The organism is Kribbella swartbergensis, from assembly GCF_054784135.1.
On record NZ_BAAGPM010000018.1, the window covers coordinates 505,460 to 560,610 of the forward strand.

The 55,151-nt window shown below is 69.2% G+C and carries 55 protein-coding genes (1 of these 55 cut by a window edge); 28 read left to right on the forward strand and 27 right to left on the reverse strand.

The features are described from left to right. A protein-coding gene (locus tag ACYVOK_RS17790) for an alpha-N-arabinofuranosidase (RefSeq protein WP_460663551.1) crosses the window boundary here: on the reverse strand, positions 1 to 1,429 show its 5' portion. The gene continues 98 nt to the left of window position 1, outside the view; 1,429 of the gene's 1,527 nt are visible here — the first part of the coding sequence; the start codon lies at positions 1,427 to 1,429; the stop codon falls past the left edge of the window. 33 nt (positions 1,430 to 1,462) lie between these two features. On the opposite strand from ACYVOK_RS17790, the gene ACYVOK_RS17795 reads away from it, so the two are divergent. Then, complete coding sequence (locus ACYVOK_RS17795; protein WP_460663552.1) at positions 1,463 to 2,488, forward strand: LacI family DNA-binding transcriptional regulator; 1,026 nt, start codon at positions 1,463 to 1,465, stop codon at positions 2,486 to 2,488. A 210-nt stretch (positions 2,489 to 2,698) separates the two neighbouring features. On the opposite strand, the gene ACYVOK_RS17800 is transcribed toward ACYVOK_RS17795, so the two are convergent. The 3 genes from ACYVOK_RS17800 to ACYVOK_RS17810 all read right to left on the reverse strand — a co-directional run bounded on the left by ACYVOK_RS17800 (position 2,699) and on the right by ACYVOK_RS17810 (position 4,780). Next, positions 2,699 to 3,274 (reverse strand): BON domain-containing protein, encoded by a 576-nt coding sequence (locus tag ACYVOK_RS17800; RefSeq protein WP_460663553.1) that lies wholly within the window; start codon positions 3,272 to 3,274, stop codon positions 2,699 to 2,701. 64 nt (positions 3,275 to 3,338) lie between these two features. Next, positions 3,339 to 4,316, reverse strand: a complete 978-nt coding sequence (locus tag ACYVOK_RS17805; RefSeq protein WP_460663554.1) for an aldo/keto reductase — start codon at positions 4,314 to 4,316, stop codon at positions 3,339 to 3,341. A 71-nt stretch (positions 4,317 to 4,387) separates the two neighbouring features. Continuing rightward, entirely contained in the window at positions 4,388 to 4,780 is a 393-nt protein-coding gene (locus tag ACYVOK_RS17810; RefSeq protein WP_460663555.1) for a VOC family protein, read from the reverse strand. Between the two features lie 83 nt (positions 4,781 to 4,863). Here ACYVOK_RS17810 and ACYVOK_RS17815 point away from each other — a divergent pair, with 83 nt between their 5' ends. The 6 genes from ACYVOK_RS17815 (at position 4,864) to ACYVOK_RS17840 (ending at position 11,685) form a co-directional block, all read left to right on the forward strand. Continuing rightward, positions 4,864 to 6,450 (forward strand): discoidin domain-containing protein, encoded by a 1,587-nt coding sequence (locus tag ACYVOK_RS17815; RefSeq protein ID WP_460663556.1) that lies wholly within the window; start codon positions 4,864 to 4,866, stop codon positions 6,448 to 6,450. Between the two features lie 14 nt (positions 6,451 to 6,464). Beyond that, entirely contained in the window at positions 6,465 to 7,685 is a 1,221-nt protein-coding gene (locus ACYVOK_RS17820) for an MFS transporter (protein ID WP_460663557.1), read from the forward strand. Beyond that, complete coding sequence (locus tag ACYVOK_RS17825) at positions 7,682 to 8,659, forward strand: hypothetical protein (protein WP_460663558.1); 978 nt, start codon at positions 7,682 to 7,684, stop codon at positions 8,657 to 8,659. The genes ACYVOK_RS17820 and ACYVOK_RS17825 overlap by 4 nt, the downstream gene beginning before the upstream one ends. 71 nt (positions 8,660 to 8,730) lie before the next feature. After that, entirely contained in the window at positions 8,731 to 9,945 is a 1,215-nt protein-coding gene (locus ACYVOK_RS17830) for an MFS transporter (RefSeq protein ID WP_460663559.1), read from the forward strand. Positions 9,946 to 9,964: 19 nt separating this feature from the next. Then, positions 9,965 to 10,444 (forward strand): MarR family winged helix-turn-helix transcriptional regulator, encoded by a 480-nt coding sequence (locus ACYVOK_RS17835; protein ID WP_460663560.1) that lies wholly within the window; start codon positions 9,965 to 9,967, stop codon positions 10,442 to 10,444. Then, a complete protein-coding gene (locus ACYVOK_RS17840; RefSeq protein ID WP_460663561.1) occupies positions 10,441 to 11,685 on the forward strand; it encodes an MFS transporter in 1,245 nt (414 codons plus the stop codon). Before ACYVOK_RS17835 ends, ACYVOK_RS17840 begins: the two co-directional genes overlap by 4 nt. Here the strand turns inward: ACYVOK_RS17840 and ACYVOK_RS17845 are convergent. From ACYVOK_RS17845 to ACYVOK_RS17855, 3 genes are read right to left on the reverse strand one after another with little or no spacing between them, the layout of a single operon-like run. Then, on the reverse strand, positions 11,672 to 12,637 hold the full coding sequence (locus tag ACYVOK_RS17845; RefSeq protein WP_460663562.1) for a formylglycine-generating enzyme family protein: 966 nt from the start codon (positions 12,635 to 12,637) through the stop codon (positions 11,672 to 11,674). The genes ACYVOK_RS17840 and ACYVOK_RS17845 overlap by 14 nt on opposite strands. A gap of 29 nt (positions 12,638 to 12,666) precedes the next feature. Then, a complete protein-coding gene (locus ACYVOK_RS17850; protein WP_460663563.1) occupies positions 12,667 to 13,533 on the reverse strand; it encodes an LLM class flavin-dependent oxidoreductase in 867 nt (288 codons plus the stop codon). Positions 13,534 to 13,543: 10 nt separating this feature from the next. Further along, positions 13,544 to 13,984, reverse strand: a complete 441-nt coding sequence (locus ACYVOK_RS17855; protein ID WP_460663564.1) for a GNAT family N-acetyltransferase — start codon at positions 13,982 to 13,984, stop codon at positions 13,544 to 13,546. A gap of 138 nt (positions 13,985 to 14,122) precedes the next feature. On the opposite strand from ACYVOK_RS17855, the gene ACYVOK_RS17860 reads away from it, so the two are divergent. Further along, positions 14,123 to 14,749: a hypothetical protein gene (locus ACYVOK_RS17860; RefSeq protein WP_460663565.1), complete on the forward strand. Its 627-nt coding sequence runs from the start codon at positions 14,123 to 14,125 to the stop codon at positions 14,747 to 14,749. 64 nt (positions 14,750 to 14,813) lie between these two features. Here the strand turns inward: ACYVOK_RS17860 and ACYVOK_RS17865 are convergent, their stop codons facing one another. Then, on the reverse strand, positions 14,814 to 15,524 hold the full coding sequence (locus tag ACYVOK_RS17865; protein ID WP_460663566.1) for a 2OG-Fe(II) oxygenase: 711 nt from the start codon (positions 15,522 to 15,524) through the stop codon (positions 14,814 to 14,816). Positions 15,525 to 15,679: 155 nt separating this feature from the next. Between ACYVOK_RS17865 and ACYVOK_RS17870 the strand changes: the two genes are divergently transcribed. After that, positions 15,680 to 16,468 (forward strand): hypothetical protein, encoded by a 789-nt coding sequence (locus ACYVOK_RS17870; protein ID WP_460663567.1) that lies wholly within the window; start codon positions 15,680 to 15,682, stop codon positions 16,466 to 16,468. Here the strand turns inward: ACYVOK_RS17870 and ACYVOK_RS17875 are convergent. Continuing rightward, on the reverse strand, positions 16,434 to 16,862 hold the full coding sequence (locus ACYVOK_RS17875; protein ID WP_460663568.1) for an HAD-IA family hydrolase: 429 nt from the start codon (positions 16,860 to 16,862) through the stop codon (positions 16,434 to 16,436). The genes ACYVOK_RS17870 and ACYVOK_RS17875 overlap by 35 nt on opposite strands. A gap of 27 nt (positions 16,863 to 16,889) precedes the next feature. Further along, entirely contained in the window at positions 16,890 to 17,417 is a 528-nt protein-coding gene (locus tag ACYVOK_RS17880) for a dihydrofolate reductase family protein (protein ID WP_460663569.1), read from the reverse strand. 105 nt (positions 17,418 to 17,522) lie between these two features. Between ACYVOK_RS17880 and ACYVOK_RS17885 the strand changes: the two genes are divergently transcribed. Further along, the gene (locus tag ACYVOK_RS17885) at positions 17,523 to 18,407 is read left to right on the forward strand and encodes a LysR family transcriptional regulator (protein WP_460663570.1); all 885 of its coding nucleotides are present in this window, start codon (positions 17,523 to 17,525) and stop codon (positions 18,405 to 18,407) included. On the opposite strand, the gene ACYVOK_RS17890 is transcribed toward ACYVOK_RS17885, so the two are convergent. The 3 genes from ACYVOK_RS17890 to ACYVOK_RS17900 form a co-directional block, all read right to left on the reverse strand. Further along, positions 18,361 to 19,302 (reverse strand): alpha/beta hydrolase, encoded by a 942-nt coding sequence (locus tag ACYVOK_RS17890; RefSeq protein WP_460663571.1) that lies wholly within the window; start codon positions 19,300 to 19,302, stop codon positions 18,361 to 18,363. The two genes, ACYVOK_RS17885 and ACYVOK_RS17890, sit on opposite strands and share 47 nt — an antisense overlap. Next, positions 19,299 to 19,832 (reverse strand): hypothetical protein, encoded by a 534-nt coding sequence (locus ACYVOK_RS17895; RefSeq protein WP_460663572.1) that lies wholly within the window; start codon positions 19,830 to 19,832, stop codon positions 19,299 to 19,301. The genes ACYVOK_RS17890 and ACYVOK_RS17895 overlap by 4 nt, the downstream gene beginning before the upstream one ends. 62 nt (positions 19,833 to 19,894) lie before the next feature. Continuing rightward, positions 19,895 to 20,527: a hypothetical protein gene (locus ACYVOK_RS17900; RefSeq protein ID WP_460663573.1), complete on the reverse strand. Its 633-nt coding sequence runs from the start codon at positions 20,525 to 20,527 to the stop codon at positions 19,895 to 19,897. A gap of 158 nt (positions 20,528 to 20,685) precedes the next feature. Between ACYVOK_RS17900 and ACYVOK_RS17905 the strand changes: the two genes are divergently transcribed. After that, entirely contained in the window at positions 20,686 to 22,647 is a 1,962-nt protein-coding gene (locus ACYVOK_RS17905) for a sensor histidine kinase (RefSeq protein WP_460663574.1), read from the forward strand. Continuing rightward, positions 22,635 to 23,306: a response regulator transcription factor gene (locus ACYVOK_RS17910; protein ID WP_460663575.1), complete on the forward strand. Its 672-nt coding sequence runs from the start codon at positions 22,635 to 22,637 to the stop codon at positions 23,304 to 23,306. Before ACYVOK_RS17905 ends, ACYVOK_RS17910 begins: the two co-directional genes overlap by 13 nt. Here ACYVOK_RS17910 and ACYVOK_RS17915 read toward each other — a convergent pair. Next, positions 23,263 to 23,781, reverse strand: a complete 519-nt coding sequence (locus ACYVOK_RS17915) for a hypothetical protein (RefSeq protein ID WP_460663576.1) — start codon at positions 23,779 to 23,781, stop codon at positions 23,263 to 23,265. The genes ACYVOK_RS17910 and ACYVOK_RS17915 overlap by 44 nt on opposite strands. A 229-nt stretch (positions 23,782 to 24,010) precedes the next feature. On the opposite strand from ACYVOK_RS17915, the gene ACYVOK_RS17920 reads away from it, so the two are divergent. The 6 genes from ACYVOK_RS17920 (at position 24,011) to ACYVOK_RS17945 (ending at position 32,838) form a co-directional block, all read left to right on the forward strand. Continuing rightward, positions 24,011 to 25,306 carry an ABC transporter substrate-binding protein gene (locus tag ACYVOK_RS17920; protein WP_460663577.1) on the forward strand — a complete coding sequence of 432 codons (1,296 nt, stop codon included), beginning with the start codon at positions 24,011 to 24,013 and terminating at the stop codon, positions 25,304 to 25,306. Further along, on the forward strand, positions 25,306 to 26,193 hold the full coding sequence (locus ACYVOK_RS17925; protein WP_460663578.1) for a carbohydrate ABC transporter permease: 888 nt from the start codon (positions 25,306 to 25,308) through the stop codon (positions 26,191 to 26,193). Before ACYVOK_RS17920 ends, ACYVOK_RS17925 begins: the two co-directional genes overlap by 1 nt. Then, positions 26,193 to 27,119, forward strand: a complete 927-nt coding sequence (locus ACYVOK_RS17930; RefSeq protein ID WP_460663579.1) for a carbohydrate ABC transporter permease — start codon at positions 26,193 to 26,195, stop codon at positions 27,117 to 27,119. Before ACYVOK_RS17925 ends, ACYVOK_RS17930 begins: the two co-directional genes overlap by 1 nt. Before the next feature lie 11 nt (positions 27,120 to 27,130). Continuing rightward, the gene (locus tag ACYVOK_RS17935) at positions 27,131 to 29,578 is read left to right on the forward strand and encodes a beta-galactosidase (protein WP_460663580.1); all 2,448 of its coding nucleotides are present in this window, start codon (positions 27,131 to 27,133) and stop codon (positions 29,576 to 29,578) included. A 10-nt stretch (positions 29,579 to 29,588) separates the two neighbouring features. Then, positions 29,589 to 30,845: an ROK family protein gene (locus ACYVOK_RS17940; protein ID WP_460663581.1), complete on the forward strand. Its 1,257-nt coding sequence runs from the start codon at positions 29,589 to 29,591 to the stop codon at positions 30,843 to 30,845. 517 nt (positions 30,846 to 31,362) lie between these two features. Beyond that, complete coding sequence (locus tag ACYVOK_RS17945) at positions 31,363 to 32,838, forward strand: FGGY-family carbohydrate kinase (RefSeq protein WP_460663582.1); 1,476 nt, start codon at positions 31,363 to 31,365, stop codon at positions 32,836 to 32,838. 15 nt (positions 32,839 to 32,853) lie between these two features. On the opposite strand, the gene ACYVOK_RS17950 is transcribed toward ACYVOK_RS17945, so the two are convergent. Continuing rightward, positions 32,854 to 33,588 (reverse strand): SDR family NAD(P)-dependent oxidoreductase, encoded by a 735-nt coding sequence (locus tag ACYVOK_RS17950; protein WP_460663583.1) that lies wholly within the window; start codon positions 33,586 to 33,588, stop codon positions 32,854 to 32,856. Positions 33,589 to 33,767: 179 nt separating this feature from the next. Here ACYVOK_RS17950 and ACYVOK_RS17955 point away from each other — a divergent pair, with 179 nt between their 5' ends. Further along, the gene (locus tag ACYVOK_RS17955) at positions 33,768 to 34,700 is read left to right on the forward strand and encodes an aminoglycoside phosphotransferase family protein (protein ID WP_460663584.1); all 933 of its coding nucleotides are present in this window, start codon (positions 33,768 to 33,770) and stop codon (positions 34,698 to 34,700) included. On the opposite strand, the gene ACYVOK_RS17960 is transcribed toward ACYVOK_RS17955, so the two are convergent. The 3 genes from ACYVOK_RS17960 to ACYVOK_RS17970 form a co-directional block, all read right to left on the reverse strand. After that, a complete protein-coding gene (locus tag ACYVOK_RS17960) occupies positions 34,672 to 35,454 on the reverse strand; it encodes a maleate cis-trans isomerase family protein (protein ID WP_460663585.1) in 783 nt (260 codons plus the stop codon). The two genes, ACYVOK_RS17955 and ACYVOK_RS17960, sit on opposite strands and share 29 nt — an antisense overlap. Before the next feature lie 79 nt (positions 35,455 to 35,533). After that, positions 35,534 to 36,415, reverse strand: coding sequence for a TIGR03619 family F420-dependent LLM class oxidoreductase (locus tag ACYVOK_RS17965; RefSeq protein WP_460663586.1), 882 nt, complete (start codon positions 36,413 to 36,415; stop codon positions 35,534 to 35,536). Continuing rightward, complete coding sequence (locus tag ACYVOK_RS17970; RefSeq protein ID WP_460663587.1) at positions 36,412 to 36,867, reverse strand: nucleoside deaminase; 456 nt, start codon at positions 36,865 to 36,867, stop codon at positions 36,412 to 36,414. The genes ACYVOK_RS17965 and ACYVOK_RS17970 overlap by 4 nt, the downstream gene beginning before the upstream one ends. Before the next feature lie 106 nt (positions 36,868 to 36,973). Between ACYVOK_RS17970 and ACYVOK_RS17975 the strand changes: the two genes are divergently transcribed. Genes ACYVOK_RS17975 through ACYVOK_RS17985 form a run of 3 tightly spaced genes read left to right on the forward strand, consistent with a single transcriptional unit; the run spans position 36,974 to position 38,788 of the window. Continuing rightward, positions 36,974 to 37,759, forward strand: coding sequence for a hypothetical protein (locus ACYVOK_RS17975; RefSeq protein WP_460663588.1), 786 nt, complete (start codon positions 36,974 to 36,976; stop codon positions 37,757 to 37,759). A 1-nt stretch (position 37,760) separates the two neighbouring features. Beyond that, on the forward strand, positions 37,761 to 38,198 hold the full coding sequence (locus ACYVOK_RS17980) for a phage holin family protein (RefSeq protein WP_460663589.1): 438 nt from the start codon (positions 37,761 to 37,763) through the stop codon (positions 38,196 to 38,198). After that, positions 38,177 to 38,788 carry a DUF3618 domain-containing protein gene (locus ACYVOK_RS17985; RefSeq protein WP_460663590.1) on the forward strand — a complete coding sequence of 204 codons (612 nt, stop codon included), beginning with the start codon at positions 38,177 to 38,179 and terminating at the stop codon, positions 38,786 to 38,788. The genes ACYVOK_RS17980 and ACYVOK_RS17985 overlap by 22 nt, the downstream gene beginning before the upstream one ends. A 149-nt stretch (positions 38,789 to 38,937) precedes the next feature. On the opposite strand, the gene ACYVOK_RS17990 is transcribed toward ACYVOK_RS17985, so the two are convergent. Continuing rightward, the gene (locus ACYVOK_RS17990; RefSeq protein ID WP_460663591.1) at positions 38,938 to 39,951 is read right to left on the reverse strand and encodes a LacI family DNA-binding transcriptional regulator; all 1,014 of its coding nucleotides are present in this window, start codon (positions 39,949 to 39,951) and stop codon (positions 38,938 to 38,940) included. Positions 39,952 to 40,064: 113 nt separating this feature from the next. Between ACYVOK_RS17990 and ACYVOK_RS17995 the strand changes: the two genes are divergently transcribed. Genes ACYVOK_RS17995 through ACYVOK_RS18015 form a run of 5 tightly spaced genes read left to right on the forward strand, consistent with a single transcriptional unit; the run spans position 40,065 to position 47,264 of the window. Beyond that, on the forward strand, positions 40,065 to 41,447 hold the full coding sequence (locus ACYVOK_RS17995) for an ABC transporter substrate-binding protein (RefSeq protein ID WP_460663592.1): 1,383 nt from the start codon (positions 40,065 to 40,067) through the stop codon (positions 41,445 to 41,447). Beyond that, positions 41,447 to 42,361: a carbohydrate ABC transporter permease gene (locus ACYVOK_RS18000; protein WP_460663593.1), complete on the forward strand. Its 915-nt coding sequence runs from the start codon at positions 41,447 to 41,449 to the stop codon at positions 42,359 to 42,361. Before ACYVOK_RS17995 ends, ACYVOK_RS18000 begins: the two co-directional genes overlap by 1 nt. Continuing rightward, positions 42,358 to 43,200 (forward strand): carbohydrate ABC transporter permease, encoded by an 843-nt coding sequence (locus ACYVOK_RS18005; protein WP_460663594.1) that lies wholly within the window; start codon positions 42,358 to 42,360, stop codon positions 43,198 to 43,200. Before ACYVOK_RS18000 ends, ACYVOK_RS18005 begins: the two co-directional genes overlap by 4 nt. A 23-nt stretch (positions 43,201 to 43,223) precedes the next feature. Beyond that, positions 43,224 to 45,185 (forward strand): glycoside hydrolase family 2 protein, encoded by a 1,962-nt coding sequence (locus ACYVOK_RS18010; RefSeq protein WP_460663595.1) that lies wholly within the window; start codon positions 43,224 to 43,226, stop codon positions 45,183 to 45,185. A 51-nt stretch (positions 45,186 to 45,236) separates the two neighbouring features. Further along, positions 45,237 to 47,264, forward strand: coding sequence for a ricin-type beta-trefoil lectin domain protein (locus ACYVOK_RS18015; RefSeq protein WP_460663596.1), 2,028 nt, complete (start codon positions 45,237 to 45,239; stop codon positions 47,262 to 47,264). A 48-nt stretch (positions 47,265 to 47,312) separates the two neighbouring features. On the opposite strand, the gene ACYVOK_RS18020 is transcribed toward ACYVOK_RS18015, so the two are convergent. The 5 genes from ACYVOK_RS18020 to ACYVOK_RS18040 all read right to left on the reverse strand — a co-directional run bounded on the left by ACYVOK_RS18020 (position 47,313) and on the right by ACYVOK_RS18040 (position 51,391). Then, positions 47,313 to 47,516 (reverse strand): antitoxin, encoded by a 204-nt coding sequence (locus ACYVOK_RS18020; protein WP_460663597.1) that lies wholly within the window; start codon positions 47,514 to 47,516, stop codon positions 47,313 to 47,315. Between the two features lie 88 nt (positions 47,517 to 47,604). Beyond that, positions 47,605 to 48,360 (reverse strand): isocitrate lyase/PEP mutase family protein, encoded by a 756-nt coding sequence (locus tag ACYVOK_RS18025; RefSeq protein WP_460663598.1) that lies wholly within the window; start codon positions 48,358 to 48,360, stop codon positions 47,605 to 47,607. Then, the gene (locus ACYVOK_RS18030) at positions 48,357 to 49,316 is read right to left on the reverse strand and encodes a sigma-70 family RNA polymerase sigma factor (protein WP_460663599.1); all 960 of its coding nucleotides are present in this window, start codon (positions 49,314 to 49,316) and stop codon (positions 48,357 to 48,359) included. Before ACYVOK_RS18030 ends, ACYVOK_RS18025 begins: the two co-directional genes overlap by 4 nt. Further along, complete coding sequence (locus ACYVOK_RS18035) at positions 49,313 to 50,707, reverse strand: DHA2 family efflux MFS transporter permease subunit (RefSeq protein ID WP_460663600.1); 1,395 nt, start codon at positions 50,705 to 50,707, stop codon at positions 49,313 to 49,315. Before ACYVOK_RS18035 ends, ACYVOK_RS18030 begins: the two co-directional genes overlap by 4 nt. Before the next feature lie 84 nt (positions 50,708 to 50,791). Further along, positions 50,792 to 51,391 carry a CGNR zinc finger domain-containing protein gene (locus ACYVOK_RS18040; protein WP_460663601.1) on the reverse strand — a complete coding sequence of 200 codons (600 nt, stop codon included), beginning with the start codon at positions 51,389 to 51,391 and terminating at the stop codon, positions 50,792 to 50,794. A 55-nt stretch (positions 51,392 to 51,446) separates the two neighbouring features. On the opposite strand from ACYVOK_RS18040, the gene ACYVOK_RS18045 reads away from it, so the two are divergent. Then, positions 51,447 to 52,604, forward strand: coding sequence for an MFS transporter (locus ACYVOK_RS18045; RefSeq protein WP_460663602.1), 1,158 nt, complete (start codon positions 51,447 to 51,449; stop codon positions 52,602 to 52,604). A gap of 1 nt (position 52,605) precedes the next feature. Here ACYVOK_RS18045 and ACYVOK_RS18050 read toward each other — a convergent pair whose 3' ends face one another. The 3 genes from ACYVOK_RS18050 to ACYVOK_RS18060 are packed head-to-tail and all read right to left on the reverse strand — an operon-like array spanning position 52,606 to position 55,126. Further along, positions 52,606 to 53,613 (reverse strand): zinc-binding dehydrogenase, encoded by a 1,008-nt coding sequence (locus ACYVOK_RS18050; RefSeq protein ID WP_460663603.1) that lies wholly within the window; start codon positions 53,611 to 53,613, stop codon positions 52,606 to 52,608. A gap of 58 nt (positions 53,614 to 53,671) precedes the next feature. Continuing rightward, complete coding sequence (locus ACYVOK_RS18055) at positions 53,672 to 54,070, reverse strand: SRPBCC family protein (RefSeq protein WP_460663604.1); 399 nt, start codon at positions 54,068 to 54,070, stop codon at positions 53,672 to 53,674. A gap of 51 nt (positions 54,071 to 54,121) precedes the next feature. Then, complete coding sequence (locus tag ACYVOK_RS18060) at positions 54,122 to 55,126, reverse strand: aldo/keto reductase (RefSeq protein ID WP_460663605.1); 1,005 nt, start codon at positions 55,124 to 55,126, stop codon at positions 54,122 to 54,124. Positions 55,127 to 55,151: the final 25 nt, after the last annotated feature.

Sequence of the window (55,151 nt, forward strand, 5' to 3'; positions counted from 1 at the left end):
CCGCGGCCGGATCCGTGGTGGTGTTGTACGCCTGCGGCTTCGGTGCCGTCAGCAACCGTCCGGTGGGGTTGCGGACCTCCGCCCCGCGCAGATCCAGCACGACGTCCGCCGGCGACCTCGGGTCCAGGTTGCTCACCGAGATCAGCGCCTTCCCGTCCTTCACACTGGCCGACGCGGACAGCAACTCCATCGTCTTGCCGTCCAGCTCGTACGGCTCCGGCTGCTCGACCACGTGCACCGGGACCGACGTCGCGTCGTGGTGACCCTTGTTCATCTCGAACACGTGGTACGTCGGAGTGAGCACGAGCCCACCGTCGTCGTCGGTCAGCAGCATCGCCTGCAGCACGTTGACGGTCTGCGCGATGTTCGCCATCACGAGCCGGTCCGCGTGCCGGTGGAACACGTCGAAGTGCAGACTCGCGACCAGCGCGTCCCGCATCGCGTTCTGCTGGAACAGGAACCCTGGGTTGGTGCCGGGCTCGACGTCCCACCAGGTGCCCCACTCGTCGAGCACCAGCCCGACCTTGCGGTCCGGGTCGTACGCGTCCATCACCGCGGAGTGGCCGCGGATCACCCGGTCGATGTCCTGCGCCTTGATGATGGTCCGGTAGTAGTCGTCCAGGTCGAACTCGGTGGCCCGGCCCTTGTTCTCCCAGGTGCCGGCGGCCGTGTAGTAGTGGAACGAGATCGCCTGGAAGATGTTCTTCGGGTCGCGGCCGCACCCCAGACAGCTGATCGCCTTCATCAGCGCCTCGGTCCAGTTCAGGTCGTCGTCGGACGCACCCGCCGCGATCCGGTAGAGCTTGTTGTCCCCGTAGTCCCGGCAGAAGGTGGCGTAGCGCCGGGCCAGGTCGGCGTACGCCTCGGCCCGCAGGCTGCCGCCGCAGCCCCAGGCTTCGTTGCCGATGCCCCAGAACGGCACCTTCCACGGCGCCTCCCGGCCATTGGCCTTGCGCAGCCGGACCATCGGGCTGTCGCCCTCGCGGGTCAGGTACTCGACCCACTCGCTCATCTCCTGCACGGTCCCGCTGCCGACGTTGCCGTTCACGTACGGGTCCGCGCCGAGCAACTCGCACAACGCCATGAACTCGTGGGTGCCGAAGTGGTTGTTCTCCTCGACGTTGCCCCAATGGGTGTTGATCATCGACGGCCGCTCCGCCTTCGGGCCGAGACCGTCCTTCCAGTGGTACTCGTCCGCGAAGCAGCCACCCGGCCAGCGCAGATTCGGGATGTTCAGCGCCCGCAACGCCTCGACCACGTCGAGGCGGATACCGCCCTCGTTCGGCAGGGCGGAGTCCTCGCCGACGTAGAAGCCGCCGTAGATGCACCGCCCGAGGTGCTCGGCGAAGTGGCCGTACAGATGCCGGCTGATGGTCGGACCGGGAACGTCCAGATCGATCACGACCCGCGACGAGCTTGCAGTGGACAAGGCCTATCTCCTCTTGTTCTTTACAGTTGGCGCATGAAGAAGACGTCCACCGTGGTGACGATGGCCGATGTGGCGCGGTCCGCGGGGGTGTCCACGATGACCGTGTCGAACGTAATCAACGGCCGGCCGCGGGTCGGCGCGGCGACCCGGGAACGAGTGCTGGCCGCGATCAGCGAGCTCGGGTACCAGGTGAACCTGGCCGCCCGGCACCTGCGCGCGGGCCGCACCGGCGTCGTCGGCCTGGCCGTTCCGGAACTCGAGCGCCCGTACTTCGCCCAGTTGGCCGGCCGGCTGGCCGACCGGTTCGAGGCGCACGGGCTGCGGATCGTGATGGAACGCACCGGCGCCAGCCGCGAGGGCGAGCTCGACGCGGTCGCCTTCTCCCGGCTGCGGATGTACGACGGCCTGATCCTGAGCGTGGTCGACATCGACCCGGCCGAACTCGCCCAGATCCACACCGACGCACCGGTGGTTCTGGTCGGCGAGCGGGCGCTGCCGTCGCGCTTCGACCACGTGATGATGGACAACGTCGGCGGCGCCCGGCAGGCGACCGCGCACCTGCTCGCCACCGGTGCCCGGCGCGTCGTCCTGCTCGGCGGCAACCCGGAAGGAACCGCGAACATGCCGGCGCTGCGGGCCGAGGGCTACGCGCTCGCCCATACCGAGGCCGGCGTACCGATGGATCCCGAGCTGACGATCCGGTGCAGGTTCACCCTGCGGGAGGGGTACGACGCGATCCGGTCGTTGCTCGATCGCCGGATCTCGTTCGACGCCGTGTTCGCGCTCACCGACGTGGTGGCCATGGGCGCCCTGCGGGCCCTGGCCGACGCCGGGCTGCGGGTGCCGGACGACGTCCAGGTGGTCGGCTTCGACGACATCGACGAGGCGGCCTTCCTGGTCCCGTCGCTGTCGACGGTCAACCCCGGGCACGACGAGATGGCCGACGCGATCACCTCGCTGCTGATCGCCCAGCTCACCGGCGGCCCGACCGGTGACCCGAAGGAGCTGATCGTTCCCGCTCACCTGGTCCGGCGCGGCACGACAAAACTGGCCGGCTGACCGCGGCACAGACATCGAAGACTCCCGGGGGTGGGGTGCTCCGGATAGGTATATCGATAAACATCATGGGTCGGCAAGAGGCAATGGTCGCGGTCCCGGCTGTGGGTGGAGCGCGGCCGTCGTACCCACCGCATTGCTGGTCGCCGGCGGGACGTGGCACAGCCCGGCGCCGCCGCCGGGTGGCGAGAGCGCCGGGCTGGTCTGGTGGGGTCAGTGGTTAGAGTCGGCCCGGTCGGGGGAGCGCCTGGTGCGGCCCTTGCCCTGGAGGGTCGGGACGTCGCCCGGCTCCTCGTGGGTGGTCCATTGGGCGTCCACCTTCTTCACACCGGGGATCCGCTTGATCGCGTGCCGGGCGGCCTTCTCCTCGTCGGCGAGGATGTCGCCGACCAGGGTCACGGTCCCATGATCGACGCGGACCTGTACCGCGTGGGGATGGTCCACGTGCCGGCCCAGCTCGGACCGGACCCGGTCGTGCAGCACGGAGTCGTCGGCCGACCGGCCGGTGACGCGGTAGCGGGCCGCCATCGCCATGCCGCGGCCGCGGTTCGACAGGTCGCGGGACAAGCCGCTCAGGCCGCCGTTCATCTCGTGTGCGGCGTGGGTCGTCTTGTCCCGCATCCGGGCTCGCCGCGCCTTGCCGCGCTCGGGATCCAGCAGGTATTCGGTCACCATCCCGGCGCAGATGCCGGCGACGGCGAGCCCGGCAGACTTGAGAACCGGGTGCCCGGAGTTGTTCTTCACCGCGATGCCGCGGCGCCGGGTACTGCGGTCGACGATCAGTCGCATCGTTTTTCTCACCCTCTCGATGATCACTCACCGTTCGGGTACCCACTCGTTCGTGACCGATTCATCACCGGCCGAGGAGGGTCGCGATCTCCGCCATCTGATCGTCCCGCAGCGGCCCGAACTCCATCGCCCGCGCGTTCTCCTCCGCCTGCGCGACGGTCCGGAAACCAGGGATCGGCACCGTCCGCGGACTGCGGGCCCACAACCACGCGAGCGCACCCTGAGCCAGCGTCCGGCCGTCGCTCTCCAGGATGTCGCGGATCGCCGAGACCTTCTCCCACCATTCCGGCGCCGGTACGCCGCCCTTGTCGAAGTACTGCAGCCACGCCGGCGGCAGGGTGCGGATGTCCGCGCCGGTGGCCGGGCGGTTCGCGTCGCGGCGACCGAGAAGGCCCATCGCCAGCGGCGTCCTGTTGATGCTGGCGAGGTCGGCCCGTTCACAGAGCTCGAAGAACTCGGGCGCGTCGTGCAGCACGCTGGCCTCGTGCTGGACGGCCGCGCAATGCTTGCCCTCGGCGAAGAACTCCGCGCTGCTGACGGTGTCCGTGCTCCACGCGTAGCTGCGGATCAGCCCTTCCCGGACAAGTTCCTCGCAGGCCTCGCGCAGTGGCAGAGCAATCTCGTTGGTGGTGTCGAAGTGCAGTTGATACAGGTCGATGTAGTCGGTCCCGAGCCGCTCGAGGGACGCCCGTACCGCCTTGTGGACGTACTCGGCCGACGAGTCCTGGTGATGCATGACGCCGCTCGACTCGTCGAACGTGTTGCCCCACTTGGTCGCGATGACCACCTGGTCGCGAATCCCCTCCAGTGCCTTGCCCAGTACCCGCTCGCTGTGGCCGGCGCCGTACACGTCGGCGGTGTCGAAGAACGTCACTCCCAGCTCGACGGCCCGCCGGATCGCCCGCACCGACTCGTCGTCGTCGACCTCACCCCAGCCCAGCGGCTCGCCGCTGGGGTTGGTGAACGGCCCTCCGATCGCCCAGCAGCCGAACCCGACCGCGCTGACCTCGATCCCCACTCGTCCCAAACCACGCTTCTCCATACTTCAACCCAACCAGCCCCCGGCGCGGACGTCCAATGCATCTTTCTGGCAGATTCGATGCATGAGAAACATCAACTCACGCCGGTGACCGTTCCGTCGTCGTCGGTGGTGTAGAGCCCTCTGGAGAGGTCCAGCAGCACCAGAACGTTCCCGAAGGGGTCCGCCACCACAGCGCATCGACCGACCGGGATGTCGAAGGGCGCTGTGACCAGCCGGCCACCCTGGCCGGCGATCTGCTCTGCCGCCGCGTCGGCCGAGGTCACGAGCCAACTCGGGGCATAGTCCAGCTCGGTCGCCAGGACGATCTCCGTGTCGCTGTCCGGCAGCCGCAACCCGGCTTGCCCGATCTCGTCGTTCCGCCACACCAGCTCGTGCCCGAGTCCGTCCCGGTAGAACGCCAGCCCGCTGTCCAGGTCAGGCACTCGCACTGTCACCGCGTCCACCGCTCGGAGAAGCCCGCTCATGTTTCCAGCTTGCCATCTGGACGGTTCCGCAACTGTTAGGTAACCTTCCTAACAATTAACTCCGCCCGCCCCCGGAGGTTGTGATGAGAATTCGTTGGCTGACTGTCGCGCTGTCCGTGGTTCTGGTCGGCGCGGTCGGTGGATCGGTCGCGGATGCGCGGACCAGCGCGGATGTCCTGCTGTTGCAGCGGCAACCGGTCGTTGTCTCGAGTATCGAAGACCGGACGCTGACCGGCGACCGTGCTGTCGACGGGAGTACGTCGACCCGCTGGGCCAGCGCCGAAGGTGTCGATCCGCAGTGGGTCAAGGTCGACCTCGGCCAGCCCGCAACGGTCCGCCGGGTGAAACTGAGCTGGGAGGCTGCCTACGCGAAGGCCTACCGGATCGAGATCTCCGACGACGGCAGCACGTTCCGCGCCGTCAAAGAGATTGCCGACGGCAATGGCAACACCGATGACCTGACCGGCCTGGCGGCCCACGGCCGCTACGTCCGCCTGGTCGGCACCAAGCGCGGTACGCCGTACGGGTACTCGCTCTGGGAGCTCCAGGTCTATGGCACCAAGGACTCCACCGGCGACACGCAACCGCCCAGCACGCCGACCGGCGTCAGAACCACCGGTGTCACCGCCACCTCCGTCGCCCTCACCTGGACCGCGTCGACGGACAACGTCGGCATCAGCGGGTACGACGTACTGCGCAACGGCGCCGTGGTCGCGTCCACGACGACGACGCAGTACAACGACAGTGGTCTGACCGCCAACACGTCGTACACCTACACGATCCGGGCACGTGACCTCGCCGGCAATCAGTCGGCGCCCAGCGACCCGGTGACGGTCACGACCAGTCCAGGTGGCACCGGTCAGTTCGTCCTGGCGGCCGCCGGTGACATCGCCGCCCAGTGCACGCCCGACGACTCCGCCTGCGTGCACCCGAAGACCGCCCGCCTGGTCGAGGCGATCAAACCGGCCGCTGTGCTGACCATGGGTGACAACCAGTACGACGACGCGCACCTGTCGGACTTCCGGAACTACTACGACAAGTCCTGGGGCCGGTTCAAGAACATCACCAAGCCGATCCCGGGCAACCACGAGACGTACGACAACGTGCCGTTCGAGGGCTACCGCAAGTACTTCGGCTCGATCGCGACACCGCAGGGCAAGAACTACTACAGCTGGGACCTCGGCAACTGGCACTTCGTCGCCCTCGACTCGAACGACTTCACCACCCACGAGAGCGCGGCCGAGCCGCCGCAACTCACCTGGCTCAAGCAGGACCTCGCGAAGAACACCAAGCGCTGCGTCGCCGCCTACTACCACCATCCACGCTTCAGCTCCGGTGACCACGGCGACAACCCGGACAGCATCCAGCTGTGGGAGACCCTTGTCGACGCGAAGGTCGATCTGGTGCTCAACGGGCACGACCACCACTACGAGCGCTTCCTGCCGCAGAACGCCGACGGCGACCCCGACCCGGACGGCCCGGTCCAGATCATCGGCGGCATGGGCGGAATGACCCTGTACGACGTCCATGCCGCGCACCCGGCGACGGCTAAGTTGCTGCAGGAGCACGGCGTACTGAAGCTGTCGATGACCGATACGACGTTCAGCAGTCAGCTGATCGGTCTGGACAACAGGGTCCTGGACAGCAGCCCGACGTACACCTGTCACTGAAGGGCTGACGGGACATGTATCTCGCCGACACCCGGGCCGCGCGCGTGGGGTCCGCGCGTTCCCCGCTGGCCCGGGTGCCCGGGACGGTTGTCGCCCTGGGCATGGTCAGTCTGGTCACCGACATCTCGGCCGAGATGGTCACCGCGGTCCTGCCGCTGTACCTCGTCCTCGGTCTCGGGCTCAACCCGTTGCAGTTCGGTCTGCTCGACGGCCTGTACGCCGGCGCGACCGCCGTACTGCGGCTGGCCGGCGGTCACCTGGCCGACCGGTGGCGCCGGTTGAAGGCGATCGCGGGAATCGGGTACGGACTGTCGGCGGTGTCGAAACTCGGTCTGCTCGCCGCCGGGTCGTCGGTGCCGGCGATCGGCGCGGTGCTCGCGGTCGACCGGGCCGGCAAGGGCATCCGGACGGCGCCGCGGGACGCGCTGATCTCGTTGAGCAGTTCGCCCGAGACGATGGGCCGTTCGTTCGGTGTGCACCGGGCGCTCGACACCGTCGGCGCGTTCCTCGGTCCGCTGGTCGCGGCCGCGGTCTTGTGGGCGAGTCTCGGCGACTTCAGCGCGGTCTTCGTGAGCAGTTTCTGCTTCGCGGCTTGCGGCGTACTGCTGCTCGTCATACTCGTCCGGGATCAGCCCCGGCCGGTGCCGGGCGAGGTGGTGCCGTTCCGGGCGATGCTCGGGTTGCTGCGGATCGCCGGCTTCCGGCGGTGCTGCGGGTGGGCCGCAGTGCTCGGCCTGTTCACCATCACGGACTCGTTCGTCTATCTGGCGGTGCAACGCCGGTGGGACGTCGACGGCTCGCTGTTTCCCTTGCTGCCGTTGGGTACGGCGGGGACGTTTCTCCTGCTCGCCGTACCTCTCGGACGGTTGGGGGATCGGGTCGGCCGGTGGAAGGTCTTCATCGGTGGGCACCTGGCTCTGGTCCTTGCCCTCGTGCTGGTGTTCGGCCCGGTCGGCAACTGGTGGCTCGCTCTCGTACTCCATGGCGCGTTCTATGCGGCGACTGACGGCGTTCTGCCGGCTGCGGTGGGCCCGCTCTTGCCTGAGCAGTTGCAGGCCAGCGGTCTGGCGGTGCTGCAGACCGGGCAGGCTCTCGCCCGGATGGCGTCGGCGGTGACCGTCGGTCTGCTGTGGACGCTCTGGGACATCCGGCTGGCGTTGCTCGCGACAACGATCGCGCTGCTGGTCGTCACCGTTGCGGCCGCCGTGGTCAAGCCGTGGGAGCCCCGGCGATGAGGAAGATCCTCGTGTGCATGGTCGGCGTATTCACGCTGCTCGCAGGTGCTGGTGCGTACGTCGTCTCGGCTCGCGGTGGCGGCGAGGTTGACAACGCGATGCCGGTGGCCACCGGTCAGGCCTTGGCGCTCGACGGGTCGACGTTGTTCTTCCGGAATCTGGCCGGCGGACCGGAGTTCGGGAAGTTGGCCGCCGTACAGATGGGTGAGTCCGGTGCGGCGCGGCGGGTAGGGGAGTTGCGGTGCGATCGGTTCGCGGCCGCTCGTCGCACGGCGATCTGTCTGCGGCTGAAGGCCGGATCGTTGCCGCCGGTCAGCGAGATGCTGGTGCTCGACGGTGAGTTGAACGTGCGGCACCGGGTGACGGTGCCTGGCACGCCGAGCCGGGCCCGGGTGTCGCCGGACGGACGGATCGTGAGCTGGACGCTGTTCGTCAGCGGGGACTCGTACGCGGCAGCCGGGTTCTCGACCCGGACCGGGCTGTACGAGGTGGACACGGGCCGACTCGTGAAGAGCATCGAGGAGTTGCCGGTGTTCGTGCACGGGCAGCGGTACTTCGCCGCGGACGTGAACTACTGGGGTGTCACGTTCGGTGCCGACGGCAACCGGTTCTACGTGACGATGGCGAGCAAGGGGAAGACGTACCTGATCGAGGCCGACTACCGCCGCTACCGCGGTACGGCGATCGCCGAGAACGTCGAGTGCCCGTCGCTGTCACCGGATGGGAAGCGGATCGCCTACAAACAGAAGGTCGCCGGCGGGACCTGGCGTCTGGCGGTCCTCGACCTCACCACCCGCCGCGTCACACACCCGCCCGACTCCCGCCCCCTCGACGACCAACCCGTCTGGCAGAGCAACACCACCCTCCTCTACCCCCTCCGAAACACCTCAGGAACCACCGACATCTGGTCCAGCGGCCTCACCACCCCGCCCACCCTCCTGATTCCCAACGCCACCAGCCCGTCCGTTGGCTGAGCACCCCCCGGTAGGAATACGGCTGCTTATTGCTGACATGAGTTGGCAGTGTTTGCTGAGAGTGTGGGCTGGTGCTCAGGTCTCATCGGCTGCTGCTGCCCGCAGCCTTCGTCACGTCACTCGGCAACAACATTCAGTTGATCGGTGCCGCCCTGCTGCTCGTGCAGGCCCACGGTTCGATGCTGGATGTCGGCTGGCTGTTCATCGCAGTGGCGGTGCCGCAGGCGGTGTTGTCGCCGTACTTCGGTCGCCTCGCGGACCGGTTCGACCGACGCCGGCTGTGGGTGGGGTGCGATGTGGTGAGCGCGGTCGCCGCGCTGAGCCTCCCGATCGGGCTGACGGTCGGTGCGCCCCAGCAGGCGCTGGTGTATGCGAGCAACTTCGCGCTCGCGGTGGTCGCCGCGTTGTTCGTACCGGCGAGCGCCGCGCTGGTGCGGGAGCGGGTGCCGGCGGCGGAGCTGAGACGGTTCAACGGCCGGTACGAGATCGCCTTGCAGTGCGGGATGTTGCTGTCGGCGGCGGTCGGCGGGTTCGCGTTGCAGTACTTCGGCTCCACGCCACTGTTCGTGTTCAACGGGATAACGTTCGTTGCGTCGGCGCTGCTCGTGCTCGCCGTCGGGCGGGGCACACGTCGTACCAATGCGGTCCAAGACTCGCGTCCGGCAATGAAACCCGTCAGCAGGAAGTTGCCCGTGGGTGCGCTCGCGTTGCTCTACGGCCAGGGTCTCGTCGTGGTCACGGTGTTCAACGCGCTTCTGCCCGTCCTGATCGTCGGTGAGTGGCATCGCGGTCCGGCGGTCGTCGGTGTCGTCGACGCGCTCGGTGGAGCCGGGTTCCTGCTGGCCGCGATGGCCTATCGGCGAACCGCCGGACGGATCGGCGATCTGCGGGTGGCGCTCATCGGGTTCGTCGCCTGTAACGCCCTGCTCGTGCTGCAGCCGCTGTTCGGCGTCGGCGTGCTGATGGGGCTCGTGCTGGTGGGGGCGTTCGTGTTCGGCCAGGCGCGCATCGCGACCCGATCACTGCTGATGCTGTCGGTCGAGGAGTCGAGGGTCGGTCATGCCTTCGGGGTCGCCAACGGCTACGGGCTCGCGGCCACGGTCGTCGTCATGCTGATCGCGTCGGTCGTCACCGGGCGCACCGACAGCCGGTACGGGTTCGCGACGCTCGCCGCCATCAGCCTGGCGGCGGCGGTCCTGACCGCCGGCTGGATCCGCCGGTCGACCCTTCGCCGTCGTACTGCGCCTCACCCGGCCGCCGAACCGAATCCGACAGGGCTTATATAAGTGCTGTTACGATAGCTCCATGGACGATCCGACCGAGCAGAGTCAGTGGCGCGGACTGCATCAGTTGCAGGCGAGGATGGACGCGGACATCGCGCGCATCTACACCGAGCGGCAGATCAAGGGCCTGAAACCGAGCTTCGTGATGGAGCTGCTCCGGCTGCACGCCAAGGGCCCGATGACGATCACCGAGCTGGCCGAGTCGGTGGGGCGGACCCACTCGGCGCTCAGTCAGAAGGTGTCGGCGATGCGCGCCGCGGGCCTGGTCCGGACCGTGCCGGGCACGGACGCGCGCAGCAAGAAGGTGGCCCTGACCGCGATGGCGAAGGGCATCGTCGAGCTGCTGGCGGCCGAGTGGCGAGCGACCGAGGCCGCGATCACCGAGCTCGAGGCCGAGCTGCCGTACCCGATGACGCAGGTGGTCCGTGACGTCGAGGAGGCGCTGGCCCGGAAGAGCTTCCACGACCGGATCGCGGAGAAGCTCGAGCAGCACCAGAAATGAGCGCTCGGCACGCGCTGATCGATCTGGAGCCGTTGCGGGTCTCGCGGCCGTTCCGGCGGTTGTGGATCGGGCAGGTGCTGTCGACGTTCGGCGGGCAGCTCGCGTTCGTCGCGGTGATGTTCCAGATCTGGGACCGGACGTCGAGTGCGGCGTGGACCGGTGCGGTCGGATTGGCGCAGGCGCTGCCGCTGATCGTGCTCGGACTGTTCGCGGGCGCGGTGGTCGACCGGGTCGAGCGGCGGCGCTTCTACCTGATCACGGTCAGCGGGCAGGTGGTCGTCTCCGGGCTGATGGCGAGTCAGTTGGTGATCGGGCCGGTGCCGGTCGGCGTACTGCTGGGGCTCGTCGCCGCCCAGGCGGCGTTCGGCGCGGCGGGTGGACCGGTGGCGCGGACCGTGCTTCCGCAGCTGCTGCCCCGCGAGTTGCTGGCCGGAGGGATCGCGCTGAACCGGATCGGGTACCAAGGAGCGCTGCTGATCGGCCCGGCCCTGGGCGGGTTGATCGTCAACGCCTGGGGTGTCGGCGTGTGTTACCTGATCGACTGCCTCAGCTTCCTCGCCGCGCTGTACGGCGTACTCGGTCTGCCGGCCATGCGGGTCGAGGCCGTCGCCCGGCCGGGGTTGCGCGGGATCGGCGACGGGTTGGCGTTCGTGGCGACCACCCCGGTCATCCGGGGCGCGCTGATCACCGATCTCGCAGCCACGGTGTTGTCGATGCCGGTCAGCCTGTTCCCGGTGATCAACGCCGAGCGGTTCGGCAACGATCCGCGGACGCTGGGCCTGTTCCTGACCGCGATCGCGGTCGGCGGGGTGACGGCGTCCGTCCTGTCCGGTTCGTTCACCCGGTTGCCACGACCCGGGGTGGTCATGCTTGCCGGGTCCGCGGGGTGGGGAGTCGCGCTCGCATTGTTCGCGTTCTCGCCGACGCCGTGGGTCGCGCTCGGCTTTCTGGCGCTCGCCGGTGCGGCCGACACGATCTCCGTCGTCTCTCGCAGCACGATCATCCAGTGGCACACCCCGAACGAGTTGCTCGGCCGCGTCACCGCGGCTGAACAGATCGTCGGTCAGGCGGGTCCGGACCTGGGCAATCTCCGCGGCGGCGTGGTCGCCCAGGTGACGTCGCCGGTCGTCTCGCTCGCGTCGGGCGCGATCCTCTGCGTCGCCGCCGTACTCGCCGTCGCGGCCACCACGCCGGGCCTCCGGCGCGCCACAGTCCCCGCCGGACGGATCACTCCGGACTGAGAGCGACGGTGCGGAAGCCTGCGTTGCCCATCGAGGACTCCGGGGTGTTCGACGAGCGGGCGGCGTTGCGGTAGCGGTTGCAGTAGGAGTCGTGGCACAAGTACGAGCCGCCGCGCATCACCCGGGCCGCGCCGAGCGACGGACCGCGCGGGTCCACGTCGGGGGAGAACTTGTAGTACCGCGGCCCGAACCAGTCCGCGCACCACTCCCAGACGTTGCCGACCGTCTGCCACAGCCCGTAGCTGTTCGGCTGGAAAGTCCGGACGGGCGCGGTGGTGAGGTAGCCGTCTTCCTCGTCGTTGCGCTCCGGGAAGACGCCCTGCCAGATGTTGCAGCGCCACTCGCCGTCTTCGGTCATCAGTTCGTCGCCCCATGGGTACCGCGCGCCTTCGAGCCCACCACGGGACGCGTACTCCCACTCGGCCTCGGTCGGCAGCCGTCGCCCGGCCCACGAGCAGTAGGCGACAGCGTCGTTCCAGCTCACGTGGACGACCGGATGGTCGTCGAGCCCGTCCAGATCGGACCGCCGCCCGCCCGGATGCCGCCAGTCGGCACCACGGACGCCGGCCCACCACGGCGTCCCGGACGCGGGACCCATCAGATCGGCCGGATCGGCCTGCAGCGCCAGGTGGAACACCGCGGAGAACCCGAAGATCTCCGCTTCGGTCCGGTACCCGGTGTCCTCGACGAAGCGGGCGAAGTCTGCGTTCGTCACCGAGGTCGCATCGATGCTGAACGGCCCGACCCGTACCTGGTGAACCGGAACCTCTCCGTCCCCCGGGTTGCCGTCCCCGGATCCGTCACCCATGGCGAACACGCCACCGTCGAGCGCGATCTGCTCGACGTCATGCCGCCCGCTCGCGACGGCAGGCGCCGGCGCCGGGGGCGGCCCGGAGGTGACGCCCACGACCGGCCGAGCCGGCGCACAGCAGGACGGCTGATCCTCACTCATACGCCCAGGATCTCAAACCGGCCGGCGGGTCACAGGGTCGGTGGGCCCTGCTCGATACGGCGGAGGACGGGGTCGAGGCGGTAGAAGTCGTCGCCCCGGATCAGTTGGCGTTCGTCCCACCAGGTGGCGCCGGCCTCGGCCAGTGGCTCGATCACTCCACGGTGATCGGCCGGGTCGGTGACACCGCCGACGATGACGTCGTACGGCGTACCGGCGGCCTCCTCACCGCGAAGCTCGCGCAGGTAGCCGATCAGTTCGCGGAGTTCCTCGATCGGCGGGGCGACGCCGTGGTTGGCGTGGAGGAACAGCGGTACGGCGCCGTCCCAGCGCGCGGCCCGTCGCATCGGGGCCTTCCGGGGCCAGTAACCGGCGATCCACACCGGCGGACGCGGCTGCTGGACCGTTGCCGGGAGCAACGCCACCTCGTCGGCCCGGTAGTGCCGGCCTTGGTGGTTCACGGTCTCACCGGACCAGTACTGCGCGAGCAGGTCGAGACCCTCGTCGAGCCGCTCGGCCAGCACCTTCGGGTCGGTCTCGTCGCCGAAGCTGCCGAACTCGTCCTCGATCGGACCGCCCAGGCCGGCACCGAAGATCACCCGTCCGCCGCTCATCGCGTCCAGCGTCGCGACCTGCCGTGCCAGCTGCTCCGGCCGCCGCCGCGCGACCGGCGTCACCAGCGGACCGAGCTTGATCCGCGACGTCGCCAGCGCGGCCGCGGTCAGCAGCATCCAGGGATCCCCGAACGCCTGCCCCGCCCGTTGCTTCTTGCTGTGGACGACGTGGTCCCAGATGAACAACCCGTCCCAGCCGGCCTGCTCGGCCGCCGTCGCGACCCGCGCGACCGTCCGGGCGTCGGCGAAGTCCCCGAAGTTGGGAATGTTGACCGAGAAGCGCATCACCGCCTCCTCACTCGAGTCGCAGTTCGACGAACGGAATGGTGTCGCCCGGCAGCAGGTAGGTCTCGACCTCAACGAAGCCGTGCGCCTTGGCGAATCTCAGGCCCTCCTCGTTGCTGGCCAGGATGTGGGTCTCGATGCCGTCGCTGCTGAGCTCACGCCCGCGGGCGAGGCTGCGTTCGTAGATGGCCGAGCCGTAGCCCCGCCGCCGATGCTCGGGCAGCACGCGGGCGATCACGGTCGCCGCCGCGGTCTCCTCCGACGGCGGGCGGACCGTCGAACATCCGACCAGGACGTCACCGGCGTACGCGACCTCCAGGATGTGACGCGTGGCGCGCTCGCGGATCTCCTCGGCCGACAACGGTCCGGTCGGGATGATCGCGTTGTGTACGTACTGCCAGTCGCCGATCGTTCGCTCGTCGTCCACCGGCACGATCCGCAGTTCGGTCACCACCCCAGCCAACAGCCGCCGACCCTGGCCGGTCAAACTGATTCCGCCCGCGGTTTCCGCTGGGCATGACCTCTCCGCGTGTGTTCTGGCACGTCGTACAAGGGGTCGGCGGCCGGGCGAAGTAGTAGCGTCCGTGTCGTGCGCATTCTCTTCGTGGGTAACAGCTTCACGGCCCGCAACAATCTGCCCGGGCTGATCAAGGGGCTGGCCGGGGCGCGCGGGATCGACCTGGAGCACAAGCTCATCCAGGCCGGAGGGGCGTCGCTTCGGCAGCACCTCAACGCCGGCAAGGCCCTCGACGCGATCGCGACCGGCGGGTTCGACGTCGTCGTACTGCAGGAGCAGAGCACGTTGCCGATCAAGAACCCGGCGCGGTTCCGGGAAAGCGCCCGCGACTTCGACGCCGCGATCACGGCAGCCGGCGCGCGGACCGCGCTCTACCTGACCTGGGCGCGCCGGAACGCGCCCGAGACCCAGCAGGCCCTGACCTCCGCGTACGCCGGCAGCGCCGCCGAACTCGGCGCGATCCTCGTCCCGGTCGGCCCAGTCTGGGAACGCTTCCTCGCCACCCACGACGAACCCGCGCTGCACGACAAGGACAACAGCCATCCCGCCCTGGCCGGCAGCTACCTCGCCGCCTGCGTCTTCCTCATCGCCCTGCTGGAGCAGGACCCGGTCGGAATCGACGTACCGGTCAAAGGCCTGGACCCGGACACCGCAACCCTCCTCCGCCAATCCGCCTGGAACATCTGCACCTCCTTCTGAAGCACCCGGTCGACATGCAGCTGACGTCGCCCGAAAGGCCACCGCCTCTGGCGGCGACACGTCGTCACTTCGCGTCGTGGAAGACCAGGCCCAGGGTGTGGCGGTGGCCGGTGCGGATTGCGGAGACGCCGTGGCGGACCGGTGCAGCCGACCAGCCGCGGCTCGACTGCACCGGGCGGTCCCGGGTGGTGAAGACCAGGCCGTGGCCCTGGGGGATGAGAGTGGCTGTGCCCCGGGACTGGGCCCGGGGGCGTTGTTCGACGAGGAGAAACTCGCCGCCGGTGTGGTCGACGCCGGGCTCGTTGAGGTTGATGACGACCTGGAGTGGGAAGACCTTGTCGCCGTACAGGTCGCGATGCAGGGCGTTCCAGTCGCCCGGGCCATAGCGGAGCAGGATCGGCGTCGGCCGGGTCTGGCCGGCCCGGTGGCAGATCTCCAGCCACTCGTCGAGCGTGTCCGGCCACTCCGCCTCGCGGCCGAGCTTCCCGTGCCAGTCCCGTGCTATCGGCAACAACCGCGGATAGAGGGCCTGGCGCAACGATTCGACCGCCTCCGGGAACGGCGCGGCGAAGTACCGGTACTCGCCCTCGCCGAACCGGTACCTGGCCATGCTGATCGTGGCCCGGAACCGCTCCTCGTCGTCGTACAGCGCGGCGATCCGGGCCGCCTCGGCCGGCGTCAGCAACTGCGGCAGCAACGCGCACCCGAGGTCGTTCACCTCCGCCGTCACCCGGTCCCAGTCCGCCTTCGCCACTCGTCGCGCGTATCGATCCATGACAGTGGAACGGCCGAGGCTCCCGGCGTGTGAGTCCGCCGCGGGGGACCAGGAGAGTGAGGGGCTGATCGACCGTACGTCGATCCGGGCGCGGCTACGTCTTGACGGGGAGGGCGCTCGGAGTGACGGTTGGGGGAGAGGTGGTTGGGCACCAGATGGGTATGGGGTACGGCGGTTGGGCGGCGTACCAACGCGGCTGGCGGACGGCCGTGGTGGTACTGGTGGTGCTCGGCCTCGTCACGGCGTTCGTGTTCGTCGGCTGGTCGACGATCGTGATCGCGTTCCTGATGGGCGGGACTCTGGTGGCCTCGGTCCATCTGAGTGTCGGCCTGGCGCAGGAGAGACCGACTTCCGAGCTGGTCCGGGACGTCCTGCGATGGGCCACCCGCGCGGGCCTGTGTGTGGTGGCGACCACCGGGTACGCGACGGCGATCGGGACCGGCACGATGTGGTTGCTTCTGCTCGTGGCGGTGACGTCACCGCCGCTCGTCAACTTCTTCCGCCCCCAGCAGTCCGCACCGGCCGTACGGCGGCCCGAGGTCAGCCCTGAACCACGCGAGCCGCGGCCCCAGCAGCCGACGAAGGACGACCGGAAGGCGAAGAAGAAGCAGCCCAAGTTCAAGCCCGAGTCCGAGCCCGAGCCGCCGGCCCTGGAGCCCATGCCGGTCGAGTCGGTCCAGCCGAAGCCGCCAGCACCGATGGACCTGAGCGCTCTCACCGACGAGGAACTCTGCCTGGCCTGGCGACGCAGCTTCACCGAGCTCCAGAGCTGTACGACGGACGAGCAGCGGCTGGCCGTGGTCACCGCCCGCAACGCCTACCTCGACGAACTCGAGCGGCGCGCCCCGGAGGCCTTCGCCCAATGGCTCGACTCCGGCCCCCGCGCAGCCGGCAACCCGGCGAAATTCTTCAGCCCCCGCACCAACCACGGCGGCCCTGAGTAAGCAACTCCGCCATGTCGCGGGCGACCGGTACGTCGAGGCCGTCCACGGGGCGGGCCGACGTGTCCTCACTCCGGAACAACCACGGCCGGAATCCGGCCGCGGCTGCCGCGACGAGGTTCGTCGGCCGATCGTCGACGAGAACCGTTCGGGCCGCCGCGAGCCCGGGATGATCCAGCACGGCCCGATAGGCACGCGGATCCGGCTTCCGAGCACCGATTCGGGAGCTGCCGAACCATCGGTCGACGTACTGGCCACAGTTCGCCGGTCGACAGCAGTCCGAGCGTGCAGCGGCGGTACGCCTTGCGGATTTCGGTCTCGCTCGACGAGCATCCGCGATCGCGGAGATACGGCACGAGAACGCCGCCGACCACGTTGCCGTGGCGGTACAGCACACCCATCGCTTCCGGCACCACGAACCGCATCACTTGATCACCCGGAGGTGGAGGTTCATGGCTTCGGCTCTGAGGAGTTCGAGTTCGGTGCGGTGGGCGCCGGGGCTGTGGTAGAAGGGGATTCCTTCGCCGAGCAGGATCGGCAGGATGTGGACGACGATCTCGTCGACCAGACCTGCGTCGGTGCACAGGCGGGGCACGGTGCCGCCGGTGACGACGAGGTTCTTGCCGCCGGCCGCCTCCAGAGCGGTGGCGACCACGTCGCGGATGTCGCCGGACACGAACCTCATCGACGGGGGCGGTGTGGTGGCCGGGTCCTTGTGGGTGAGGATGAAGATCGGCCCGGTCCAGGCGCCGCCGTACGGCTTCATCGTCTCGAAGTCATAGTCCTCGGTGATCAGCCGCCCGCCGGCCATGAACGCGCCGGTGGTCCGGATGACCTCGGCGGCCAGTTCGGACGGGCCGGTGCCGGCCGAGTACCAGTCCAGGTCGTCGTCCGGTCCGGCGATGAAGCCGTCGAGTGACATGGTCATGTGCCAGAGCACCTTGCCGGTCATCGCTGTTCCCTTCGCCGACGAAAACCTCGTACCAGCAGCCTGCCGTGCGAACGTCGCATGGGTCCAATGCCAATCCCGGCGCGAATCCATAGATACCATCGATTCATGCTCGATCTCGTCCGGCTCCGGGTTCTCGCCGCGGTCGCCGCGCACGGGTCGGTGACCGCCGCGGCGCAGGCCCTGCACTACACCCAGCCCACGGTCAGTCACCACCTCGCGCGGCTCGAGGCGGCGACCGGCGCACGGCTGGTCCAGAAGGTGGGCCGCGGCATCCGGCTCACGCCGGAAGGCGAGGTGCTCGCGCGCCGGGCGGCCGAGATCATCGGTCGCGTCGATGCGGCGGACGCCGAGTTGGCCGCGCTGATCGGACTGGAGGCCGGCCGGGTCCGCCTCGGAGCGTTCACCTCGGCGCTGACCGTGCTGGTCCCGCCGGCCGCCGCGGAGCTCCGCCGGCAGCATCCGAACATCGAGTTGGAGCTCACCGACGTTCATCCGGTCGTCGCGCAGCAGCAACTCCGCGACGGGATTCTCGATCTGGCGATCATCTTCCGGTACGACGACGAGCCGCCGGCCGACGGCATCCGCTGCACCTACTTGCTCGACGACCCGGTGTACCTGCTCAGCCGTCGTACCGGCGACAAACTCACCGACCATCGCGAGTCGGCGTGGATCGCCGGATGTGTGCACTGCCGGCAGGAGTTCCTCGAGCTGTGCGCCGCGGCCGGTTTCACGCCGCGGATCGCGTACACCAGCGACGACATCATGGTGAAGCAGGCCTTCGTGGCGCACGGACTCGGTGTCACCACGATGCCTGGACTGGCGTTGCGTTCACACCAGGCCGAGGGCGTGAAGGCGACCAAGGCGGGCGCCGTACGCCGCATCTACCTCGCGACGTACGGCGAGCCACCCGAGCCGCCGGCCACGGCGGCCTTCATCGACGCGCTCACGCAGGCGCTGCCGCAAAAGTCTCCCGGAGGTCGGCGGCGATGAGGTCGACCGCATGCCTACCGGCTGACAGCACCGCCGGGAAGTTGAGGAACGCGTGCATGGTGTCGGCATACTCGACCAGCCGAGCCGGTACGCCGTCCGCCTCGAGCCGGGCCGCGTAGGTGCGCGCATCGTCGCGCAACGGATCCCGCCCCGCGGCGAGGATCAGGGCCGGCGGAAGACCTCTCAGCGTCTCGGCACGCAGGGGTACGGCGGTCGCCGGGAGCTCGCCGGCGGGGAAGTACTGCGCTGACGACCAGCGACCGGGGGCGATGCTGAGGAACGTGCCGTCGAAGAGGCGATACGACTCGGTGTCCTGGTCGAGATCGAGACAGGGATAACAGAGGATCTGGCGGTCGGGCAGCGGTAGGCCTTCGTCCCGCGCGAGCAGGCAGGCGCCGGCCGCGAGGGCCGCGCCGGCGCTCTGGCCGCCGACCGCGAGCCGGCCGTCACCGTTGAGCTCTGCCTGGTGCTCGCGGATCCAGGCCAGGGTGTCGCGGACGTCGTGAAGCCCTGCTGGATAAGGGTGTTCGGGTGCGAGCCGATAGTTGAGCGAGACAACGATGACGTTGCCTGCGGCAGCTATCCCGGACGTCGCGTACTCGATGTCGCGCAGGTCTCCGCCGATGAAGCCGCCGCCGTGCAGCCACAACACGATCGGCCTCGGCTCGTCGGTCGCGGGGTGGTAGACCCGCGCCTGGAGGCCGCCGTCGGTCGTGATGTCCTTCGGGCGCGTGCTCGGGTCGCAGACGCCGGCCAGCTCAGGGTCGGGAAGTTCCTCGCGATCCAGCAGCAACGCCTCGTACGGATCGAGCTCGGGACCTTCGGGCTCGGAGGCGAAACGGGCGAGCAGAGCGTCGGTTTCCGACTTGAAGGCCGGCTGGTCGACGACGGTCATGCCGGCACCTGCGCGGGGTTGAGGTGGCGAGCCGCGTGGCCGAACAGGGCGCCGTCGGGCGGGGTCGAGGCGTATTCGGCCAGCGCTCCGATGCCACCGTCGTATCCGCCGCCCGTCGCCGGGTCGTTCCAGGCCGTCTCGTCGTACTGCTGGATCTCTGCGACGAGGGCCTCGTGGACACTCTGCAACCGGTGCACGAGCAGCGCGGAGGGGATGTGCCGTCCGGCTTCGACGCCGCCGACGTTGAGTGCACTGCCCGCCTCGGCCGTTTCCCAGCGCGGGTCCAGGCTCCAGTGCAACCGCCCGGCGGCGGCGTCACGCAGTACGTCGAGGGTGATCTCGTCCCACATCAGGATGTGTGCGGTCAGGTCATGGAGCGAGTCGCAGAAGTGCCCGAGCGGCCCGGACACGACCCGGTACGGCGCCCGGAGGTCGGCCTCGGTCAGTCCCTCGATCCGGTCCAGCAGCAACTGATGATCGGCCCGCAGCAACGCAGCCGCCTCGGCGGGCGAAGTGGTCGGTGTACGCATGTCCCGACCCAACCACCCCGCGCCTGACCCCCGGCCCGAATTGACGAAATTCCGCAATCCACTCAGTGGTCGATCCGCGCCCGCAGGCGAGCGCTGCGCTCGGCCGGTGCCTCGGTCGGCCGGGTGTAGACGGCCCAGTAGAGGACGAACAGGCTGGCGCCGTAGACGGCGACGCCCGCGGCCAGGGCACCGGTGAAGCTCACGGCGATCATCACCAACGACCAGAGACCGGCGGCGAGTGGGGCATAGCGGCGCCAGCCGTGCCAGTCGGCAGAGCGCAGGACCGAGACGCCGGCGACGATCAGGCCCACGGCGGTGAGGGCGACTCCGAGGCCGAAGACTGCGCCGACGATCTGCGGCCCGGTGTCGTCCATTCGCTGGTCGGCGAACGGGATCGTCGCAAGCTCGGCGACGAAGAACACGAACGTGCCCACCAGGGCAAGTGCGGTCCCGATCCTGGCCGCTCGGGTGCTCACGGTTCGCGCGAAGCCGAGCATGCCGGCGAACACGAGCAAGTGGAAGACGGCGTACAGGCTGGAGACCGGAACCAGCGCCGCACTGCTCCACGGGTAGCTCCACTGTTCGTCGGAGACGTCGGACGCCGGCTGGACCACCGCGGCGACGAGGACGCCGGACAGCGCGGTCAACGCGGCACCGACCAGGCCGACAGCGGCGAGTTTGCGGATGTCGTTCATGGTTCCACCTCTCGAAGGGTTTCCGTTCCCTCGACGCTAGGAATCGGCGGCTCCCCGCCGCATCGGCGGCACCACGGCAAACCGGCGAGCGAACCGGCGCGACCGGTGTCAGTGCCAGCACTGTTGGCGGGACCATGCGGCGCTGCCACGATGGTGGCGTGGGTGGGAGGAGCCGGCGGCCGGTTCCGGCCGTGCTGTTCGGGGCGACGGTGATCGCGGAGATCGCCGCCGTCGTCCTGTCGTGGCGCCTCGAACCTCTGTACGAGACCCTCCTGTACGCCGTCTTCACGCTCGCCAGCGTCGGCGCCGGGGCCCTGATCGCTCACCGGCGCCCGGAGAACCCGATTGGCTGGCTCTTCTGTGGTTTCGGCGTACTGAACGCGTTCTCGGCGGACCTCGCCGAAGGCTGGGGACTCCGGGCCGCGGCCGAGGGCTGGCCGGGCGGTCCGATCGGCGAATGGATCAGTACGGCGAGCTGGCTGCCGAGCGGCTACGGCTGGACGCTCACGTTCCTGCTCTTCCCGACCGGCCGGCTCCCTGGCCCGCGCTGGCGACCGGTGCCGTTGGTGGGCGCGGTCGGCCTCGTGCTCGCCATGGCCGGCTGGTCACTGAGCCCGGACCGCGACCGGGACTTCGCCGGCGGTCAGAATCCGCTGGCGGTCGAGTCGCTGCCGACCGGCGTACTGTTCGCCGTCGGGATGCCCTTGTTCCTCGGCGCGCTGATCGCCGGTGTGCTGTCACTCGTCGTCCGATTCCGGCGCTCCCGTCCGCTGGAACGCCAGCAACTCAAGTGGTTCGCACTCGCCGCGTCCGTCGCCGGGGTGGCCCTCCCGATGAGCTTCGCGCTCTGGTACGTCACCCCGCTCGCCGATCTCCTGGCCGCCGTCGCGCTGACCGGTCTTCCGCTGGCCGCGGCCGCGGCGATCCTGCGCTACCGCCTCTACGACATCGACCTGTTCATCAGCCGCACGGTCGCCTACGCGACGCTGACCGTCCTGCTCGGCGCGGCGTACGTCGTACTGGTCATTGCCCTCGGCGCCTTCTTCGGCCGGGGCTCGCCGTGGGCCACAGCCGCGGCGACGGTGGTGTGCGCGATCCTGTTCCGTCCGTTGCGCGGCCGGATCCAGGACGCGGTCGACCGCCGGTTCAACCGCTCCAGGTACGACGCCCGGCACCGGATGGCCGCCTTCCTCGACGACGTCCGGGCCGGCCGTCACCCACCCGAGGACGTGCAGGCGGTCCTCCGCGAGATCCTCGCCGACCCTGAGCTCGACCTGCTGGTGTTCCTGCCGGAGAGTCAGCGGTACGTCGATCTGTCCGGGAACCTCCGTGAAGACGACCACCGGCACCGGATCGCGATCGAACGCGGTGACCAGCCGATCGGCGTCGTCCTGCACGACAGCCCGGCCGGACTCGGTCCGGAACTGCTCCGCCGCGTGGTCGAGGACGGTGGACTCGCGATCGAGCTCGCCCGGCTGCGCGCGGAACTCCGGCTCCAGCTGATCGAGGTCAAGGCGTCGCGGGCCCGGATCGTTGCCGCCGGCCACGCCGAACGCCGCCGGATCGAACGCGACCTGCACGACGGCGCCCAGCAGCGCCTGGTGTCCATCGGGCTGGCGCTTCGGCACGCGCAGCACCAACTGGGTTCGTCGCCGGAGGCAGCCGGCGCGACGCTCGAGAGCGCGGTGGCGGAGGTGTCCGTCGCGATCGCCGAGCTGCGGGAACTCGCTCGCGGCCTGCCGCCGACCCAGCTGGACGCGGGACTCGCACCGGCCTTCCACGACCTTGCCCGCCGGGCTCCGTTGCCGGTGTCGGTCGACGTACCGGACGAGCGGTTCGGCTCGGACGTCGAGGCGGCGGCGTACTTCATCTGCTGCGAAGGACTCACCAACGCGGTCAAGCACGCCAACGCCACCCGCGTCGACCTCTCCGCTCGCCGGCGGAATCACAGCCTGCTGATCACGGTGACGGACGACGGCGTCGGCGGTGCGGCGGCTCGGGGCAGCACGGGGCTCACCGGGCTCGCCGACCGGGTCGCGGCGCTCGGCGGCATCTTCCGCATCGACAGCGAGCCCGGTCGCGGTACGACGCTCATCGCGGAGTTGCCATGCGGATCGTGATCGCGGAGGACCAGGTGCTGTTGCGCGAAGGGCTGAAGATGCTCTTCGCCGACGGCGGGCACGAGGTGGTGGCGACTCTGGGCGACGCGGACGGGCTGGTCGCCGCGGTGGCGTCGTACCGGCCGGATCTCGTCGTCGCCGACATCCGGATGCCGCCTTCGTTCAGTGACGAAGGGGCGCGGGCGGCGGAGGTGGTGAAGACGCAGTACCCGGAGGTCGGCGTACTGCTGTTGTCCCAGCACATCGAGACGACGCACGTCGTCGGCCTGGTGTCGCTGGGCGGATTCGGTTACCTGCTGAAGGATCGCGTGCTCGACGTCGGCGAGTTCCTGGCGGCGGCCGAACGGGTCGCCCGGGGCGGGTCGGCCCTGGATCCGCAGGTGGTCGCCGGTCTGGTGGCGCGGCGTGGTGACACCGACCCTCTGGCCGCACTGACCGATCGCGAGCGGGACGTGCTGGAGTTGATGGCCGAAGGGCTGACCAACAGTGGGATCGCCAGGCGGCTGTTCCTGAGCGAACGTACGGTCGAAGCCCACGTCAGGCACGTCTTCACGAAGCTCGGGTTACCCGACTCGGAGGACGGTCACCGGCGCGTTCTCGCCGTACTGACCCACCTCAGCGCGGCCACTCCTGGCCGCGGTCTGCCCGGACTTCTGTGACCCGTCGGCGGCGGACCTGGTCGACCACGATCAGAACAACGCCGACGGCGGCCAGGCCGAAGAAGGAACCGACGGCGCTCAGCGCCGGGACGAGGAACGTACCGGCGGTATGGCGGCGGCCGACGAAGTAGGTGGCGCTCCGGTCCGTGCAGACGACGTCGACCGTCTGCGCCGGGATCTCCTCGACCGAGTGGGCGACCACGTAGTAGACGTCACCGGCGTTGTCGAACTGCTCCGACCGGGACGGTTCCTTCAGGGCGATCGCAGTACCGCTCGCGTCCTTCGCCGTACAGCTCTGGCCGGCCCCCCGCTCCGACGCGAAGATCGTCAGCCCTGGTCCGTCGAGCTGGACCGGCCCGTCGCCGACCGGTGCCGGCTCGCCCGGAAGGTTGCGCATCAGCTGTACGACGAAGAAACCGCTGACCACGAAGGCCAGCACCAGGCAACCGACACCGGTCCAGGTCAATTTCCGCATGCGCGAACACTAGCCTCACGTCCAGATGAATCGGGGGCCTCCCGCAGCCCCTGATGGCTCTCCGCAACCTTCCCGCCCAGGACGGCGGCTTGTAGGTCACGGTTTCGGATTTTGGGCGGCGAGGTCTTGTCAGGGGTTATTCCAATGGTTAGTTTAACCGCCACTTGAACCCGAGGGTGCCGTCCGGAGACGCCCGCCGCAGGGGTTCGCAAGGCTTTGGAGGAACACGATGGACGGGACGCAGCTTTCGCGTCGGGGTTTTCTCGGGATGGGTCTGGCCGCGGGCGTCATCACGCTCACCGCGTGCGGGTCGGACAGTGACAAGAGTTCTTCGTCGGGCAGTTCCACCGCCGCCAGCCTGGTGATGACGGTGTGGGGCGGCGAGAACGACAAGACGACGTACCAGAAGCGGATCGACCTGCTGGTGAAGAAGTTCCCCGAGCTGAAGGTGACGCTGCAGCTGATCCCGAACGACGGGTACGCGCAGAAGGTCCAGACGATGATCGCCGGCGGCAAGGGCCCCGACATCATGCAGGTGGCCGAGAGCGTCAACGTCTACTCGAGCAAGAACCAGATCCAGCCGCTGGACGAGCTGGCCTCGAAGGCCGGGCTCGACCTGGAGAAGCGGTTCGGCTCGATCGGCAAGCTGTACTCGTACCAGGACAAGGTGTACGCGGTCCCGGACCGCTCCGGCGCGATGATCGTCTACTACAACAAGGCGTTGTTCGATGCCAAGGGCATCAAGGCGCCGACCGCCGACTGGACCTGGGACGACGCGCTCAGCGCGTTCAAGGAGCTGACCGTTCCGGGCAAGCAGTGGGGGTACGCCGGCGGCGGCTGGTGGGCCCAGTGGTGGAGCTTCGTCTACCAGAACGGCGGCAAGATCATCGACGACAGCGGCCGGCCCGCGGTCGCCACCGACGAGGTGATCGAGGCGCTGCAGTGGACCGGTGACCTGATCTTCAAGCACGGTGTCGTCCCGACCCAGAAGCAGTACGCCGACATGGGTGCGGACGTCGGCGGTGACCAGGCGTTCGCCAACGGCAAGGTCGCGGTGAACACGACCGGCTTCTGGGGGATCAGCGGCCTGACCAAGAGCAAGATCGAGTGGGACATCGCGCCGCTGTGGCGGGGCAAGCAGCAGGCGGTGACCGCGTTCGGCAGCGGGCTGGCGATCTCCCGCACCGCGAAGAACCCCGAGGCCGCGTTCAAGGCGATCGACTTCCTCACCTCGCCGGAGGCGCAGCAGCAGATCATCGCCACCGGCCAGGACGTGCCGGCCAACATCGAGGTGCAGAAGAGCGACGCGTTCCTCAAGCCGGCCTGGATGACCAAGCCGGTGAACCTGGACGTGTTCGGCGAGTCGAGCGACTTCGTCTACCGGGCGCCGTTCATCCCGGCCTGGAACGAGATGCAGAAGGCGTTCGACGACGGGCTGGCCGACTTCTGGCTGGGCAAGCAGGACGCGCGCACCGCGCTGACCGCCATCCAGAAGCGGCTCGAGACCATCGTCAAGCCGAGCTGATGTCCAGGTTGCGCCGCCGCGAGGCGATGTGGTTCTACCTGTTCGCATCGCCGTGGATCATCGGGTTCGTCGTGTTCCTGCTCGGGCCGATGATCGCGTCGATCTACATCTCGCTGACCGACTGGGACTCGTTCACGCCGCCGAAATGGGTCGGGCTGGAGAACTACACCCGGCTGCTGACCGAGGATCCGGTGTTCTGGAAGGCGTTGTGGAACACGTTCTACTACGCCGCGATCTCGGTGCCGCTCGGGCTCGGGATCGGCCTGTGGCTGGCGAACCTGCTGAACAAGCAGGTTCGCGCCCGCAAGGTCTTCCGGACGCTGATCTACCTGCCCACCCTGGTGCCGCTGGTCGCGACGGCGATGATCTTCAAGATGGTGCTGGCCCCGTCCGGCCCGCTCAACGACGTGCTCGGGGTGTTCGGCATCCCGGGCCCGTCGTGGCTGCTGGAAGCGGTCTGGGTGAAACCGGCGCTGATCCTGCTGTCGGTCTGGGGCGCCGGCGGCGCGACCGTACTGTTGCTGGCGGCAATGAAGGGCATCCCGCGGGAGCTCTACGAGGCGGCCGAGGTGGACGGCGCCGGGCCGGTCCGGCAGTTCTGGAGCATCACCGTCCCGCAGTTGACCCCGATCATCTTCTTCAACCTGATCATGGGCCTGATCGGGGCGTTCCAGGTGTTCTCGCAGGTCTACATCCTGACCAAGGGCGGGCCGAACAACGCCAGCCAGATGATGGTGCCGATGCTGTTCGACGAGGCGTTCTCCTTCTACCACATGGGGTACGCGTCGGCGCTGTCGTGGCTGTTGTTCGCGGTGATCCTGGTGTTCACGCTGCTCGCCTTCCGCACCGCCCGGCGCTGGGTGTTCTACGAGACCGAGGTGAAGTGATGGCGACCGTTCTGACCCCTGCCCCGCCGACTCAGCTTGACCCTGAGCCGGGGCCGCGATCGCAGAGCCGGGACCGGGTGATGGGCGTGTTCCGGGCGACGCCGTTCACCTACGCCACGCTGATGATCGTGTCGGCGGTGCTGTGCGTGCCGCTGGTGTTCGTGGTGTCGATCGCGCTGTCCAGCGACCAGACCGTGAACGCGAACACCTTCACCATCCTTCCGCGCGAGTTCCACTGGGAGAACTTCACCCGGGTGTTCGGCACCGACCTGCCGATGCAGCGGTTCCTGCTGAACTCGGTGATCATCTCGACCGGTGCCGTGATCGGTCAGATGCTGTCCAGCGGACTGGTCGGCTACGCGTTCGCCCGGTTGCGGGCGCCCGGCAAGAACGTGCTGTTCATCATCGTGCTGGCGACGATGATGATCCCGGCGCAGATCACGATGATCCCGCAGTTCATCCTGTTCAAGGAGCTCGGCTGGGTGAACACGTTCCTGCCGCTGATCGTGCCGAACTTCTTCTCCAACGCGTTCAACGTCTTCCTCGTCCGGCAGTTCGTGTCCCGGCTGCCGAGCGAGATCGACGAGGCCGCGATGGTGGACGGACTCGGCTTCTTCGGCATCTACCGGCGGATCATGCTGCCGATGCTCGCGCCGGTACTGATCGCGATCGGCATCTTCACCCTGACCGCGACCTGGGGTGACTTCATGGGCCCGTTGATCTACCTGAACGACGAGACCAAGATGCCGCTCGCACTGGGCGTGCAGTACATCACCAGTACGTCGCAAGCACTGCAGGCGCCACCGTGGAACCTGGTGATGGTCGGGTCGATCCTGCTCACCCTGCCGATGATCCTGGTGTACTACCTGGGTCAGCGCTACCTGTACGAGATGGACATCAGCGGCGGAAGTGCGGGGGTCAAGTGAACGCAGTGGCAATGGATGCTCGTGGGATCCGGATCGACGGGCGGCCGCAGGTGGTGCTGTGCGCGTCGCTGTTCTACTTCCGGTTGCCGCGGGAGCAGTGGCGGGCACGGCTCGATCAGGTGAAGGCCTCGGGCTACACCTGTGTGGACGTGTACCTGCCGTGGAACTTCCACGAGCTCGCGCCCGGTCGCTGGTCGTTCGACGGCCGGCGCGACGTCGCCGCGTTCCTGGACCTCGCGCACGAGGTAGGGCTGTACGTGATCGCGCGGCCCGGTCCGTACATCTGCTCGGAATGGGACGGCGGTGCGCTGCCGGCCTGGCTCGGTCTCGATCCCTCGTTGCAGGTGCGCCAGAACGAGCCACGCTTCCTGGCCTGGGTGTCGGAATGGTTCGACCAGGTGCTGCCGATCATCGCCGCCCGTCAGTACGGCGCGGGCGGCTCGGTCATCATGGTCCAGTTGGAGAACGAGCTCGACTTCTTCGACTGCGCGGACCGCACCGGCTACATCACCGCGCTGCGCGACCAGGCTGTTGCCCACGGCATCACGGTGCCGTTGATCGCCTGCGCCGGCCAGGGTGACCTCTTCGGTGCCACGGGCAACGTGCAGGACGTCGTACCGGCGTGCAACTTCTACCCGAACGACGACTCGCCGGACATCGAGGCAGAGGTACGGCGGTACGCCGAGCTGCTCGCCGATCGGGGGCTGCCGTTGCTGATCACCGAGACCAACCGGCGGCACCGCACGCTACGGCGGCTGCTGGCCAGCGGTGCGTCGTTGATCGCGCCGTACCTGCAGGCGTCGGGGTGGAACTTCGGCTACACCCCGTCGAGCGGGAACTGGGGCAACCCGGGCAACTTCATGAGCCACGGGTACGACTTCGGCGGGTACGTGTCGTCGACGGGTGTCGAGCGGCCGGAGTACGCCGAGGCGCAGGTGTTCGCGCGGGTGCTCGAAGCACTGGGATCGCGGTTGGCACTCGCCAGATCGGGCGGATCCGTCGAGGTGGTGGCCGACTTCCCGACCAGCTCGTCGCCGTCGGTGCTCGATCTCGACGGCGGTGGTCGGCTGGTCGCCGTACCGAACCTGGGTACGACGGACGGCCGGGCGATTGTCAACGGGGTGTCCGTCGCGGTCGCGGCCGACTCCTGTCCGTTGATGCTGGTCGACCTGCCGCTCGGGGACAAGACGCTCACCCTGGCCTCCGCCGACCTGATCGAGTTGTCGGACGAAGGACTGGTGTTCTCCTCGAAGGTGCCGGTGACCGTTGTCGTCGGCAACACGCCGGTCGAGATCGCGGTCGGCGCACGCCTGGTCGTCGACGGTGTGCCGGTCAGCGTGGAGGCCCCGGGTGGCGTCGTACCGCCTGAGAAGGCGGCTGCCCGTGAGGTGACCGTTGTGCGGCGGCGGAAGACTGCGGCTCCGGCCAAGCCGGCCGGTACCCATGACCTTCCGCCGACGCTGGAATCGCTCGGCGTCTACCGAGGCCGAGGGACCTACAGCACCACGGCGAACCTGACCGGTGTGGACGAGTTGCTGCTGGTCGGAGCGGCCGACATCGTCGACCTGTCTGTCGGCGGCCGGGTCCAGACGCTGGCCGGTTTCGGAGCCACTCAGCGGATCGACGTCCGCGGCCTGCAGGGTGAGATCCAAGCGACGGTGGAAATCTGGGGCCACGCGAACTTCGACGACGCGCGGTTGCCGGCGCTCAGGCTCGGTGCGCTGCGGGGGCTCGGCACCGTGTGGGCGGTTGCCGACGTCGAGGACATCTCCGCGCTGTGGACGGTCGAGGGTCACTGGGCCGGCGAGCCGGCGCCGCTGCGGAGCCTCACCGGCTGGAGCAGCACCCGGGTCGGTACGCCGATCACGTACACCCGGCGCATCGAAGCCGAGAACACGAGCGCCCTGCACTTGACGGGTGTCCGTGAGCCGGTCAGCGTGACGGTCGGCGAGGGGGAGCCGATCACGGTGCACGCCGAGGACCCGTGGGTGCTGCTGCCGGGCGGCACGAAGCAGGTTTCGGTGACCGTGGCACACCATCCGAGCGGCGGGGGTCTCCGGGCCGAGCTCCTCGAACTGCAGCCGGTGACCGACTGGACCTGCGCCGTCCAGGACGACGAACTGCTGACCGCCTTCGCCCGCCAGGACGGTACGGCGACCGAGATCGAGCTGCCGCTGACGCTGGAGCCGGGGGAGGAGGCCTGGCTCGACGTGGAGCTTCCATCGTTGCAGAATGGATCGGTTGTCCGGCCCGAGGGAACGCAGCTGCGGGTCACCGGCTGGGCTTCCGGCGAATGCATCGGACGCGTCTGGACCGGCGAGCGTCCGGCCTTCTCCGGCGGCGATCCCGACGTACTGTGGATCCCGCCGGGCTGGTCCGGGCTGACGCTGCTGGTGCGGGGCGCTGGCGGGCCGGCCACTCCGGAGCTGCGAACGCTACGGATCGAGTCACCGAACTGAGGGGGAGAGGTTGCCGAGGCAGACGTCTCGTGATCTGCGCAACGAGAGCCGGTTCGAGGTTCTGCACGCGCTGTTCTCACTCGGCCCGTCGACCCGCCAGGAGATCGCGAAGCACACCGGACTGAGTACAGCGACGGTCGCCACGCTGGTGACCCAGTTCCTGGCCGAGGGCGTACTGCGGATCGCGACGGTGGAGCAGAACACGGTCGGCCGCCCATACGAGCGGCTCAGCATCGACCCCGACCGCGGCCGGATCCTCGGGATCGACGTGGCCGAGACGTACGTCGACGCGACCGTGTACGACGTCACCCTCGGACCGCTCGGCCAGAGCGCGGTCGCCCTCGACGAGCACGAGAACGACCCGGCGTACGTCGTCGACGGCATCGTCCGCGCGATCGAGGCGGCGGTCGAGGCCAGCGGGGTCCGGCGCGACCGGATCATCGGCGCCGGCGTGAGCATGCCCGGCCAGGTCCGCCCGGACGCCGGTGTCTCGGTCTTCGCGCCGAACTGGGACTGGCACGAGGTGAAGATCGAGGCCCTGCTCGAGGAACGTCTCGGCATGCCGGTGTACGTCGACAACCCGCTGAAGGCGGTCGCGCTGTCGGAGCTGTGGTTCGGTGTCGGCCGGGAGACGAAGACGATGGCCGTGGTCAACCTCGGCACCGGGGTCGGCGCGGGGATCGCGATCGACGGTTCGCTGCTGCGGGGCGCGGCCAACAACGCGGGCGAGTGGGGACATACGCTGCTGCAACTGGACGGCCGGCAGTGCCGGTGCGGCCGGCGCGGTTGCGTCGAGGCCTATCTCGGGGTGCACGGGCTCGAGATGTCGCTGGCCGAGATCGACCCCGACCACCCGGCTCTGCGTGAACCGCTGCAGCGGGGGTTCGTCGACGCGGTCGCGGAAGGACTGGCCAACGACGACCCGGCGCTGCTCGAGCTTGCCCGTCGTACGTCGCACTACCTGGCGGCGTCGCTCGGTGACTTGGTGAATCTGCTGAACGTCCCGTACGTCACGCTCACCGGGTGGACGACCAGGGCGTTGGCCGAGTGGCTGCTGCCCGCCGTACGGGAGGAACTGCCCGACCACGTGCTGCCGGGCTCCCGGCCCGGCCTGACGGTCGAGGCGTCCCGCGTCCCGGGCAACCCGGTGGCGCTCGGGATGGCGACATTCACCTTGGAGCAGTTCCTGGGCGCCTTGGGCCTGGCAAGCTCAGCAAGCGCACCCGGCACCCGCCGCCGCCTACGCACCCCTACCGCCAAGGCTTGAGCGCTGGGGGTGTAGAGCTCGACGTCCGGGACCTAACCGGATAGCCCTCGCAGCCTGCTGCGCGCGCTCCTCCGTCGCGTGCTACGCCGGCAGCCCCACCCACCCCTTTTGCGCTCGCGCTGCTCGCTGGTGCGCTCGCGCTGCTCGCGAATGACTGCAGGTGGTCACGGGCTGGCGTGGCGGCGGAGTGGGGTGAGAGGTGCTGTAGTTGTTGTGAGCAACCGGAACGCCGCCCGCTCCTGCAGCACCCGCCGTCGCAGTCGAGCGGGTGGCTCCCCAGCCGCGGCCGCCGCCAACCGATCCAGGGTGGAAGCGTGACAGGTCGACCCGGCGTGCGAGTTCCCCGCCGTTCACGCCCGCGTCGTCCAGCGCCCCGACCAGCACGCCGAGGAACTCGTCGAACGCATCGCTTCCCATCACCCCATCGTGCCCGGCCAAGACCCACCTCGCTTGACCGAACTTGCGCTGTCTGGGGCGTCGGCTTGTGCGCGGGCGTGGGGGGACGGAGGGTTGCCGCATGGATCTTGTCATTGGGGTCGACGTGGGGACGGGGAGTACGAAAGGTGTGTTGACGACGGTCGACGGTGTTGTGAAGGGGGTGGCTCGGCGGGAGCACGGGATGAGTTTGCCGCGGGCGGGGTGGGCGGAGATGGATGCCGAGCGCGACTGGTGGGGCGATGTGGCCGATGTACTGCGGGAGCTGACGTCGACGCATACCGGTGAGCGGATCATGGCCGTCTGCGTCTCGGGTCTCGGGCCGTGCGTCGTACAGACCGACGAGGACCTGCGGCCGCGGCGGCCGGCCATCCTGTACGGCGTCGACACGCGCGCGACGCGGGAGATCGAGGAGATCACCGGCCACCTCGGCGCCGACGCGATCCTCGAGCGATGCGGGAAGGACCTGTCCAGCCAGGCGATCGGGCCCAAGCTGGCGTGGTTGCGGCGCGAGGCCGGTGAGACCTGGCGGCCGCGGGATCGCTGGTTCAGTGCGCACACGTACGTGGTCGCGCGGCTGACCGGGGAGTGGGTGCTCGACCACCACACAGCCAGTCAGTGCGACCCGTTCTACGACATCCGCAAGCAGGACTGGGCGACCGACTGGGTCGAGGAGGTGCTGCCCGGTCTGGCGCTGCCACGACTGGTCTGGCCTTCGCAGCAGGTTGGTCGGGTCCATCGGCGGGCGGCTGAGGCGACCGGGTTGGCCGAGGGTACGCCGGTCGTGGCCGGCACTGTCGACGCCTGGGCCGAGGCATTCAGTGTCGGCGTACGGCGTCCAGGCGATCTGATGCTGATGTACGGCTCGACCATGTTCTTCGTGCAGGTGATGACCGCGCCGACAAGTGTGCGCGGACTGTGGACCACGTCGGGCGTCGAGCCGTCGTCACACACGCTCGCTGCCGGTATGGCGACCTCCGGCACCATCACCACCTGGCTGCAGGACCTGACCGGGGGTGTGCCGTTCGAGACGCTCGTTGCCGAGGCTGCCGCTGTTCCGGCGGGTAGTGAAGGGCTGGTGATGCTGCCGTACTTCAGCGGAGAGCGGACGCCCATCTACGATCCGCTGGCGCGTGGAGTCATCGCCGGACTGACTCTGCGACATCACCGTGGGCATCTGCTGCGAGCGGCGTACGAGGGAATCGCCTGTGGGGTAAGGCAGATCGTCGGTGCGTTCGAGGAGGCGGCCGGGCGGCCCGCGCGGATCGTCGCGGTCGGCGGCGGTACGCAAGGCGGGTTGTGGACGCAGATCGTGAGCGACGTGTGCGGGCTGGAGCAGCAGGTGCCGGCACAGACGATCGGAGCGTCGTACGGCGATGCGCTGCTGGCGGCGATCGGGGTCGGACTGGTGCCACCCGAGACGGACTGGGCCACGCTGGATCACACGGTCACGCCGGATCCGTCGACGTCGGCGGCGTACGCGACCCTCTTCCAAACCTTCACCGAGCTCTACCCGGCAACGCGTCACCAGATCCACCGACTGGCCCGTTCCGTCTGAGCCGGTCGCGTGTGGTCAGGTGAGATCGCGGACGTGGAGGACGGCGCCGTTGGGGACGTCGCGGTCCAGCAGCGACCAGATCTTCCGGGCCACGTCCTCGGGTTTCGCCAGGCCGCCCTTGGCCGCCAACTCCCGGAACCGGGGCGCCTCCGGGAACACGTCCTCGCTGGACTCCCGGAGCAGGGCCTGCATCGCGGTGTCGACCGAACCCGGTGCGATCGAGAGGACCCGGCAGCCGGGATCGCGGCGTTGCTGTTCGAGGCCCACCGCACGTACCCATTGGTCGATCGCCGCCTTGCCGGCGCAGTAGCTGGACTCGCCTTCGTGCGGCCAGCGGCTCGCGCCGGACGACAGCATGATGAGGTGCTTCTCGAGGTCGTGGCCGGCGACCGAGCGCAGGAACGCGTGGCCGAGGACCTGAGCGGCCGCCGAGTTGAGCAACACGTTCCGGGTGTACTCGGCGGTGTCCGTCGTACCGGCCGGGCCCAGCGGCGTCAGCGTCGCCGCGTTGTGGACGAAGATCACCGTGTCACCGTCGAACCCGGCCAGCCGCCGGGTGAAGTCCGCCTCGACCACGGGCCACGAGGTCGGGTCGGACAGATCGACGGCGACGTGATGGGTTCCCGGCGTACCCCCGCGGCGCGACAGGTCGATGATCTCCGCGTCGCCGACCAGCGTCGCCGCGAGCGCGGCTCCGAGACCGGCGGACGCACCGGAGATCCACACCAGCATCCGCCGAACCATCCTCATCGCGGGCTCACCGGCCCATACCGGTTACCCGACGGCATGCCGACGTCACTCATCTGCGGTCCCCCTGCGAAGTGCGCACTACCCCCAACGGCAGCCTACGTCCGTTTGACTGCGAGAATCCCGAGATGCCAGTCGCCGGCCGGAATCGGTGCCTCTGGCACCCATGATGGAGACCGCCTGTGTACACACCGACCGCGCACGTGATCGCCGCCGCCTTCGACCTAAGGGAGCCGGTCGGTGAGCTGGTGCTGGTCCGGCGCGGGGACACCGATACGTGGCGGCTGGAGACGGCGTCGGGCAGTTACTTCGTGAAGGGGTACTGGCCGTCCACCGGTGGGCAGTTCGTTGCCGGGGGGCTGCTCGACCAGCTTGCAGTGGCGATGGAGTTCGAGGAGCGGGCGCATGCGGCCGGAATCGACATGGCCGAGCCCGTGGTGCCGGTCGAGCCGGTGGAACGCTGGGTGACGCGGATCGAGGACCGTCTGTTTCGCGTGCATCGGTGGATCGAGCACCGGGCGATCACACCCGACGACGACATCAGCGAATGGCTCGGCCGGACGATGGCCCAGGTGCACCAGCTGCAGCCGCTGGACGGGGCCGGTCTGCCGGATTGGTGGCGTACGGCGCTCAGACCGCGAAGCGATTGGGAGGAGTGGTTCACCGAGGCCCGCCGGCGGGGTGAGCCGTGGGCGGAGATCGCCTGGGAACGGTTGCCGCGCATCCTCGAACTGACCGCTCGGATCGAGGAGGTGTGCGAGGTCGCTCCGGACCTGGTGACGACGCACGGCGACTTCAAGGCGCACAACATGTTGATGTCACCGCGCGGACCGGTCCTGATCGACTGGGACAGCGTACGTGCCGACAGTGCGGCACTGGAGGCCGGCCGAGCCGCCCACATGTTCGGCCCCAAGACCCTCGACGCGTACGTCGCCGCCGGCGGCGACCTCTCCTGGACCGGCGACAACCTCTACCTCAGCGTCACCCGCAACCGGTTGCAAGCCGTCTTCGAGCGGGTCCAGGTCCTGCTCGGCCGGTTGCCCACGCCGCGGTGGATGGCGGATCGGCAGACAGTCGTCCGCGAGCTCACCGCACTGCTGAACGGGTTTGGCTGAACAACCGGCCGTAGTCGGTCGGCCTGGCCGCGGTGCCGGCGGCGCGGAGCAGGCCCCACAACAGCGCCGAATTGGCAGTGAGGACCGGGCGGCCGAGGTCCTGTTCGAGCGCGGAGATGATTCCGACGCTCCGGAATCCGTTGCCGCCGACGAAGACGGCGTCGGCCTGGTCGGGGGTGTGCCGGACGATCCACGTGAACAACTCGGACGGGTTGATGCTGCGCTGATTGCTCGGCACGCCGCACGGCGCATGGACGACGACGTCCAGACCCTGCGCGGTGAAGTACTCGGCCCCGAGCCGGTTGAGCTCCGCGTCGAACCACGGCGGGTCGAAGAGCGCGATCCGGCGCGCAGTCAGCGCACGCAGCCCGGCCACCGCCGACGCGCAGGTCGACACGACCGGGACACCGGCGCTGTGCCGCATCAGCCGGTCGAGCACCTTCTGCTCGCCGTCCACCCCGACGACGTACGCCGCACTCGTGAACCCGATGCCGATGGCACCCAGCGGCGCGGCCGCCAGCAACGACACCGCCTCGTCGATGTGCGGCGGCTCGACGAACGCCTGGACCGGCGCGAGCGGAATCGTCGGATCCATCACCCCGCCGTGGGTCATCGCCCCGAAGCGAACCCGGGCCGCATGCACGCGCACCCCGTCCGGAGCCATCGCCTGCAACTCCGACTCGGGCCCCACATCACCGTGCGGCGTCAGCACCCCGAGCCGAACCCTGACATCCCACCCGTCCGACTGCCACATGACGCGCTCCTTCCCCCGTTGTCGATTGTGCGTCGACAGCCGCGGCAGGTGAACCCCAAGAGGCCGGCCGGGTGACCGTCTAGCTGACGAGAGCCGCCACGGTCTCCAGGATGCGCCAGTCCTCCTCCGCGGTACGGCGTACGTCCGGGCTGATGTAGGTGTCCAGGACGACGTACTCCGCCCCCAACTCGGCCAGACCGGCCAGGTCCGCCCGGATCTGATCGAGCGACCCTTCGCCGAGCACGCGATCGTCATCGTCCAGCCGGCTCGTCGGATGAGCCCGGATCCGCGGACAGAGCTGCGGAGCGTCCACGCCCGCGTCGGCCGCGGCTTGTCGCAGCATCGGCATCCCCTTGTCGCGCAGCCAGTGCGGATGCGGGTTGATCGGATGCCAGGCGTCGCCGTACCGGATCGCCCGCCGAATCGCGGCCCGGCCCGCGCCGCCGACCCAGACCGGCGGCCGCGGGACGGGCCGCGGCCCGGTGTGGATGTCGTCGTACGGCGCGTGAGGTCCGGGGGACGAGGTGAGGTCGTTGCTCCAGGCATCGACGATCGCGGCCAGGTACTCGTCGGTGATGGCGCCCCGGCGTTCGAACGGTACGCCGAGCGCGGCGTACTCCTGCTCGGACCACCCCGACCCCACACCGAGGATGAACCGCCCGTTGCTGAAGTGGGCGAGATTCGCGCCGACCCGGGCGGTCTGCAACGGATGGCGGTAGGGAAGGACCGCGACTGAGGTGCCGAGCCGGAGCCGCGTGGTGTGCGCGGCGAGCCAGGTGATCGTGGTGAACGGGTCGTAGAACGGGACCGGGTACAGGGCCTGGACCTCGGGGGTGAGGGCGATGTGGTCGGAGATCATCGCCAGCGCGAACCCGGAGTCCTCGGCGAAGCGCGCCCAGCCGAGTAGGGACTCCGGTGTGGTGCCGGGGCCGTAGTTGAGCAGGTTCAGGCCGAGCCTCACCGGCGGGACTCCAGGAAGGCCGTGAACGGCTCCCGGGCCTCGGGCAACTCGAGCTGCTCGATCCGGCCGGGATCGAGTCGCCGGGCGGCGGCCTGGATGTCGACCAGCACCGGGGCGAACGGCGTACCGAGATCGGGCACCCACTCCTTCGGCGCCGCGTACACGATCCGCTCGACCTCGGCCGCGATCGCGACCGTGTGGCAGATCGGGCACGGCTCGCAGCTCGAGTAGAGCGTCGTACCGGCCAAGGTGATCGTCCCCAGCTCCCGGCACGCCGCCCGCACCGCCACCACCTCGCCGTGCGCGCTCGGGTCGTTGTCCCGCAGCGCCGTGTTCACCCCGGTGGCCACGACTCGGTCACCGTTCACGATCACCGCTCCGAACGGGAGCTGGCCCTGCTCACCGTTCACCCGCGCCAACTCGACCGCCTGCCGCAAGAACACAAGATCCATGAGCCGACGCTACCCGGCCGAGGGTTCCGAAACTGGTGGCCCGGAGAAGGTTTGGGCGGTCACCCGCCCGGCAACCTGCGGCTTCTACATTGAAGGGAGCCGTCACATGACGAGCACATCGGATCGGCATCTGACCGAGTCCGCCGACGGCGGGAGGGAAGAGGTCGCCCGGCGCGAGGCCGAGCATCTGAAGGACGTGGGTACGGCGGCCGCCGGAGACGTCGCCGGGACCGCCAAGGAGAAGGCATCCGAGATCACCTCGGACGTTCGCGAGCAGACCCGGCGGCTGGCCGGCGAGACCCGGGAGCAGCTGACCGGGCAGATGTCGGAGCAACGTGACCGTGCGGTCGGGGGACTGCGCGGGATGAGCGAGGAGCTCCGCGGTATGGCGGAGCACGGTCAGTCGGGCTGGGGTGCCCAACTGGCCCGGCAGGGAGCGACCTGGACGGACCAGGTGGCGGAGTTCCTGCAGGACCGGGAGCTCGGCGATGTCCTCGAGGACCTGCGCCAGATGGCGCGGCGCCGGCCAGGCCGGTTCCTGCTGGGCGCAGTCGCCGCCGGGGTCGTCGCCGGACGGATGTCGCGGGCACTGGCCGGCGGCTCGAGCGGAGCGGACCGGGGCACCGGGGACTCGGTGGGTTCGAACGGGTCCGTCGGTGACGTGGGCGTCCCGCCGAGCGCGGTGGGAGACTTCGGCACCCCGGCCGGCGCTGTGGCGACGGGCGAGCCCGGGACACCGACCGGTACGGCGACGGGAGGCATCGGGACACCGACCGGTGCAGCGGCGACGGGGGACTTCGGTACCTCCACGACCACCGGCAGCCAGCCGATGTCGCCAGGTCCGACGCCGACCGACCCCCTGGGTACGCCGCCGCGACCGATGGGGCAGTGAGATGACCGGGCCCTACACAACCGGCGATCCGATGCCGGGGACGAGGTCACCCGACCAGCCGTCTCCCGATCAGTCGCTGGGAGAACTGGTCGCCCGGTTGGGCAACGACCTCAGCACGCTGACGCGGCAGGAACTGGCGCTGGCGAAAAGTGAGCTGACGGACGAGGCCAAGAAGGCGGGAAAGGGCGCCGGGATGCTCGGCGGCGCGGCGGCGGCCGGCTGGCTGCTCGCCCTGTTCCTGTCCCTGACGCTGATGTGGCTGCTCGGTGAGGTCATGCACCTCGCGTGGGCAGCGCTCATCGTCGCCGCGATCTGGGGTGTCGTCACGCTGGTTCTGGCGATGACCGGGCGGAACGAGTTGCAGCGCGTCAGTCCGACCCCGGACCAGACGATCGAGAGCGTGAAGGAGGATGCCCAATGGCTGACACGGAAAGACTGACCCGGGACATCGAACAGACCCGGCGTGATCTCCGCGACGACGTGGACGCGCTGACCGACAAGATGAGCCCGCGGCGCGTGGTGCATCGGAGGATGGACCGTGCCAGGTCCGGTATGGCGAACTTCCGGCACCGGGTGATGGGTGCGGTCGGGGACACCGTCGGCTCGGTCGAGGGTGCCGGCAGTTCCGCGGTCGGCACGGTGCAGGAGACCGGGTCGAAGGTCGGGCAGGCGATCCAGTCCGCGCCGCAGCAGGCCCGGGAGCAGACGCGCGGTGCGCCGCTGGCGGCCGGCGTGGTCGCGTTCGCGGTCGGCTGGGTGATCTCGGCTGCGCTGCCGGCGTCATCCAAGGAGAAGGAACTGGCTCAGCAGGCCAAGGACAAGGCCGGCGGCCCGGTGATGGAACAGGCCGGTGCGGTGGCCGAACAGCTGAAGGAGAACCTCCAGCAGCCGGCCGAGGAGGCCGTCCAGCATGTCAAGGAGACCGCAACGCAGGCAGCCTCCGACGTCGCCGACGAAGGCCGCTCGGCCGCGGACCGCGTCAAAGAGGAGACAAAGGACTCAGCCAGCACAGTCCGGCACCCCCAGTAGGCCCGATCTGGGCAATCCGACCGCGATGATCGCCACCGCCGCGGCCCGCCGCGCGGGCCGCGGGGCGGGCCGGCCGTGTGCTGGGTGTGCGGGTGGCCGAGCCCCACGCCGGTGGGTTGACCGGCGTGGTGAGCCTGGCGCCTGCCGAGCTACGTCGTTCCTCCGGTGCTTTCGCGGATGATCAGGTCGTAGTTGGCGGGGACCTCCTGGGCGGGGGAGTCGTCGCCTTCCAGCCGGCGGAGGAGTTGGGTGACGGCGAACTCGGCGATCTGCGTCTTGTCGGGGCGGATGGTGGTCAGGCTCGGCGTGGAGTAGCGGCCGTCCTCGATGTCGTCGAAGCCGACCAGGGCGATGTCCTCGGGGACGCGGAGACCACGGCTGAGGATCGTCCGCAGGGCGCCCAGCGCGAGCAGATCGTTGTAGCAGAAGACCGCGTCGGGCGGATCGGGCAGGGCGAGCAGATCGGCCATCGCCGCGGCGCCGTCGGCCCGGTGGAAGAACTCGGTCGGACGGATCAGCTCCGGAACGATCTCCAGACCGGCGGCGCGGAGAGCGGTCTGGTATCCCTGGGTCCGCAGCCGGCCGGTCCGGCGACTCTCGTCGGACTGGTCGCCGATCGCCGCGATCCGTTGCCGCCCGAGCTCGATCAGGTGCCGGGTCGCGAGCTCGGCCGCCCCGACGTTGTCGATCATGATGTGGTCGAGCCCGCCCCGGACCACGCGCTCACCCAGCAGCACCACGGGGGTGGACGACGGCCGGTCGCGCAGGTCCGCGTCGCCGAGTGCGAGCGGGTTGAAGATCAGCCCGTCGAACATCGCCGCCCGGTTGCCGCGCATGACCAACTCCCGCTCGCGGACCGGATCGCCGTCGGTCTGGTCGACCACCACCGTGTAGCCGGCGGACACGGCCTGCTCGATCACGGCCCGGGTGAGCTCGGCGAAGTACGGCACGTCGAGCTCCGGCAGCACCAGCGCGATCAGCCCCGACCGACCGCGCCGCAGCGTCCGGGCCACCGCGTTCGGCTGGTACCCGAGCTCGTCGAGGGCGCGCTGCACCCTGGCCCGCGTCTCCGGCGCGACCTGCGGAAAGTCGTTGACGACGTTCGACACCGTGCGGACCGAGACCCCGGCCAGCTCGGCGACTTCGCGCAGTGTGGCGGGCACTGTGCACCTCGTTTCCGGTCGAATCACCTCTTGACACTTGCAACGTTGCAAGCCTAGCGTCTCAGCACAACTTGCAACGTTGCAAGCTTCCGCAGCTGTCATGAGGACGCGACATGACCATTCCCGTCTCGCCGATGAGCGAGAAACTCAGCACGGCAGTCCCGGTTTCCCGCCGTACCGTTCTCCGGGCCGCTGGTGCCGCCCTGGTGGCGGGCGGCCTGAGCGCCTGCGCCCCGGGCAACACGACCGGCAGCAGCCCGCTGCCGACCGGTGCGACCACGCCGCCGTCGGGCGAGATCACCATCTGGGACCGCACCGGCGACCTGTTCAAGGTGTTCGACAAGGCGATCGCGACGTTCACCGCGAAGTACCCGCAGGTGAAGGTCAACCACCTCGCGGTCGACATCAATGCCAAGCTCCCGGCGACGCTGATCAGCGGTGCCGGTGTCCCCGACGGCGCCTTCTACGACGACGCGCTGCTGACCGGCGTCGCGCCGCATCTGCACGACCTGAGTCAGCTGATCGAGCAGTACAAGCCGGACATCGCGCCGTACAAACTCGGCGTCGTCACCGTCGACGGAAAGGTAGTCGCGGTGCCCTGGGACCTGGACCCCGGCCTGCTGTTCTACCGCGAGGACATCGTCACCCAGGCTGGGGTCGACCCGGCCGGTCTGACCACGTACGACGCTCTGCTCGGCGCGGCCAGGACGGTCCGGGAGAAGTTCCCCAAGGCGAGGCCGATCCACCTGGAGAACGACCAGTTCCTGGGCCAGCTCTGGATCGACATGTTCGCCAACCAGCAGGGTGGCGCGATGGTCGATGCCCAGGGCAAGCTCACCCTCGACTCGGACCCGTATCGCAACGCCCTCACCTGGCTGGACCAGGTGCGGGCGGAGGGTCTCGGGACGCTGGCGAAGTACACCCAGCCGACCGATCTGCAGACCCAGGACAACGGCACGCAGGTGTTCGTGCCGTGGGCGCAGTGGTTCGTGTTCGCGCCGCAGCAGTTGCTGAAGGCAAGCAAGGGCAAGTGGCGGGCGACCGCGCTGCCCGCCTGGCAGGCCGGCGGTGCGCGGGCAGGTGTGATGGGTGGCTCGTCGTTCGTCATCCCGGCCAAGGCGAAGAACCCGGAGCTGGCCTGGCGGCTGTACGAACACCTCGTCTTCAGCAAGGAGGGCTACACCGCGGTCTACGGGCCGAACGACGTGTACCCGGGCGGACTGAACACCTCGATCCCGTCGTACCTGCCCGCGCTCGACCCGAACACCCCGCTCTTCAAGCCGATCGAGGCACTCGGCGGCCAGGACCTGTGGAAGGTGGCGGTCGAGGCGGGCAAGCAGGTCCCGGGCGGCTACACGATCCCGACCTGGTGGGGCAAGGCGGTCGACTACTTCGGCGTCAACGTGCAGAAGCTGCTCGCCGGGCAGCTGAGTCCGGACGAGGTGCTCCAGACGTCGGCGACCCAGATCCAGAAGAACCTGATGGGGCCCAGTTGATGGTGACCGTCACCGAGGCGGCCGGCACCCGGCGGGAGGCGCGCCCGGTCCGGCGTCGCCGCCGGGTCAGGGCCGCGCCGTACCTGTTCGTGGCGCCGTTCGTCCTGGTCTTCGCGGCGTTCAGCGCCTATCCGATCTTCTTCGCGCTCCAGCTGAGCTTCACCAACTGGCACGGTGCCGGGGCGCTGGAGTTCATCGGGCTGGCGAACTACCGGTTCCTGCTGGCCAGTCCGGATTTCTGGCAGTCGATGGCGACCTCGGGTGCGCTGTGGTTGCTCGTCGTACCCGGGCAGCTTCTGCTCGCGCTGACGATCGCGGTGGCGTTGCGCAAGGCAAGGTTCCGCGGGCTGTTCAGCGCCGCGCTGATCGCGCCGTTCGTGACACCGCTGGTGGCGATGGCGCAGGTCTGGATCATCCTGTTCGACCAGGACTTCGGCGCGATCAACCACGGTCTGACGTCACTCGGCCTGCCCGCGGTCGGGTGGCTGACGACCTCGATCTGGGCCAAGGTCACCGTGGCCCTGCTGGTGCTGTGGCGGACCACCGGGTACGCCGTGATCCTGCTGATGGCGGGGTTGTCGTCGATTCCGTCGGACGTCTACGAGGCGGCCCGGATCGACGGTGCCGGAGCGTGGCACCAGTTCTGGTCGATCACGGTCCCGCTGGTCACCCGGACGCTCAGCTTCGTCGTGGTGATCGGGACGCTGACCGTGTTCCAGTTGTTCGCCGAGCCGTACGTCGTCACCGGCGGCGGACCGTTCAACGGCACCCGGACCGCCGGGCTCTACCTGTACAAGCACATCACCAACTCCGACCTCGGCCTCGGGGCGGCGAACTCGATGCTGCTGGTGGTGATGGTGCTCGCACTGTCGCTGGCCTCGATCCGGCTGCTGCGTTCGAGGGAGGACGGATGAGACTGTCCGCTGCCGGCCGCTACGGCCTGCTGACCGTGGCCGGCGTGATCAGCCTGGCGCCGCTGCTGTGGATGATGGTCTCGTCGCTGAAGCCGGGTGGCGACATCATCGCCCGGCCGTTCGGCTTCGACCTGGGTCAGCTCACGCTGCACAACTTCCGCGCGATGCTCGACACGATCCCGATCGAGACCGGGTTCCGGAACACCGCGGTCGTCGTGCTGATCAAGGGCGCGCTGACGATGATCTTCTGCCCGATGGCCGGGTTCGCGTTCGCGAAGTACGACTTCCCGGGCAAGCGGCTGCTGTTCGGGACCGTGCTGGCGACCTTGATGCTGCCGACGCTCGTGCTGCTGATCCCGCTGCTGCTGGAGATGAGCCAGCTCGGCTGGGTCAGCACGTTCCAGGCGCTCATCCTGCCCGGCGCGATCGACGCGTTCGGGGTGTTCTGGATGCGGCAGGTGATCATGTCCATCCCGGACGAACTGCTCGACGCCGCCCGCGTCGACGGCGCCGGTGAACTGCGGATCTTCGCGAGCATCGTGGTCCCGGTGATCCGGCCGGGCCTGGCGGCGCTCGGCGTACTGACCTTCATCAACATCTACAACGACTTCGTCTGGCCCGTCGTGGCGGTGAACGACGAACAGCACCAGACCCTGCAGGTGATGCTCTCGGCCCTCGCGCAGAACATCCGGTCGGGGCAGCTGGGTGCCGACTGGACCAGCGTCTGGGGACAGTTGCTTGCCGCCAGCACCATCGCCGCGATCCCGGTGCTCGTCGTCTTCGTCGTCCTGCAACGTCATCTGATCAAGGGCGTCATGGCCGGCAGCCTCAAAGGCTGACGCCCGACTTGGAGAGAACAGCTGTGAACACACCCCGTCCGGAGTACCCGCGTCCGCACTTCGACCGCTCGGACCACTGGCTCAACCTGAACGGCGAGTGGGACTTCGCCCCCGACCCCGGCGACGCCGGCCGCGCCGCCGGCTGGCAGGAGCCCGGCCGCTGGCCGGCCGACGACGGTTCGTCTGCCATCGTCGTCCCGTTCCCCTGGGAGCACCCCGCTTCGGGCGTAGTCGCCCACTGGCTCCCGACCGCCTGGTACCGGCGGTTGATCGAGCGTCCGGCGGAGTGGGCCGACCAGCGGACGATCCTCCACTTCGGCGCCGTACACCACCACGCCACTGTCTGGGTCAACGGTCAGCTCGCGGTCGAGCACGAGGGTGGCTACCTGCCGTTCGAGGCGGACATCACCGAGCTGCTCGACTCCGACGGCGCCGGGCTCCTGGTCGTCCGCGTGCATGCCCCGGTCGACAAGCGGTTCATCCCGCACGGCAAGCAGCGGAGCATGCCGGCCGACGACTACGACGGCTGCGCGTTCACGCCGTCGAGCGGGATCTGGCAGACCGTCTGGCTCGAGCCCCGGCCCGCGTCGTACATCTCCCACCTGTCCCTCCGCCCGACCCCCGAGCTCGACGGCATCGAGGTCACCGTGACGGGCCCGTCGCCGATCCGGATCGAGATCCCGGGCGTGGTGGTTCGCGAGTACGGCGAACTGACCGGCCCGGTCACGCTGCCGATCCCGGAGCCGCGGCTGTGGAGCCCGGAGGATCCTCATCTGTACGACGTGATCGTCACCGCCGGCGAGGACACGGTCCGCGGCTACACCGGGCTGCGAAGGATCGAGTGGCAGGGGACCACCCTGGTGCTCAACGGCGTACCGACGTACGTGCGCGGTGTCCTCGACCAGGGGTTCTGGCCGGCCGGTGGACACACGGCGCCTACCGACGACGCGCCGAGGCAGGACATCGTGCTGGCGCGCGAGGCCGGGTTCAACCTGGTCCGCAAGCACCTCAAACTCGAGGATCCGCGCTGGCTGTACTGGGCCGACCAGCTCGGCATGCTGGTCTGGGCCGAGCCGCCGTCGACCGGGCGATTCACTCCCGAGGCCGTCGCTGCCTTCGAAGCGGTCGCGGCCGGGATGGTCGGGCGCGACGGCAACCACCCGAGCATCGTGATCTGGGGTGCGTACAACGAGGAGTGGGGCCTGGACTGGGATGTCCCCGGTGACCCCGCGAAACAGGACGCCGTACGGCGTGCCTACCGGATCATCCGTGAGGCCGACCCGACCCGGCCGGTCGTGGACAACTCGGGCTGGGCGCACGTCGAGACCGACCTGGTGGACTGGCACTACTACGACGACGACGTCGCGTCCTGGGCCGCGGTGGTGGACCGGCTGGTCAACACCGAGGACGGGAGCTTCCCGGTGCGACTCGGACCGGACTTCGTCGCCACCAAGGCGATCGCGGCTCCGGGCTTCGACGGCTCGGCGCTGATTCAGCTCAACGGGGAGTACGGCGGCGGATCGACCAGCGTCGAGCGTGGATGGCATCTGCGCTGGCAGACCCAGGAACTGCGTCGGCACGCGCGGAACGCGGGCTACATCTACACCGAGCTGTACGACATCGAGCACGAGACCGTCGGGATCTACACCTACGACCGGCGGACCAAGGACCTCGGCGGCACCCGGCCGTCCGACGTCCACGCCGAGACCACGCTCGTCCTCGACGTGACTCCGCAGGCGCCGGGACGCGATCTGGTCGGGACGGGCGAGGTGACGGTGCCGGTCCGGGTGTCGCACCACGGCCGCGATCCGCTGCTCGGTACGTTGCACTGGGCAACCGGTTCCGCACCCGTCGATGCCAAGCCGTTCGTCGTCACCGACCCGATCGAGGTCGTCGCGACGACACCCGGCCGACTCGACCTCTGGCTCACCGACTCGACCGGCGCAGTCGTCGCAAGAAGCTTCGTCGACATCGCCCACGCCTGACCGCAATACCTCTGACGGGGATCAATCCGCCTGTTGTTCCGAGGAGGTTCCATGTTCATCCGTAGGTTGGTGCTTACCCTGGGCATCGTCGCCGCGAGTCTGGTGACGATGCCCGCCGCGACCGCGGCGCCGCCGGGGCAGGTGCTCTACAGTCCGAACCTGTCCACCTATCCGAACGCCGATGCCGGCTACCCGCGGGCGATCCGGCTCGACCACGACGGCAGCGGTGGCCGGACCGTGCTGGCCACGTTTGCCCGGCGCAACGAATCCGGCCCGAGCACGTTCCCGGTCTACCGCAGTACCGACGGCGGCGCCACGTTCGGGGCCGCGCCGATCAGCACGATCAGCTCGCACACGGCCGGGTGGGATCTCGGCGCGCCGGTCGTCTACGAGGTGCCGCGGACCGCGAACGGGCTCAACCAGGGTGACCTGCTCGCCGCCGGTACGGCGTGGGACGAGGGCAACTTCGCCGCGCAGAAGGTCGAGGTGTTCAAGAGCACGGACCACGGCGTGAGCTGGCAGTACCTGTCGAACTGCACCCAGACCAGCGGCCTGCCGAACACCATCGGGCACGGCATCTGGGAGCCGTGGTTCCTGCTCGCGCCGAACAACACACTGGCATGTTTCATCTCCGACGAGCGTCCGGCCGGATCGCCGACCAACAACCAGATCATCGGCCACTACACCTCGACGAACGGCGGCGTGACCTGGAGCAGCACCATCACGCCGGACGTGGCGTTCCCGAACGACAACCTGGCCCGGCCCGGGATGTCCATCATCACCCCGCTGCCGAACGGGCAGTTCATGATGACGTACGAGCTGTGCCGGGACGCGACCAACGCGGACCACGCGTGCGAGGTGTACATCAAGACCAGTCCGGACGGGCTCAACTGGGCTCCGGCCGACAATCGGGGAACTCTGGCTCAGACCAGTGACGCCCGGCATCTGTTGCACACGCCGTACATCGCCTGGGTACCCGGTGGCGGTCCCAACGGGACGCTGTTGTTGTCCGGGCAGCGGGTGGTCACCGGACCGACCGGGAACAAGGCAGTGATGGCGGAGTCGGGATCGGTCGTCTTCGCGAACACCTCGTTGGGGAGCGGTCAGTGGACCGAACTCGAGGCGCCGGTCAACGTGAACCCGACCGGCGGCTACGGTCCAGGTGTCCCGGCCTGCCCTGGATACAGCTCACCGATCGTGCCGTCGGCGAACGGTACGTCGTTCCTCTACCTCGCGGCGACGTGGCTGGGGACCGGCAACCAGTGCCAGGTCCGGTTCGGTACCGGCGTCATCGGAGGACCTGTTGGTGCGATCACGGGCCCGGCCGCGGCCGGGAAGTGTCTCGACGTCGACACGAATACCGCGGTCAACGGCCGAGTCGTCCAGTTGTGGACGTGCACCGGCGTACCAGGTCAGCAGTGGACGATCATGGCCGACGGGACGATCCGTGCCTTCGGCAAGTGTCTCGACATCGTCGGCAACGGTACGGCGAACTTCACCAAGGTCCAGCTATGGGACTGCGGGACCGCGGGCGGACAGCAATGGCGGCCGCAGGCCAACGGCGCGTTGCGGAACCCTCAATCCGGCCGCTGTCTGGACAGTCCCTCCGGTGCGACGGCTGATGGCACCGACCTACAGATCTACGACTGCAACGGGCTGAACTCGCAGAAGTGGAACCTACCCGGATACCCCACCGGACCGATCACGGGACCGGCGAACGCCGGCAAGTGCGTCGACGTCGACACGAACACCCCGACCAGTGGGAACGTCGTCCAGCTGTGGACCTGCAACGGCGTACCGGGACAGCAGTGGACGATGTCCACCGATGGCAGGATCCGTGCCTTCGGCAAGTGTCTCGACATCGTCGGCAACGGTACGGCGAACTTCACCAAGGTGCAGCTGTGGGACTGCGGGACCGCCGGTGGGCAGATCTGGCAGCCGCAGCCGAACGGCGCGTTGCTGAATCCTCAATCGGGCCGCTGCCTGGACAGTCCGGGCGGTGCGACGGCTGACGGCACCGACCTGCAGATCTACGACTGCAACGGTCTCGATCCGCAGAAGTGGAAGGTTCCGGTGTAGACATCCGGCGAGCGGCCGCGGGAGTCCGCGGCCGCTCGGCAGATCGGGTTACTGGATGTCGTCGTCCTGACCGTCGAGGTTGTCCAGCCGGTCCTTGGCGAAATCGCTGCCCTGGTCGATCTTGTCGCCGTGCTCGCCGCCGGTCTTCTCGTTCGCGAATTCGCCGGCGCGGTCCACGCCCTCGCTGACCTTGTCGCCGTGCTCGTCGACGGCGTCGGTGGCCTTGTCCTTCATGTTGTCGAACATGCCCATCGTCTTTCCCCGTTCTGTCGATGGTTGCTGAGGACTACCAACCCTTCGTACCCGATGACGCCGATTTCACACAACCCCGGCACGCTTGTCAGGACAAGAACGGATTCTCGCCGGCGACGAGGGCCGGCAAGACCGCTCCGGCGAGCCTGTCGTACAGGTGCCGCTGGAGCATCGGCCCGAAGGTGATCCGGGCGACGCCCAGGCCGGCGAGCTCGGCCAGTGACCGGTCGCCCTGGCCGAAGCTGACGTTCACCGGGCCGGAGATCTCCTTGACCAGCGACTGGATGACGTCGGGATCGCTGGTGCCGATGGGGTAGACGCAGTCGGCGCCTGCGGCCAGGTAGCGGTTGGCCCGGTCGATGGCGGAGCGGAGTTGTTCCTCCGGTGCGCCGGCCCGGCGGATGAAGGTGTCGACGCGTGCGTTGATCACCAGGTCCGCGCCGGCCGCGGCCCGGACGGCGGCGAGGAACTCCGCCTGCTCGCCGGCCTCGACCATCGCGCCGGTGGCCGGATCGGAGTCCTCCAGGTTCAGCCCGACGGCGCCGGTCGCCACGAAGCGTTCGACGAGTTCGGCCGGGGCGAGCCGGAAACCCCGCTCGAAGTCGACCGTCACCGGTACGGAGACCGTCCGCGCGATCCGGGCGGTCGCGGCCAGGACGTCGTCGACCGGTGCCGACTCGCCGTCGTCGTACCCGAGGATCGTGGCGGTTGCGAAGCTGCTGGTCGCGACGGCCGGGAAGCCTGCCTCTTCGACCATCCGCGCCGACGCGGCGTCCCACGCGTTGGGCAGGACGACCGGTGTACCGGGTACGTGCAGGTCGCGCAGTGTGGTTGCGAGGGTCATGGTGTCTCCTTGGGTCGACGGCTGATCGGCAGGCCGAACGCCGGGAACAGTTCTGGGTTGTGGAACGCCATCACGGCGGCGATTCCGTGCTTGGTGAGGGTCAGGACCTTGATCGAATGAGCGTGGTACTGCGTGTCCGCACCGCGGATGTAGAGGGCGAACGCGGGCTGTCCGTTGGCCGACGTCTCGACCACGATCCGTCGCCCGGCGCCGGAGCCGAGCTTGGCGTCGATCAGCCGCAGTACGTCGCTGCGTCCGCTGAACCAGGTCGGGATCGGTGGCATCTCCCACCGGGCGTCCGCGGTGAACAGACCTTCCAGGGTGGCGAGATCCTTGCTCTCGAACGCGGTCGAGAACTGCTCGAGCAGCTGACGCCTCACCGGCTCGTCCGGCTCGCTGAGGTCGTCCTCGGCCGGCCGCACCCGGGCCAGCTCGGCGCGGGCGCGCTGCAGCGAGCTGTTCACGGCGGCTGTCGTGGTGTCCAGCAGGGTGGCGACTTCGGCCGCCGGCCAGGACAACACCTCACGCAGGATCAGGACGGCGCGCTGTCGCGGCGGAAGGTGCTGCATGGCTGCGACCATGGCCAGGCGCAGACTCTGCCGGTGCCCGACGATGGTGGCGGGGTCGGCGCCGAGCAGATGGTCCGGGAACGGTTCCAGCCAGGGTACCTCGAGCGCCTGCGGATGGAGGTCGTCGGGATCGTTGCCGGGGGCACCGAGTGCGGACGGCACCACCCGGCGGCTGCTGTGCTGCAACAGGGTCAGGCACACGTTCGTCGCGATCCGGTACAGCCACGTCTTGACCGATGAGCGCTGCTCGAAGGCCGCCTGTCCGCGCCAGGCCCGCAGATAGGTGTCCTGCACCGCATCCTCGGCGTCGTGCAGCGAGCCCAGCATCCGGTAGCAGTGTGCAAGCAGCCCGGACCGCTGCTGCGCGAACTCCTCTTCGAGGTTCATCCCACTTCCTCCATGGCCTTGGGGCCGACCAGCCCCCTGGTGCGGCGTCGTGCCGTGATGCCGAGGCCCGCCAGTGCCCCGAGCAACGACAGTACGCCGCAACCCGCGAGTGCCCGGGTGAATCCCTGACCGGCATAACCGCCGGCGGCCACGAAGACGGACCCCAGAACGGCGACACCGGCGGCTCCGCCGAGTTGGCGGTTCATGCTGTAGATGCCGGATGCGATCCCCACCGCCTCGCGGGGCAAGGCGCCCATGCCCGCGCTCTGTGCGGCCGGCATCGCCAGCGAAATGCCGCAGCCGGCGACCACGAGTGGCGCGACGAAGGCGCCGTACCCCTCGGCGCTGTGGCTGATCTCGCTGAGCCAGAACATTCCGAGGGCTTGCAACGTCAATCCGGTCATCACCAGTGGACGCTCGCCGACGCGGTCGACCAGCCGGCCGGCGATCGGGCCGACGACGAAGAGTGTGGCCGTCCAGGGCAGCAGTTGCAGACCGGCCGTGAACGGCGCCGAGCCGAGCACTACCTGCATGTACTGGGACAGGAAGAAGACCGCGCTGAACAGGGCGGCGGTGAGGAGGAAACCCGCCGCATTCGCCGCGGTGAACGTCCGATTGCGGAAGAAGCCGAGCGGCACCATCGGGTGAGCGGATCGTCCCTCCCACAGGACGAACGCGGCGAGCAGTACGACGCCGGCCGCGAACGAGCCGAGGACCTCGGCGCTCGACCAGCCCGCGCTTTCACCGTGGATGACGCCCCAGACCAGTCCGAGCACCGCGAGGCTGCTCAGGACCGCGCCGACCGGGTCGAGTCGCCGGGACGGGCCGGTGCTTTCGCGGACCTTCCGCACTACCAGGGCAATCGCGATCAGGCCGACCGGCACGTTGAGCCAGAAGATCCACTGCCAGGCGAGCCCTTCGGTCACCGCGCCGCCGATCATCGGTCCACCCAGCACCGCGATCCCGGTGACGCCGCTGAAGACGCCGATCGCCTGCCCTCGTCGTTCGGGCGGGAACGCCGCGCCCAGCAGCCCCATCGCCAACGGCATCACCACCGCGGCCCCGGCACCTTGGAGCGCACGGGCCGCGATCAGCCAGGGCAGCGAGGTGGCCAGCGCGCAGCCCACTGACGCAACCGTGAACAGCGCCAGCCCACCAATGTAGGTACGCCGCCGGCCCCAGCGGTCACCGACGGCGGCCGCGGTCATCATCAGGATCGCGAAACTCAGCCCGTAGGCGTTGACCGTCCATTCCAGCTGCTCGGCCGACGCCCCGAGGTCGGATCGGATCGTGGTGAGCGCGGCCGCCACCACCAGCACGTCCAGCGCCACCATGACCGACCCCACCGAGGCCAGACCCAACACCCACCGCTGCTCACCCGTCGTCCGCACAGACCCTCCAGAATTGGTTCTCGTCTGTACAGACCACGAGCGCCCCCGAAACTCATCGCCGCGATGACCGGAATTTCCCGCGGATCACCGATCGGTCCGCCGGGCGGCTCGGCGGATGGATTGGCGGCGGATCTTCTCCCGGACCCCGCAGGTGCCGGTGTCGCACCAGCGGCGGGAGGCGTTGCGGGTCAGGTCGAGGAACAGCCAGCCGCAGGTCGGGCGGCAGACCTTGACCCGGGCGACCTGCGGGGATTCCAGCAACCGTACGGCGTCGTCCGCGAGCAGGTGACGGAGTCGGTCCAGGTCGTCGGCCGGCCAGGTCCAGTGCAACTGGTCGTCCCATCGCGGGAGAGCGTGTGCGACGGCGTCGGCGTACGCGTCGCGGATCGCGGTCAGATCGTCGGCAGCCGGTTCGCCCCCGGTCGCGATCGCGTGGAACGCCCGGTACGTCGCTTCGCGCAGGACGATCGCGCGCTCGTGCGCCGCCGACGCCACGCGGGTGTCCGCCTGCTGCCTGAGTGGGCGTGCGCCGGCGTTCGAGACAAGCCCCGCCTTGACCGACCAGCTGATCAGCGCCGGGTAGTCGGGCAGGTAGTCACTCACCGGAGCCGGCTCGTAGCGGGGCTCGACGGTGTTGGCGAAGTCGAGGCACCAGGCGCCGGCGATGAAGTCCGCGGTCCGCATCCTCTGATTCCATCGAAAGTGGTTTTGCTCGCATCATAGCGGGCACCGAAGTTCCATGATGCAAGCAAAAGGCAAAACGATCGCATCAGAGCTCAGCCGGTACCTGGGCGCGGCGGTGGTGATCCGGGCGGTGAACGACGGCGCCTCGGTCGGCCTGGCACTGCTGGCTCTGTCCGTCCGACCGAGTGTGGCCGGTGCGCTGGTGGCCGCTTTGGTTGCTCCGCATCTGCTCGGACCCTGGCTCAGCCGGTTGCTGTCCTGGACGGACTCGCGCTATGTCCTCGCCGGGTCGTTCGTCCTGTACGGCGTGTCGATCGCCACCGCAGCCGTCTTGATGGACGCCGTGCCGGCAGTCATCACGCTGCTCTTCGTCGCCTTGGCCGGCTGTGCGGGGCCGATGCTCGCCGGCGGCCTCACCAGCAGACTGCCCGGCGGTGACTCGGCGAGGTCCAGAGCGTTCGACAGCGCGACTTGGGGGATCGCGACAGCTTTGGGTCCCGGTCTCGCCGCAGTCACCAATTTGGTGGTCGGTCCGGTGGCGGCCGTACTCCTGATGGCGGTCGGCGCGTTGGCGGCTGCGGGGCTCGTGCTCACGCTGCCGCCGGAAGCCGGCTCACCTGAGCGTGCTGCCGGGATCCGGGAGTGCCTGACACACGCCATCCGGACCAGACCGCTCCGCAACACGCTGATGGCGATCGGCCTCGCCGGCCTCGGCCTCGGCGCCCTGCCGGTGGCGACGCCACTGCTGAGCATCGACCTGGGCAAGCCGCCCGGCAGCGGCGGACTGCTGATCGCCACCTACGGGGTGGCGAGTCTCGTCGGTTCGCTCGTGAACGCCGGCCGGCCGTTCGGAAGGTCGCCGCTGCGGGTGATGGCGGGCAGCCTGGCGGTGATGGGTCTCGCTGTCGGCGTCGCGGCGGCGGCTCCGTCGTACGCGGTTGCTCTCATCGGATTCGCCGTACTCGGTCTCGCGAACGGGACGCTGCTTCCCACTGTGCTGGCTGTCTGCCGCTTGCATGCACCCGCCAACGGCCACGCGCAACTGCTGGTGCTCACCAGCAGCACCAAAATCACCGGCTCTGCGCTGGCCGGCGTCTGGTCCGGTCTGGTCGCGCCCGCCGGAGGCCGGACCGTCGCGGTCGTGGTCTGCTGTGCCCTCCTCGCCGCCGCCGTCGCCGCCGTGATCCGGCTGAGAGGATGGGAGACGCGCTGACTCACCAGAGCGAGACGAGCACCTTGCCGGAGGTGTCGGAGTCCGTGGCGACGGCGAACGCCTGGACGGCCTGGTCGGCGGGGAACTCGTGGGTGATGACCTGCTCGAATTCCGGGGTGGTGTCCAGCAGGACGACGGCCTGGTCGATCTCGTCGTTGAAGCGCAACGTGCCGCGAAGTTGCAGCTCCCGGGAGACCAGCGGTGAAAGGTTCACCGGCAGCGCCTCGTCGGCCGGAATGCCGACGAGCACAACGACACCTGCGCGCCTGGCTGCATCAAGCGCTCCCGTGATGGCAGCCGGGACACCGGTGCACTCCAGTACGACGTCGAAGTAGGCCGACGGGAGCTCCTGCGCGCCGACCTGGATCGTGTCGTGGACACCGAGCTTCCGCGCCCGCCGGAGCGGGCCCGGGAGAACGTCGGTCGACACCACTTCGGTCGCACCCAGAGTCAGCGCGGCCGCGGCGGTCAGCAGGCCGATGGCGCCGGAGCCGGAGACCAGCACCCGCTTGCCCTTGACGCCGCCGGCGATCGTCATGCCGTGCAGCCCGACGGCGAGCGGCTCGGCCAAGGCGGCGCGGCGGAGCGGCAGCGTGGGCGGAAGCACCCGGACCATGTGCTTGCCGACGACAAGGAATTCGCTCATCCCGCCCTGGGTGTGCGGCCAGGTGGAGGCACTGCCCAGGTAGGCGCCGTTCGGCCACAGGTGTGGACGGTCCTCGATCCCGGGCTCGGGTGTGCCGAAGGTCGCCGGGTGGATGGTCACCGGCGTGCCGGAGGCGAGCTCACCCGACGGGTCGAGATCGACCCTGCCGGAGAGCTCGTGGCCGGGGACGAGCGGCTCGCGGACGACGAACTCGCCGTTCGCACCGTCGTGGTAGTAGTGCAGGTCGGATCCACAGATCCCGCCGTATGCGATCCGGAGCCGCACCTGCCCCGGTCGCGGAACCGGCGTGGGGACCTCGACCTCGGCAAGCTCGAGCTTCCCCTGGATGGCGACGGCCTTCATGCCGCCCATCTTCCCCCGCCGCCCCCGGCCGACCGTCAGGTCATCGGGAGATCGCCGGCTAGCGAGTGGTTTCCATCAGGGTCTTGAGGGTCTGGAGGTCGGCTTGTACGGCGTCTGCGTCGCGGGCGAAGTCGTCGTCGGTCATGTCCGGGCGCTGCCGGAGGGTGAAGACGACCTCGCAGCCGGCGCCGTCGGGGATGACGCGCATCGGGTTGTGCACGGTCTCGCCCGACGGCAGCGTCACGTCGTGGTCCAGGACGCCGTACTCGTTGCTGTCGGCAAACTTGACGACGACGCGGCCCATCGGTGACTCGGCGACCCATTCGCCGTCGACCTGCTCGATCGACCCGCCCAGGCCGGCCGCCCACTCGGGGATGTTGGCCGGGTCGGACGCGTACGCGTACACGTCCTGGGCGGGCCGATCGATGTGCGCGCTGAGGTGTCGTGAGGTGCTCATGACCTCGACGTTAACGCGCCGCCGCCGGGGTCGTCTTGAACGAATCGGTCATCACGCGCCGGCGTCGTCCAGGCGTTCCAGCTGCTCCTCGGTGAGCTTGATGTCGCTCGCGGCCAGGGCGGTCTCGAGCTGCTCGGGGGTGCGCGGGCCGATCAGCGTGACCAGCTCGGGATCGGTCCGGTGCAGCAGCCAGCTGATCACGAGCTGGTTCGGCGTGACCCCGAGCTCGGCCGCGACCGCGGTGAGTACGGCGAGGCGCGCGTCGGCGTCCGGTCCGGCGTACGACGACATGATCTGGTGCCCCTCACGCTTCGCCGGGTCGTCGTAGATGCCCTTCAGGATCGGCGAGTACGCGACCAGGGTGAGGTCGTCGTTGGCGCGCAGGTAGTCGAGCTGCTCGTCGTCGACGATCGACAGGGTGTCCGCCCCGGCCTTCGGACGCAGGTACGAGTGCTCCTGCTGTACGGCGACCGGCGCCGGCCACCCGTTCTTCTCGGCCAGGCTGCGGATCCGCTCGAGCCGCCAGGTCCGGACGTTCGACCAGCCGATGTACCGGGCCTTGCCGGCGGCAACGATCCCGGCGAGCGCCTCGAGGGTCTCCTCCAGCGGTGTGGACCGGTCGTCGACATGGACGTAGTACAGGTCGACGTGGTCCGTGCCCAGCCGGCGCAGGCTGTCGTCGATGGCCTGCCGCAACGTGTCGCCGCCGGCGCCGACCCACTGGGCGGCCATCGTCTCGTAGCTGCCGTCACCGGACCGGATCGCCTCGGGGTCGCGCACCCACGCGCTGCCCTTGGTCGCCAGGAAGATCTCGTCGCGCTTCTTGCTCTTGGCAAGCCAGCGGCCGAGCAGCGACTCGCTCTCGCCGCCGGTGAACCCCGGCCCGGGCCACCACGCGTAACAGTCGGCGGTGTCGATGAACGTGCCGCCGGCCTCCAGGTACCGCTCGAGCATGCCGACCGACGTCTGCTCGTCGGTCGACGTACCCATCAGCATCGCCCCCAGCGCCAGCTGACTGACCTGCTCACCGGTCCGTCCCAACGCGACACCACGCATTCCGTCATCTCCTCACTCAGGTTGT

Coding starts and splice junctions, on each gene's coding strand:
- ACYVOK_RS17795 (WP_460663552.1), top strand. CDS start 1,463: ATGAAGAAGACGTCCACCGTGGTGACGATGGCCGATGTGGCGCGGTCC.
- ACYVOK_RS17800 (WP_460663553.1), bottom strand. CDS start 3,274: ATGCGACTGATCGTCGACCGCAGTACCCGGCGCCGCGGCATCGCGGTG.
- ACYVOK_RS17805 (WP_460663554.1), bottom strand. CDS start 4,316: ATGGAGAAGCGTGGTTTGGGACGAGTGGGGATCGAGGTCAGCGCGGTC.
- ACYVOK_RS17810 (WP_460663555.1), bottom strand. CDS start 4,780: ATGAGCGGGCTTCTCCGAGCGGTGGACGCGGTGACAGTGCGAGTGCCT.
- ACYVOK_RS17815 (WP_460663556.1), top strand. CDS start 4,864: ATGAGAATTCGTTGGCTGACTGTCGCGCTGTCCGTGGTTCTGGTCGGC.
- ACYVOK_RS17820 (WP_460663557.1), top strand. CDS start 6,465: ATGTATCTCGCCGACACCCGGGCCGCGCGCGTGGGGTCCGCGCGTTCC.
- ACYVOK_RS17825 (WP_460663558.1), top strand. CDS start 7,682: ATGAGGAAGATCCTCGTGTGCATGGTCGGCGTATTCACGCTGCTCGCA.
- ACYVOK_RS17835 (WP_460663560.1), top strand. CDS start 9,965: ATGGACGATCCGACCGAGCAGAGTCAGTGGCGCGGACTGCATCAGTTG.
- ACYVOK_RS17840 (WP_460663561.1), top strand. CDS start 10,441: ATGAGCGCTCGGCACGCGCTGATCGATCTGGAGCCGTTGCGGGTCTCG.
- ACYVOK_RS17845 (WP_460663562.1), bottom strand. CDS start 12,637: ATGAGTGAGGATCAGCCGTCCTGCTGTGCGCCGGCTCGGCCGGTCGTG.
- ACYVOK_RS17850 (WP_460663563.1), bottom strand. CDS start 13,533: ATGCGCTTCTCGGTCAACATTCCCAACTTCGGGGACTTCGCCGACGCC.
- ACYVOK_RS17865 (WP_460663566.1), bottom strand. CDS start 15,524: ATGGATCGATACGCGCGACGAGTGGCGAAGGCGGACTGGGACCGGGTG.
- ACYVOK_RS17870 (WP_460663567.1), top strand. CDS start 15,680: ATGGGTATGGGGTACGGCGGTTGGGCGGCGTACCAACGCGGCTGGCGG.
- ACYVOK_RS17880 (WP_460663569.1), bottom strand. CDS start 17,417: ATGACCGGCAAGGTGCTCTGGCACATGACCATGTCACTCGACGGCTTC.
- ACYVOK_RS17885 (WP_460663570.1), top strand. CDS start 17,523: ATGCTCGATCTCGTCCGGCTCCGGGTTCTCGCCGCGGTCGCCGCGCAC.
- ACYVOK_RS17890 (WP_460663571.1), bottom strand. CDS start 19,302: ATGACCGTCGTCGACCAGCCGGCCTTCAAGTCGGAAACCGACGCTCTG.
- ACYVOK_RS17895 (WP_460663572.1), bottom strand. CDS start 19,832: ATGCGTACACCGACCACTTCGCCCGCCGAGGCGGCTGCGTTGCTGCGG.
- ACYVOK_RS17900 (WP_460663573.1), bottom strand. CDS start 20,527: ATGAACGACATCCGCAAACTCGCCGCTGTCGGCCTGGTCGGTGCCGCG.
- ACYVOK_RS17910 (WP_460663575.1), top strand. CDS start 22,635: ATGCGGATCGTGATCGCGGAGGACCAGGTGCTGTTGCGCGAAGGGCTG.
- ACYVOK_RS17915 (WP_460663576.1), bottom strand. CDS start 23,781: ATGCGGAAATTGACCTGGACCGGTGTCGGTTGCCTGGTGCTGGCCTTC.
- ACYVOK_RS17920 (WP_460663577.1), top strand. CDS start 24,011: ATGGACGGGACGCAGCTTTCGCGTCGGGGTTTTCTCGGGATGGGTCTG.
- ACYVOK_RS17925 (WP_460663578.1), top strand. CDS start 25,306: ATGTCCAGGTTGCGCCGCCGCGAGGCGATGTGGTTCTACCTGTTCGCA.
- ACYVOK_RS17930 (WP_460663579.1), top strand. CDS start 26,193: ATGGCGACCGTTCTGACCCCTGCCCCGCCGACTCAGCTTGACCCTGAG.
- ACYVOK_RS17935 (WP_460663580.1), top strand. CDS start 27,131: ATGGATGCTCGTGGGATCCGGATCGACGGGCGGCCGCAGGTGGTGCTG.
- ACYVOK_RS17945 (WP_460663582.1), top strand. CDS start 31,363: ATGGATCTTGTCATTGGGGTCGACGTGGGGACGGGGAGTACGAAAGGT.
- ACYVOK_RS17950 (WP_460663583.1), bottom strand. CDS start 33,588: ATGAGGATGGTTCGGCGGATGCTGGTGTGGATCTCCGGTGCGTCCGCC.
- ACYVOK_RS17960 (WP_460663585.1), bottom strand. CDS start 35,454: ATGTGGCAGTCGGACGGGTGGGATGTCAGGGTTCGGCTCGGGGTGCTG.
- ACYVOK_RS17970 (WP_460663587.1), bottom strand. CDS start 36,867: ATGGATCTTGTGTTCTTGCGGCAGGCGGTCGAGTTGGCGCGGGTGAAC.
- ACYVOK_RS17975 (WP_460663588.1), top strand. CDS start 36,974: ATGACGAGCACATCGGATCGGCATCTGACCGAGTCCGCCGACGGCGGG.
- ACYVOK_RS17980 (WP_460663589.1), top strand. CDS start 37,761: ATGACCGGGCCCTACACAACCGGCGATCCGATGCCGGGGACGAGGTCA.
- ACYVOK_RS17985 (WP_460663590.1), top strand. CDS start 38,177: ATGGCTGACACGGAAAGACTGACCCGGGACATCGAACAGACCCGGCGT.
- ACYVOK_RS17995 (WP_460663592.1), top strand. CDS start 40,065: ATGACCATTCCCGTCTCGCCGATGAGCGAGAAACTCAGCACGGCAGTC.
- ACYVOK_RS18000 (WP_460663593.1), top strand. CDS start 41,447: ATGGTGACCGTCACCGAGGCGGCCGGCACCCGGCGGGAGGCGCGCCCG.
- ACYVOK_RS18005 (WP_460663594.1), top strand. CDS start 42,358: ATGAGACTGTCCGCTGCCGGCCGCTACGGCCTGCTGACCGTGGCCGGC.
- ACYVOK_RS18015 (WP_460663596.1), top strand. CDS start 45,237: ATGTTCATCCGTAGGTTGGTGCTTACCCTGGGCATCGTCGCCGCGAGT.
- ACYVOK_RS18020 (WP_460663597.1), bottom strand. CDS start 47,516: ATGGGCATGTTCGACAACATGAAGGACAAGGCCACCGACGCCGTCGAC.
- ACYVOK_RS18025 (WP_460663598.1), bottom strand. CDS start 48,360: ATGACCCTCGCAACCACACTGCGCGACCTGCACGTACCCGGTACACCG.
- ACYVOK_RS18030 (WP_460663599.1), bottom strand. CDS start 49,316: ATGAACCTCGAAGAGGAGTTCGCGCAGCAGCGGTCCGGGCTGCTTGCA.
- ACYVOK_RS18040 (WP_460663601.1), bottom strand. CDS start 51,391: ATGCGGACCGCGGACTTCATCGCCGGCGCCTGGTGCCTCGACTTCGCC.
- ACYVOK_RS18045 (WP_460663602.1), top strand. CDS start 51,447: ATGATGCAAGCAAAAGGCAAAACGATCGCATCAGAGCTCAGCCGGTAC.
- ACYVOK_RS18050 (WP_460663603.1), bottom strand. CDS start 53,613: ATGAAGGCCGTCGCCATCCAGGGGAAGCTCGAGCTTGCCGAGGTCGAG.
- ACYVOK_RS18055 (WP_460663604.1), bottom strand. CDS start 54,070: ATGAGCACCTCACGACACCTCAGCGCGCACATCGATCGGCCCGCCCAG.
- ACYVOK_RS18060 (WP_460663605.1), bottom strand. CDS start 55,126: ATGCGTGGTGTCGCGTTGGGACGGACCGGTGAGCAGGTCAGTCAGCTG.